Origin of the sequence: Micromonospora sp. NBC_01699 (assembly GCF_036250065.1) — a bacterium.
Taxonomy (GTDB): Bacteria; Actinomycetota; Actinomycetes; order Mycobacteriales; family Micromonosporaceae; genus Micromonospora_G.
This window is the reverse complement of sequence record NZ_CP109199.1, coordinates 3,390,721-3,448,391: the sequence shown is the minus strand read 5'-3', so window position 1 is coordinate 3,448,391 and position 57,671 is coordinate 3,390,721. Positions and strand designations below refer to the sequence as shown.

Genomic DNA, 57,671 nt, shown 5'->3' with positions numbered 1-57,671 from the left:
GGCGCGACCTCGGCCACGACGGCGCCGTCGGAGGTCCGGACCTGCCCCTGCGCCGCCACCAGCGGTGTGTCCAGTGGCGGCGGCATACGCAGCGTGACCTCGTACGGGCCGCCGCCGGCAAAGATCCCGGCGCTGTAGCCGCCGTTCCCCGAGCCGGGTGGCCCGTTGAAGCGTCCAGGGATGATCATCGGTCCACCCTTCCACCTGACGGCCGGCACGCCTCCCGCCTCGCGCCGGCGTGGCCGGTCGGGTCGCCTGCGTCCGCCCGCCGTGGCGACTCGGCCGGTGACGGCACCGGAGCCGGTCGGCCGGTCGGCCTGCCGGTGACGATACCGCCTGCCTCGGCGGCGGCCGTCGACCGGCTTCCGACCACCGCCGGCGGTCGACGCGTCGAGGTCGCGGCTCGGCCTTCCCGGTTGGGTGGGCGGCGATGCGGAGGCGGCCGGTGGACGGGTCGGTGCGGGTGACGCAGGTGCGGCGGTGCCCACCGGGTGAGGTACGACCCCGACCGGTGGGCACCGGTGGTCAGAGTTGCGCGCCGAGGTTGGGGTAGGCGGTCGGTCGGAGGAAGGTGGAACCGCGGATGCCGCCGTCGGGGTCACGTGGTCCGGTGATCACCGCCGGGTCGGTGCTGGCGAGGTCGGCCGCGCTCCAGGTGCTCTTGATGTCCCAGGAGTTGCCGCTGCCGGTCGACGTACCGAGGGAGACACCGGCCCCGTTGGCGACGGCCAGGTTGGCGGTGAGTACGGAGGTCGAGTTGGCGAACTTGAAGCCGCCGTCGCCGTTGCGCCAGGCGGTGTTGCGTTCGACCCGGATGGAACCCGGGTTTCCGTTGTCGATGAAGCCGCCCTGGGCGTTGTCGAAGGCGATGCTGTTGCGGATGGTGTGGTTCGCCGGTGGGTCGGGGTCGCCACCGCCCATCTTGAAGCCGTTGCCGTCACCGGCGAAGTCCGGGAAACCCCACCGGTCGACACCGTTGCCCCAGGCGACGGAATTCTCGATCAGGATCGGCGAGGTGAACAGCCAGGCGTCGAAGCCGTCGTCCACGTTGTTCCACAGTCGGGCGCCACGGACCACGTTGCCGCTGCCACCGCCCTCCTTGATTGCCAGGCCGTCGGCGCTCTCACCGTTCTTGCGCGGGTCGCGGTTGCCGTAGCTGTCCAGGTTGAGCACCTGGTTGTTGCTGGCCGCACCCTGGATCTGTAGACCGGACTCGTAGTTGTCGCGGGTGACGAGCCGCTCGAAGATGTTGTTGTTGCAGTCGCGACAGAAAATGGCGTACGGGCCGTGCACGATCTCCAGGTCCCGGATCCGCCAGTAGTCCGCCTCCATGTGCAGCAGCCCGCGTTCGGCGTTCGGGATGCTGCCGCCCAGTGGTGCCGGGGTGTGCGGCAGGTTCTCGCCGTCGAGAATCACCTTCTCGCCGTTGTGGCTGGTGATCGTGTACGGGTTGGCGGCGGTCCCGTCCTTCATGATCTGCACGTTGGTGCTGAACTGGTAGGTGCCGCCGCGCAGCGCGATGGTGCTGCCCGGCGTGGCGAGGCTGACCGCTGCGCCCAGCGTCGCCAGCGGGGCGGCGAGGGTGCCCGGATTGGCGTCGTTGCCGTTCGGCGCCACGATCAGCGAGTTCGTCGGCGGCTGGCTCGTCGGCGGTGGCGGGGTCGGTGTGCGGGTGGGCGTCGGTGACACGGTGGCACTCGGAGTCGGGCTCGGGTTCGTCGTACCGGAGTCGCTGACCGTCACGTCGTCGAACGACGCCGTGGCGTAGAGGGTTTGCAGGCCGATCCGGCCGGTGGCCGCGACACCGCTGGTCCCCGAGCCGATCACGACGCCGTCGACCGTGCCGGTGACGGTGCTGCCGGACACCGTCACCGAGAGGGTGTACCAGGTTCCGGGCGACACCGTACGCGCGGCTTCGGCGAGGACCGTCACCGAGCCGCCGTTGACCACCTGGAGTTGGACCCGGTTGCCGGGCAGCAACGCCAGCCGGTAGAAGGTGGTGGAGCTCCGGGCGCGGGCGAGCAGCCCGACGAGACCGTCCGGCCCGAACGCGGTGGGCCTGACCCGGGCGGTGACGGTGTACGCCGTCCAACCGGTCGATCCGGCGAACTCGCGGGCGTTGCCGCTGCCGACGTTGCTCTGTTGCAACGCCCTGGACCCGTCGGTCACCACCGCCCAGGTCCCACCGGACTTCGACCATCCGTCGGCGTTGCCGTCCTCGAAGGTGTCACCGAACAGCGTGGCGGCGTACGCCAGCTGACCGGACATCATCGCCGCCACGCTGAAGAGTGCCACCGCGCCGGCGACCCACTGCCAGCGTCGGCGCCCCGATCGCGAGACGTTCTGTCGATCCATTCCAAAACCTCCGAACGGTACGGTCATCGGTCCCCGGTGTGGGGGGCGCTCCCGGGCACGGTGGCGGTGGCCCGTCGCCGGCCGACGGGACGGGCCAGCGCCACCGGCCGGGGATCGGCTAGCGGTAGGTGATGTCGGAGCTGGTGTAGATGCAGTTGACGCCGTCCGCGCCCTCGCCGATCAGGACGGGTTCGTTGCCGCTGGACACGCCGCGGTACTTCTGGCAGACGGTGGCGTCGCCGTAGATGGTGATCCGGGTGAAGCGCGCGGTGTCGCCCCAGTTGGTGTTGATCCCGGCGATGGCGTCGGCGTTGCGTACGGTCACGTTGTCCATCACGACGTGCCGCTCGTACGAGGTGGAGCAGTTGCCGCAGCCGCGGTAGAGCTTGCCGATGTTCTCGGCGTAGAAGCCGGTGATGTGGACGGTGCCGGAACCGTTGTGCTGGAACACCTTGTCCGACGCGGCGCGGGCACCGCCGCCGATGACGTTGTAGGTGCTGCCGCCGCGGAAGGTGGCGGCGTCCTCGCCCACGTCCTCCCACCAGACGTTGCGGATGGTGCAGTTGCCCTCGCAGTGGATGCCGTCACCGGCGGGCGCACCGAGGATGACGTTCTGGATGGTGGCGCCGGCGGCGAGCGTGAAGACGGGATCCTGGCTCTCGCCCTGGCCGCCGTCACCGATGCAGCAGTAGCGGCGCATGCCGCCGTCGAAGGTACCGGTGACCTGGATGGTGCCGTTGTTGACCGGCGCGTTGCCGGTCGGTGTCGGCCAGGTCGTGGTGGGTGGCGGCGCCGTGGTGGTGGGAGTGGGGGTGGGCGGGTTGTTCGGCGTCGTCGTCGGATTCGCCGTCGGCGGGGTGGTGCCCGACGTCGTCACGGACACGTCGTCGAACGCGGCGGTCGCGTACGCCGTCTGGAGGCCGATGCGGCCGCTGCCGGACACCTCGCTGGTTGCCTGCGCGATCTGGGCCCCGTCCACCGTCGCCCGTACGGTCGAGCCGTTGACCTCGATCGCGAGCGCGTACCAGGAGCCGACCGCGACCGTACGGGAGACGCCGCCGAGGACGGTCACGGTGCTGCCCTTGACGGCCTGGAGTTGCACCTGGTTGCCGGGCAGCAGGGCGAGCCGGTAGAACGTGGTGGACCCACTGGCTCGGGCCAGCAGCCCGGCGTGGCCGCCCGAGCCGAGGCTCAGCGGCTTGACCCGGGCCTGCACGGTGTAGGCCGTCCAACTGGTCGTACCGGCGAACAGCCGGGCGTTCTCACTGCCGGCGTTGGTCTGGCGCACCGTCTGGGAACCGTCCGCGACGACCGTCCAGGTGCCGCCCGACTTGGACCAGTCGCTGGTGTTGCCGTCCTCGAAGTCGTCACCGAAGACGGTCGCGGCCTGCGCGGTGTGGCCGAAGCCGATGGTACCGACGACCAACGCCGCGACCGCGCCGGTGACCAGCGACCACCGACCCCATCGTCGGCGGGCCGAGGAACGAGAGAACATGGGAAGCCTCCAAGGTGGGACGGGGGTGGGGTCCACGCACATGCGGCGCACGGCGCTCAGCACCCGAGAGCCTGGTCGCCACTGGGTCGGTGACGTCGGGAGCCGCCATCAGGAAAGCGCGTTCCCGGAACACCTGCAAGATCACGTTTTGAATCTTCGCGCCCTGCGCGCCCGACCCCCGGTTGCTGTTATCCGGCGGCCGGATCAGCCGTCAACGAAGGCAGGCCGCGCCCACGCCGCAGGCATGTGAACATGGCGGTCACAGCACGAACGGAGGTGGTCGACATGAGGACGGCGGTCGATCCCGTCCTCGTCGAGGCGGCCCGCGGTGGTGACGAGGCTGCCATGGCGGCCCTGGTGGCGGAGGCCATGCCGCTGGTGTACAACGTGGTGGGCAAGGCACTCGGCGGCAGTTCCGATGTCGACGACGTGGTCCAGGAGACCATGCTCCGCGTGGTCAGGGGCATTGCCGGGCTCAAGGATCCGGACTGCTTCCGGGCCTGGGTGATCTCGATCGCCTACCGGCAGATGCAGGACCGCGGTCGTTCGATCCGGGTCGCCACCGCGCTCGGGCCGCTCGTCGCCGACGTCTCGCAGTGGCCGGACCCGGCCGGCGACTTCGTCGACTCGACCATGTTCCGGCTCCACCTGTCCGGCGAGCGCCGCGAGACCCACGAGGCCAGCCGCTGGCTGAGCGCCGGGGACCAGCGCGTACTCGGGCTGTGGTGGCAGGAGGCGGCCGGTCTGCTCAGCCGAGCCGAGCTCGCCGGGGCGCTGCGGGTCAGCACCGGCCACGCGGCGGTGCGCGTACAGCGGGTGAAGGCGCAACTCGTGCTCGCCCGGACGCTGCTGCGGGCCTGGCACGCGGTCCCGCGCTGCGCCGAGCTGAGCACGGCGGCACGGAAGCTGGGCGGGCCGTCGGACCGACGCTGGTTGAGGCAGCTCGGCCGGCACGTCCGGCGGTGCGAGGTCTGCCTCGCCCACGAGCGGGAGCTCATCCCGGCCGAACACCTGCTCGCGGGTGGCAGTCTGGCGCCCATACTCGCCGGGCTGGCCGGTACCGCTGTCGGTGCGTCGGGCGGGGCCGCCTGGGGACTCTGGGATCCGGCCCAGCGGGCCGCCCGGTACCTGCTGGCGAAGTTCCTGCCGATCGGGGGAATCGTCGCGGTCGGCACCGCCTCCGTGTTCGCCTACGCGGTGTACTACCCGCCCTACCAGGACGACGGTCCCCGACCAGCGCCGCCGTCGGTGGAGGCGGCGAACCCGCCGGCGCCCGGCGCGGCCACGGCGGATCCGGGCGCCACGATGTCCCCGACCGGGCGACCGGCCGGCGGCTTCGACGGCGTCACCACCGCCTCCTACTACGTCGCACCCGACGGCAGCGACACGAACCCCGGTACGCTCGACCGTCCCTTCGCCACGCTCGACCGAGCGGTGTCGATGGTCCGTCCGGGCCAGACCATCGCGCTACGCGGCGGGGTGTACCGGCCCACCCGACCGGTCGAGATCACCACGAGTGGCACGGCGGCTCAGCGGATAGTGCTGAGCAACTACCGCGACGAGACGCCGGTCATCGACGCCGCGCGGGTCCGGGCCGGCGCGGCCTACGTCACCCAGCGGGCGAGCTACTGGACCGTGCAGGGTCTGCGGGTGCGGGGTGCGTCCGGGCACGCGTACGTCTGCCGGTCCTGCTCGCACAACGTCTTCCGGGCGCTGTCGTTCCATGACAACGGCCAGACCGGACTGATGCTGCGGGACCCGGACACCGTCGACAACCTGGTCGTCGACAGCGACTTCTTCGGCAACCACGACACGGCGACCAACGGGGAGTACGCCGACGGTCTGGGCATCGAGTACGGCTCCGGCACCGGCAACGTCGTACGGGGTTGCCGGCTGTACGGCAACGCCGACGACGGCCTGGGCCTGCACGAGTTCACCAGCCCGGTCACCATCGAACGCACCTGGTCGTTCGGCAACGGCGTGAACCGCTGGGACCTCGCCCCCTTCGACGGCGACGGCTACGGGTTCAAGCTCGGCGGCGGCACCCCTCCTGCCGCCGTCGACCACGTGATCACCGGCAGCGCGGCGTGGGACAACGCCGGGTACGGGTTCACCGAGAGCGGGAACGCCGGTGCCCTGACGGTGCGCGGCAACACGGCGTTCCGCAACGGCAAGACCGGCTTCGCCTTCGAGCGGTCGACGTCGCTGCTGCGGGACAACCTGGCCATCGGCAACGGCCGGGAGTCCACCCTCGGCGACGGTGTGGACGCGGCGGACAATTCCTGGGACCGGGGTGGCTGGAGCGGCGCGGTGCTGCGTACCACCGATCCGGCGTCGACGCTGGCGCCGAGGTCACCGGACGGTGGCCTGCCGCCGACCACCTTCCTGACCAACACGAGGGACCCGCGCGTCGGCGCCCCGATGGGCCCCGGCGGTTAGGCAGCCCGGCGGGTCGCCGGGCTGCCCACTCGTCCGCTCCCCCGGCTGTCCGCGCCGGTCGGCGCTCAGTCGACCGGGTCGGCGGCCGGTGTCGGCGCGTCGGCGATCGACTCCGCCCGCACCCGCACACCGGGATCCGGCCGCAGGGTGATCATCGGGTACGGCGTCACTTCGGTGTCCAGCAGCGTGTACCGCAGCCGCTGGGCGATGGTGGCCGCGACCAGCACGATCTCCATCAGCGCGAAGCCGGTGCCGATGCAGACCCGGGGGCCGCCGCCGAACGGCCAGTAGGCGTACTTCGGCAGCTTGGCGGTGCGCCCGTCGAGCCAGCGGTCCGGGTCGAACTCGGTCGGCTTGTCGAACCAGCGCGGGTCGCGATGGGTCACCCACTGGCTCATCGCGACCATGGTGCCGGCCTTGACCCGGAAGCCGCGGAACTCCACGTCCTCCTCCGGCACCCGGAACACCCGCCAGGCCGGCGGGTACAGCCGCAGCACCTCGTCGACCACCGCGCGCAGCAGTTTGAGCTGGGGCAGCTTCTCCGGGGTCGGGCTCTGGCCGCCGAACACCTCGTCGACCTCGTCGTAGACGCGCCGGGCGAGGTCGGGCCGCCGGCCGAGGAAGTACCAGATCCAGGCCAGGGTGCTGGTGGTGGTCTCCTGCGCGGCGACGTACATGGTGACCAGTTCGTCGCGGAGCTGCTGGTCGGTCATCTGGGTGCCGTCGTCGTCGCGCGCCTCGACCAGCATGGCCAGCAGGTCCGAGTGGGTGCCCTCGGGCGCCGCGCGCCGGTTGCGGACGAACTCCGCCACCACGTCGTCGAAGTCGGCGATGGCCGAGTCGACCCGGCGCCGGTTGGGCGTCCGGACGAAGGCGGGCAGCCGTTCCAGCACCATGCTCGCCAGCTCCGCGTTGAAGCCCAGCATGATCTTGTCGAGGGCCTTGCTCGCCCGCGACGACTCGGCCTCGGTGTCGGTGCCGAAGAACGACATGGCGGCGATGCGCTGGGTCAGCCCGCCCATCAGGATGCGCATGTCGAAGTCCTGGCCGGGTTGCCACTTGTCGATCATCTGTTGGGTGTAGGAGACCATGACGTCGGCGTAGCCGCGGATCCGCCTGCCGTGGAAGGCGGGCTGCGCCAGCCTGCGCTGCGTACGCCAGAAGCTGCCCTCGCTGGTCACCAGGCCGTTGCCGAGCGTGTGCCGGAAGACGTACCCGATCTTCTTGTATTCCTGGTAACCCTTGCGGTATCCCCGGGTGGTCTCCAGGTGCACGCGCTCGATGTCCTCGGGGTGGCTCAGCAGTACCCACCGGTCGCCGGCCATGAAGAACTCGACCACGTCGCCGTGGCTGGCGTGCATGCCGTCGAACAGGGCGAGCGGGTCGCGGATGAAGGCCCGCAGATGACTGACCGCCGGAATCCGCTCGCGCAACCGGGGCGCCGCGGTGCTGATGGTCGTCGGCCTCGGATCGGTGGTGGTCATGGCATCGGATCCCTTTCGTTCGCCTGCCGGGCGTCAGCCGCGACGCCCGGTGTCACGTTGCTGTCGCGCCGAGCCCACACCCTCAGCCGTGGACGCGGGTGGCGAGCACCCGGAGCGTCTCGGTGGCGAGGATGGCGTGCCCGCGCATGGTCGGGTGCTTGAAGTCGGCGCTGTAGACGTCCCGGTCGCCGCACATCGGGTGGACGAAGGCGTCCAGGACCAGCGCGTCGTGCCGCTGCGCCACGGCCCGGATGCGGTCGTTGAGGATCGGCAGCCGCTCCATCGGCCCACCGGCCAGCTGCGGCACCGCCCGTACGATGTCCATCAGCGTCACCAGCACCACCGTGGCGCCGATGCCGGTGAGCCCGGCGACGATCTTGTCCAGCTCGGCCTCGACGGCGTCGGCGTCGAAGACCCGACCGAGCACGTCGTTTCCGCCGGCGACGACGACCGCGAGGTCCGGCGCGAAGGCCAGCCCCACCGGCAGTTGCTCGGACCCGACGGCTGCCGCCCGCAGGTCGCGGCGGGCCAGGTTGAGCAGTTCGAGGTCCGGTTGGGCGACACCGAGCACCCGCCGGACCCGTTCGAACCAGGTCAGGTCGGCGTAGCCGGGCGACGGTTCCCCCATCCCCTCGGCGATGCTGTCACCCAGCACGAGGAACCGTCGCCAGGGCGCGGCCGCGAGCAGCCGGCGGGCCGCGTCGTCGGTGCTGAGGTACGGGTCGTTCCCCTCGTCCATGCCGTGCTCCTCTCCGTCGATCGGGCGCTGGGTACGGGCGCGGCGGGACAGTCGTCAGGCCCGGATCTCGACGCCGTGTTCGCGGTCGTCGGTGAGGATCTCGAACAGCGCCCGGTGGGATGCGCGCAGTGTCTCGACGGTACCGGTGGCGCGATCGGTGACGGTCAGCTCGCAGGCGCCGATCTTGGTGTTGAGGCAGTGTTTGATGCCGCCCGGCGGGTTGTAGTAGTTCAACCCGACGAACGCCTCCCCCGGGGCGGTGATCCTGCCCTCGATCCGTACCTCGTCGTTGCCGGTGGCGAAGTCCCAGTCGAAGTAGCCGAACCGGCCCTTGGCCTTGCGGGCGGTGTTCGGCGAGTTGAGCGCGTACTCGCGGCCTCGGTGCCGCAGCACGAGCAGCGTCATGAACGGGGTCCTGATCGGACCGACCCTGGTCTGCGCGGTGATCACTTCCAGGAAGCTGTCCGGCGCATCGTCGAAGCCCGCGATCTGGCCGAAGGCGTAGTAGTCGGTGTGCTGGCTGCCCCAGTTGTGGTTCTGGCTGCCGATCCAGTCGTCGATGTCGATCTGCGCGCCGTTGACGGTCAGCGTGCCGCTGTAGCTGCTCAGTGGGGCGCCGACCAGGCTCTTGGCCTTGGGGAAGCCGCCGGAGTACATCGACCTGGGCAGCAGGTAGATCGTCTCCTGCCCGTCGGTGTACTTCAGGTCCCAGCCGATGGTGTTGCCGGAACTGCTCGCCTCGCCCCGCAGCCGGCCCGGCGACAGCACCCGGTCGCCGATCCGTACGTTGAACGCGTCCCGGGCCCAGGCGGTGTCGGCGATCGGGTGCTCCTCCTTGGTCGCCACGTGCTCGCCGGTCTCGCCGTCGAAGAAGATCGACCACAGCTCGCCGATGGCCGCCTCGGGCCGACCCTTCGGGCTGAAGATGGTGTACCGGATCCAGAACGCCAGCGGCCGGGTCGGGTGGTTGCCGCGCTGGTAGAAGCTCTCGTAGTGCCCCTCCCGCTGGCCGGGGGTGTACTGGGTGAAGGACAGTCGCTCGTCGGTCATCGTGCTCATTCCTGCCTATCTGGCGACGGTCGTACGCCGGCGGGGGTGCATCGTCATCTCCATGCCGTACCGGGGGCGCAGCGTGATGGTGGCGTGCTGCACCACCCGGTGTGCGGGCAGGTGACGCAACTCGTAGCGGGCGACCAGCGCGGCGAGCAGCAGCTGCGCCTCCATCAGCGCGAAGTGCTTGCCGATGCACAGGTGCGGACCGGCACCGAACGGCAGGTACGCGTACCGGTGCCAGCCCTTGCGCGCCGCCGGCTCGAACCGGTCCGGGTCGAAGCGTTCCGGGTCCGGCCAGTGGTCGGGGTGCCGCTGGATGTTGACCAGGTTGACCAGCACCCGCGCCCCGGCGGGCAGGTGGTGACCGCCGAGGGTGGTGTCGTGGTTGGCCAGTCGCGGCACGATCGGCGCCGACGGGTAGAGCCGCATCGCCTCCTCGAAGACCCGCAGCGTGTACGGCAGCCGGGGCAGGTCCGCCAGGGTCGGGGTACGCCCGGCCAGGACGCCGTCCACCTCCTCCTGCAACCGGCGCAGCACCCGCGGATGCTGGGAGAGCAGGTAGAACGTCCAGGTGAGCGTGATGGCGGTGGTCTCGTGACCGGCGGCGAAGGTAGTGATGATCTCGTCGCGCAGCTCGCGGTCGGTCATCGCCTCGCCGGTGTCGGCGTCGCGGCAGGTCAGCAGCGCGTCCAGCAGGTCGGCGTCGCCGGGACCGGCGGCCCGGCGTTCGGCGATCAGCCGGTACATCAGGTCGTCGATCGACGCCATCACCCGCCGGAAGCGCCGGTTGCCGGGCGTGGGCCAGGACACCGGCGGGCTGAACGGGTTCTGCAACCGCTGAAAGGCGTAGTTGATCGCGATGTCGACCGCGTGCGGACCGATGGTGTCCAGGTCGTCGAGCACGTTGGTGCTGAACATGCACCGGCTGACGATGTCCAGGGTGACCCGCATCAGCTCCTTGTGCAGGTCGAGCTGGTCACCGGGGCGGTACTCGCGGGCCAGGTGGTCCAGCCACCCGTCGGTGCTGGACCGCATCGTGGCGTACATCTCGGCGATCTTGGCTCTGGTGTAGAGCGGTTGCATCATCCGGCGGTTGCGCATCCAGCTGTCGTGGTCGGAGCTGGTCAGCAGGCCGGTGCCGAGCACCAGGCGCAGCGGGTTGTCGGCGCCGAGCTTGCCGAACCGCGCCGCGTCGGTCAGCGCCTCGCCGGCCAGTTCCGGGCTGGACACCCCGTAGACGGTGACCGGGCCGAGCCGGTAGCCGACCAGGTCGCCGTGCGCCTCGAAGCCGGCCCGCATCGCGGCGAGGATGTCGGACCGGAAGTCGTTGACGCTGCCGAGCAGGGGCAGCCCGCGTACCCCGGGCACCGGCAGCCCGCCGGTGCGGTGGACGACGCCGGTGCGCCCCCGGCCGCCGGCCGGTGCCCGCCCCGGTGGGGCCGGCGCTGTCATTTGCGGGCCGTCGCGCAGACCCAGCCCAGTGAGCGGGTGGGTTCGGCGATGAACGCCGCGTCGCGGAAGCCCGCGCGGGTGAGCATCCCGGTCAGGTCCGCGCCGGAGACGATCCGCAGCCCCTCCCGGGCGGACCGTTCGGTGAACCGCCGGCCGAAGTAGCGCTGCACCAGCGACGGGGTGCCGGACGCCTCGCGGCTCATCTCCAGCGTCACCACCATCTGCCCGCCCGGTCGCAGCACCCGGTGGGCCTGGGCCAGCCCGTTCATGGCGTCGGGCCAGAAGTAGAAGGTCTCGATGGCGCTCACGTGGTCGAAGGAGGCGTCGGGGAACGGCAGCGCCATCGCGTCACCCCGCAGGACCCGGACCCGCCCGGCGCGTACGGCCGCCCGGTTGCGCCGGGTCGCCAACGTCACCATCTCGGGCGAGTAGTCCAGGCCGGTCACGGTGCCGCGCCGGGCCCTGGCCGCCATCAGCTCGACCGCCATGCCGCTGCCGCAGCCGACGTCGAGGATCTCGTCGGTGGCACCGATCCCCATCCGCTCGATGGTCCAGTCGGTGAGCGTACGGTGCTGGACGGTCATCAGGTGACCGATCAGCCGGCCGGCGAACCCGGTGGGTTTCTTGAAGTTGTCCTCCACCAGTTCCAACGGTTTGTGGATCATGCCCCTCACAGCCTTCGTCACCCGTGGGTTCCTCCTCTCCCTCTGCTATTACGCGCCCGCGTCGGCGAACCCTCGCGAGTGGTCCCGTCCGTACCGGCGCCGGACCGTGCGGTCGCCCCGGCGCGGGCCGGGCGGACCTCGGCGCGCGCGGCGAGCACCGCCAGGTACGCCCGCAGCAGCGGCCGGGCCGGGCCGCGCAGCGGCAGCCAGGGCGCCCGCGAGCGGTGCCAGGGCAGTCCGGCGGACTCGTCGGACGCACCGCCGAGCCGCTCGGCCAGGTACGCGCCGGTGGCGACGCCCATCGCCAGGCCGTGGCCGCAGCAGCCGCCGGCGAACCAGATCCGGTCGGCGACCCGCCCGACCACCGGCAGTCCGTCGGCGGTCAGCGAGATCCGCCCGGACCAGCGATGCTCGACCGGTGTCTCGCGCAGCCGGGGGTGCAGCGCGCGCAACCAGCCGGTCAGGAACCGCCAGGCTCGTTCCTGCTGACCGGTGTCCACCCCGGCGCCCCTGGTCAGGACCGCCCGCCCGCCGCCGACGACCAGCCGCCGATCCGCCGTCATCCGGAAGTACGGCGCGAGTTCGCCGGCCTCGATCACCGCCCAGTCGTCGAGCACCGGCTCGCTCAGCGGTGCGGTCGCCACCGCGTGCACCTGTAGCGGCAGCAGCGTGCCGGTGTTCACCGCCGCCGGCAGTTCCAGCAGGTCGGCGTAGCCGTTGACGGCCACCAGCACCCGCCCGGCGCGGATCACCGCACCGGGCAGTTCGAGCCGTACGGCGTGCCGGTCCGGCAGCACCCGCAGCACCCGGCTGTCGCCGTGCAGGCGGGCACCGGCCCGCGTCGCGGCGGCGGCCAGGCCCCGGGTGAGCGCCGCCGGGTCCAGGGTGGCCGCCGGCCGGTACGCCAGCCCGGTCCGCCAGCGCAGCGCCGAGCCGTCCGGTCGGGTGCCCGACCCGGCCCGGTAGCCGGGGCGCACGATCTCGTCCAGCCGCTGCGCCGACAGCGCCGGCACGTCGAGACCGAGTTCCAGGTACGACCGGCCACGGCGCACCAGCGCCCGAGCCGTGGCGGGGTCGCGGGCCACCACCGCCTGCGCACCGGTGCGCAGCCCGCACTCGATGTCCAACTCGGAGATCAGATCGAGCGTACGGGTGACGGCTCGGGTGCTGACCTCGTGCATCAGCCGGGCGGTGGGGTCGCCGTACCGGCGGCGGGCCTTGTCGACCGGTGGGCCGACGCGCGGGCCCAGCAGCCCGGTGCCGTGACCGCTGGCACCGGCGGCCGGGTGCGCCGCGTCGACCACCAGCACGTCGCTGCCCGGGGAACGGTCGAGCAGGTGCAGGGCGGTCGACAGGCCGACCAGACCCGCGCCCACGATCACCACGTCCGCGCTGACCTGCCCGGTGAGCCGCTCCGATTCCCGGTCCGCGGGCGCCGCGTGCCATGGCGTCGACGCCGGGCCGGTCACGACGGCCGCCGTACCGGGTGGGGCTGCTCAGTCACGGCTGACCGCGACGAGGGCGCCGGGCTCCCCCGGCCGCGCGGCGGTGGGCACCGCCGCCTGTTCCGGCCCGTCGACCGGGGCGTAGTCGGCCTCGTCCAGCAGGTCGTAGTCGGCGAGCAGCCCGCGCAGGATGACGAGGATGTTGTCCCGCAGCGTGGACGCCGCGACCGGGTCGAGGATCGCCGCGAGGGAGGGCATCCCCAGGTCGAACTCGGCGTCGAAGACGATCCGGGTGCCGTCGGCGCTGCGGGTGACCAGCCACCGCCCACGGAACACCTCGAAGTCGCCGGTCAGCTGGACGAAGTCGATGGTGCGGGCGGCGTCGTCGAAGGTGTCGCGCTCGCTCCAGCAGAGCAGCCCGTTGCGGAAGTGCACCGTCCAGTCCGACACGACGCTGCCGTCGGGCTCCGGTGGGTGGACGACGACCTGACGTACGGTGCTGGTCAGCTGCTCGTACCGGGCGAAGTCGCTGATCCGCTCGTAGGCGAGCTGCGCCGGCAGCCCCGCCGCGAACACCGCGAGGGTGACCTGCCTCATCACGGGCACCTTTCTGTCGTGGGACCTGCCTGCCGATCGGTGTCGTTTCAGGTTCCGTTGGCGACGGCGCGCAGTGCCTCCCCGAACACCTGCGCGAACAGCGCCAGTTCGTCGTCGTGCAGCACCGCGGGCGGGGTCAGCCGCAGCACCCGGGAGGCGTTGAGGGAGTGGTTGACCAGCACCCCGCGTTCGACCAGGGCCAGCACCAGCTCCCCCAGGTGCTCCTGGCCGGCGAGTTCCACGCCGATGAGCAGGCCACGACCGCGTACCTGGGCCACGATGCCGCCGCCGTGGGTCGCGCACAGCTCCCGGACGTCGGACAGGAGACGTTGGCCCAGCCGCGCCGCGCGGGCCGGGATGTCCTCGTCCCGCATCACCCGTACGGTGGCCAGCGCCGCCGCGCTGGCCAGCGGTGAACCACCGAACGTCGAGGAGTGCAGGAACGGGTCCCGGCCGAACGGCGCGTAGGTCCGCTCGCCGGTGAGCAGCGCGGCGACCGGCACCACTCCCCCGCTGAGTCCCTTGCCGACCAGCAGCACGTCGGGTACGACGGCGGCGCCGTCGGGGCCCTGCCCGTCCACTCCCCACCAGGATCCCAGCCGGCCCAGCCCGGTCTGCACCTCGTCCACGATCAGGAACGCGCCGTGTGCGGCGCAGGTACGGGCGAGCGAGTGCAGGTATCCCGGCGGCGGCACGACCACCCCGCCCTCGCCCTGCACCGGTTCGACGATCACACAGGCCCGCTCGCCGCGTTCCGCGACGGCCTGCTCGATGGCGGGCAGGTCGCCGTACGGCACGGCGACGACGTCGGGCAGCAGTGGCCGGAACGGGTCCTGGTACAGCGGGTTGGCGGTGACGCTGAGTGCGCCCAGGGTCTTGCCGTGGAACCCGGACACCGTCGTGACCAGTGCCGTGTGCCCGTGTGCCCGGGCGAGTTTCAGCGCCGCCTCGGTGGCCTCGGTACCGGAGTTGACGAAGTGCACCCGGTCCAGGCCCGGCGGTGCGATCCCGGCCAGCGCCTCGGCGGCCAGCGCGGTGACCGGCTCCAGGAACGTACGGGTCGCCAGCGGGTGGGTCCGGAGCTGGTGACCGACCGCGTCGACGACCACGGGGTGGCAGTGCCCGAGCAGGAACACCCCGTAGCCGCCGAAGTCCAGGTAGCGGCGGCCGTCGACGGCGTACACCCAGCAGCCTTCGGAGCGGACCTCCACCACGGCGCCCATCAACCGGCCCAGCGCGGCGCGGCCGGTGCTCAGGTGTCGACGGGTCCGGCCGATGACGTCGTCGGCGGCCCGCAGCCCGGCCGTCACCGGGCCGCCACCGGTGCCGGCAGGTCACCGTGGACCGCCGGCGCCGGTACGGTCGCCACCGCCCGCTCCAGCAGCCCGCTCTGCCGGGCCCAGTAGGTGATCGACGCCTCGAACGAGTCCAGCAGCGCCTGTTTCTCGACCGACCCGGCCTCGCCGAGCGCGGGCAGGTCGGTCGGCAGCGCGTCCGGCGCCTGGAACAGCAGCATCAGGGTGATCAGGTCCTCGAACCGGCGGCGCATCGCCGGCGGCACCACGTCCGACAGCAGCGGCAGCAGCAGCCGGTCGACGGCTTCGCTGGGGATGAGTCGGGGCGCCGCGTGGCGCAGCCCGCACCGCCGGGCCAGGTCGAGGCAGAGCCGGACCATCTCGGCGACCGTCAGCGCCTGCGCCCCGGCGGTGAGCATGTGCTCGCCACCGGTCTGTCCACGGCGGATCAGCCCACCGACCGCGCGGGCCACCACGTCCTGCGGGATGGCGTCGATCAGCGAGGACGGGTCGGCCGGGATCATCGGCGCGGTTCCGCGTACCACCGCCCGGATCGCCTTGTGGATGCCCTGGAAGGCGGACATCCGCCCGTCCCGCGAGTCGCCGATCACGATCGACGGCCGGACGATGGCCGCCGGGTGCCCGCTCTCCCGGATCAGCCGCTCGGCGGCGATCTTCGACTCGACGTAGACCCTGGGTCCGGCGAACCGGCCGGTGTCGTCGGCCGGCATCGGCCGCTGCACGAAGGCCGTGCTCACGTAGTACAGCGGTGCGTCGGCGCGCCGGGCGAACTCCAGCATCCTGGCGGTGCCACCGACGTTGGTGTCCCGCACCTCCGGGGCCGGCATCGTCCAGCTGGTCGCCGCGGCGGCGTGCAGGATGACGTCCACCCGGTCGGTCAACGCGCCCAGCCGCCGCGCCGACAGGCCGAGCCCGTCGGCGCCGAGGTCGCCGCGTTCGGCGCGTACCCGTGGGTCGTCGACGGAGGCGCGGCGCAGCAGGCACACGATCTCGAAGTCGTCGGCGAGTTCGTCGATGAACGCGCTGCCGAGCACCCCCGCGCCGCCGGTGAGCAGTAACGTCGGCCGGCCATCGGCCATCCTGGTCTCCCCCTTGGGTCGTCGTACGGATCGCGGTCAGGCGATGGTGAGCGTGCCGCCGGACAGTTGGGCCGCCAGCGGACCGGCCATCCGGGCGCGCGACGGCGGGTGCAGGGTGAGCCCGTTGCAGGCGGCCGAGAGGTACGCCACCTCGTCGGAGCCGATGAACTGCATGCCGCCGAGCAGTTCGACCGCGTGCGGCGCCACCCGTGCGATGCAGTCCTGGGCGGCGTACCGGGCGTACAGCGACTCGGCCAGCGTGGTCGAGTCCCGGCAGCCGGCGTCGAGCCGCCCGGCCACCGTCTCCACCGCCGCCATCGCCGCCTCGGTGTCACAGACCAGCCGGATCTTCTCCAGCTCCGGGACGCCGACCTTGTCGACCACTCGTTCGACCAGGGCGCTGACCGCACCGAGGTAGCTCGCGGTCATCAGCAGTTCGAACCACAGGAAACCGGCGATCTGTACGCCGTCGAGTGCCTCGCCGGGCGCGGTGTCGGTGCGTACCAGCAGTTCGTCGGGGACGAAGACGTCGACGAGTTCGACCTGGTCGCTCTCGGCGCCGGCCAGGGCGAAGGTGTTCCAGAACGGGGTGACGGTCAACCCGGGCGAGTCGGCGGGGATCATCGCCACCGCCAACTGCTCGCCGGGGCCGTCGCGGCGGGGTACCAGCACGCTCGCCGTGAGCAGGTCCATCGACCGGGAGAGGCTGCACGGTTTCTTGACCCCGCTGATGTGCACCCCGCCGTCGGCGGCGACCACCGTCATCATCGGTTGCAGGATGCTGCGGCCCGGGTTGCCCTCGGCGAAACCGGAGGCAATCAGCTTCGCCTCGCGGGCGATGCCCTCCATCAGCATCCACTCGAAGCCGTTGCTGATCTCGCTGATCACCACCAGGCTGGCCATCGAGAAGTGGTGCATGGTGGTCGCCACGGCCAGGGACGGCGAGCGGGAGCCGATGGCGCGCTGCACCCGTACGGCCTCGACCGGGGTGGCGCCGACGCCGCCGTACTCGGCCGAGACGAGCAGTCCGGGTCCACCGGCCTGCCGGAAGGCGGACAGCCCCGTGCCGCCGGGCTGTTCCAGCGCCCGCAGTGGTTGGCCGGCGAGGTGTTCGTCGAGGCCGGGCAACAGCTTGCCCAGTACGGTCCGCTCACGTTCCAGGTAACGCATACCGGTTGAACCCTCCACGATCAGATCGAGTTGGTCACGCGCAACAGCCGCCACACCGCGCCCGGCCGGGGCCTGCCCTGGAATGCCACGTATTCCGGCAGGACGGTGGCGATGCCCCATTTCTGCTTGTAGGCCAGCTGGGTCCGGGCCGGGTAGACCGGCTCGCCGTGGGTGGCCAGGAACCGGATGATCCGGTCGACCAGGGGGCTGCCGGAGTCGACGGCGTGCTCGGCGTCCAGGCCGGTGAACGGGGTGAAGCCCAGGTGCAGCCACCGACAGCCCTCGGCGCGGAAGGTCTCGATGGCGGCGGCGTTGACGGCCTCCATCACCCCCGGTGGCGCGTCGGGGCGGCGACGGGTGAGGTCGTGCAGCCAGCCGGGCCGGTTGCCGTAGACGGGCGAGTAGCTGATGTAGCCGATCACCTGTCCGTCGATCCGGCCGACGAACAGCCGCTGGTCGGCCGCGTACGGTCCGAGGCGTTCGCCGATCAGGAAGGTGAGCTCCTTGTGTCGCGTACCCTTCCCGCGCAGCCAGGCCCGGTCGACCTCGGCGAGCGGGTCGCCGTGCTCGGCCGGCCGTTCCTCGGAGATCTCCAGGCCGCACCGCCTGGCTCGGGAGATCTTGTTGCGCAGCTGCATGAACTTGCGGCCGCGCAGGGAGAAGTCGTCCAACGCGATGACGTACGAGGCGCCGACCTGGTTGACGGTGAAGCCGTGCCGGGCGTAGATCTCGGCGTCGGCGCGCTGGAGCTGGATGGCGACGATCCGACGGCGCTGCCGGCCGGCGAAGTCGACGAACCCGCTCAGCAGCCGGTCGTAGTCCGGTGCCGTGGTGAACGCCCCGCCGAACTGGACCAGGTAGCGGCCGGATCGCCGGTAGGCGACGACCCCGCTGGCGCCGTCGGCCCGGTAGTAGTCGTTTCCGCTGTTGAGCGCCAGGAAGCCGCTGGGGTTGTCGCTGTGCGCCTCGATCTCCTCACGCGTTGACGGCACGCGCGGGCCTCTCCGTCGGGGGTGACGCCGGCGTGCTCGCCGCGCCGCCGGTCCCGCTACCGCCGCCGGTCCCGGTCCCGGGCCCGCTACCGGCGAAGCGTTGCTCGAACTCGGCGAAGTGCGGGTCGAGGTGCGGCTCGAACGGGACTCCGAAGGGCTTGAGCGAGTTGCCGAACAACGCCCGGTCGCCCATCAGGTGGATCGGTACGGCGAGCAGCGCCCACTCCGGCCCGACCAGCAGGCACCACGCTCCGACCAGGACCGCGTTGAAGGCCAGGCTGTGCATGGTGTTGTAGGCGACGTAGTAGCCGCGCGGGATGTGGCCGTCGGCGCTGCGGCGGAACGCGATGGCACCGGGGATATAGCCGATGAGGTCGATTATCAAGAAAAACCCGACAAAGACCGCCCATCTGATCTCTCCGATGTGGATGACGGCGAGCACGACCGCGACCACGAGCGCGACCAGCCATTCCAGCCTGGCCAGCTCGAATGTCGCTTTCGTCTCGAACCGATTGCGTGCGTCCACCGGCCCCGCCTCCCACCGCTAGCCATGCGTTCTGCATGGTGTTACGCGGACGGACATTCACCACCCTCAGAAAATATTCGGTCGATTTCACGGGTCCATTCAAAGGGCGAAACAGACATTATTCCTCGAATTTGCGCATAGGCCATTTCCCTGGGCAGCAGCTGAGTGATCTCCAACGGATCCCTTGCCTGCCTTCGTCCACCATGGCATCGTGGGGCCTCAACGGTCGATCGACCGAGATCATTAATTCCGCATTTACGCTGCACAAGGGGTCAAGGGACCTCGATAGCGACACAAACTTGGACCCTCCCCTCCTCAGGAGATGGTTTGCCATGTTGAGCCACGGCAGCGCAACAATCGACCGGAATGAAGATTTCGCCACCAACCACGTGAATGCGGATTTGAATGCCGTTCAGCTGCGGTCTCCCGCTCACGATCAAAAGGAACTCCTGGCCCGGGTTCCCGCCGAACCCGACAGCCGGCGCTGGGCGATCGTCCTGGGCTATCGCGAGCACATCACCCGGTTGGTACGCAGCAGGTTGTGGAATCCGCAGGACGTCGACGACTGCGTACAGGAGGTGATCCTGCGGGCGGTGATGTTCCAGCGCCTCGACGAGGAGCGCGCCGGCGCGTTCCTGACCGCGGCCGCCCTGCGGCTGTGCGTCGACTACTACCGCGACCGCGACCGGCAGCGCCGGCTACGGCTGCGGGTCGCGTACGCCGAGCGCTCCGCCGGCCCGGAGGAGATCATCTGTGAAACCGATCTCGGACACTGGATGCTCGCCCTGGTCCAGCAGCTACAGGGACGAGAACGCCAGGTCATGCTGGCCCGCGCCCAGGGCATGACCAACCGGCAGATCGCCGACCGCTACGGGCTGTCGGCCAAGGCGGTCGAGAGTGCCTTCACCCGTGGCCGGGCCCGCCTGCGCTCGCTGTACGAACGGTCGATGACCGACCCGATCCGTGACCAGCCCGAAAGCTGCGCCTGACTGGAGTGGTTATGTTCGCCGACGACATCCTGGCGGGCCTGTTCTCCGCCGACGGACGCGCCAACCCGTACCCGTACTATCGACGGCTGCACGCCCTCGGTCCGGCGGCGCAGGTCACCCCGGGCCGGGTGGGGCCGTTCGGCGCGGTGGTGCACGGGTACGCGGCGGTGGACCGGGTGCTGCGCGACCACGCGACGTTCCTGGTCTCCGACAGCCACCATCTCGACCGGGGCGGTCAGGGTTGGCGGGAGCACCCGACGCTGACCACCCTGATGACCACGATCATGTTCACCAACGCGCCCGACCACGGCCGGATGCGCAAGCTGTTCCACCAGGTGCTCACGGCGCGGCGGGTCACCCAGTTGGAGCCGTCGATCGCCCGGATCATCGACAACCTGATGGACCGGATGGCGAAGAAGGCCGCCGACGACGTCGAGGTCGACTTCATCGCCGACTTCGCCTACCTGATGCCGACCAGCGTGGTCGGGGCGCTGCTCGGCATCCCCGACAGTGACCTGGACTGGTTCCGGCCCCGGGTGCAGCAGATCGTCGACTACCTGGACCAGACCGCCAAGTCGGCGGAGGTGCTGGCCGCCACCGACGCGGTGACCCGCGAGATCCTGGCCTACTACGAGGAGATGATCGCGTCCCGGCGCGCCCACCCGCGCGACGACCTGGTCAGCACCCTCGTGCAGGTGCTGGACGCCGAGGACCACCGGCTCAGCCTGCCCGAGGTGATCGCCAACCTGGTGCTGATGTTCAACGCGGGTTTCGTGACGACCATCAACATGCTGGGCAACGGGCTGCCGCTGCTGCTGGAACGCCCGACCCTGGCCGAGGGCATCCTGTCCGATCCGGACCTGCTGACCACCTGCGTGGACGAGATCATCCGGTACGACGCGTCGTTGCAGTACATCAGCCGGTGGGTGGCCCGGGACGCCGAGATCGAGGGCGTGCCCGTACCGGCGGGGTCGATGGTGCTGGTGCTGCTGGGGGCGGCCAACCGTGACCCGCTGCGCTATCCCGATCCGGACGCCTTCGACGTGTACCGCCCCGACGTGCAGTCGATCAGTTTCGGCGCCGGGCCGCACTACTGCCTGGGTGCGGCGCTGGCCCGCGCCGAGGGTCGGTTGGCGTTCCCCCGGCTGCTGCGTCGCTTCCCGAAGCTGGCGATCGGTGCCGCCGAGCGCAACGACCAACTGCTGCTGCGCGGCTACCGGGTGCTGCCGGTGACGCTGAGCTGACGCCGCCGACGACGGGCGCGTCGCCGGGTCCGTGCGGCTCACCCGTCGCGCGACGGCGCCGGCATCGGCTGTCCGGCTGGTGAGGGCCGCCGTACGGACGCAGCACAGCGACCGCCTGGCGGCGCGGGTCGGTGCGGGCGCGACCGTAAAGGTTGCGTACCCGCGAGATCCCGTCACCGAGAGGACCGACCACATGCGCCCCATGTCGCATCGTCGACGAACCGTCAGCGTCCTGACCCTGCTGCCACTGCTGGTCGTCGCGCTGTTGACCGGACCGGCTTCGCCCGCGCAGGCCGCGACGACGCACTGCACCCAGCACTCGCTGAACGTGCGTACCAGCGACCCCGGCCCGGTGAACGCCGTCCTGTGGGGTGAACTGTGCTACCGGGGTGTGCGCCAGCCCCGTACGGTGCAGTTGCTGGTGCACGGCGCGGGCTACAACCACAGCTATTTCGACATCGGCCACGGCGGCGGCTTCTACTCGTACGTGAAGGCGGCGAACGCGGTCGGCTACGCCACCTTCAACGTGGACCGGATCGGCGCCGGCAACAGCAGCCACCCGGCGAGCCCGCTGGTCAACATCAACAGTGGCTCGGTCGCGTTGCACGACGCCATCACCGCCCTGCGCTCGGGCGCGGTGTCCGGCACCGGCTTCTCGAAGGTGATCTGGGTCGGGCACTCCTACGGCTCCATCTACGGCTGGTCGGAGATCGCCCGCTACCACGACGTCGACGCGTTCATCAACACCGCCGCGCTGCACCTGTTCAACCAGCCGCACCTGGACACCAACCTCTTCCCGAACTTCTACGCCGCGGCCAGCGACCCGGCCCTGGCCGGGCTCGGCCTGGACCCCGGATACCTGACCTCCCGGCCGAACACCCGTGGGCTGCTGTACTACCACCCGAGCACGGTCACCGCCGGGGCGCTCGCCGCCGACGAGGCGAACAAGGACGCGGTCACCTACACCCAGATGCTGGACCTGGCGGCGATCGTGGCCCTGCCACCGGCGCAGGCCCTCACCCAGCAGATCACGGTGCCGACGCTGATCCTCAACGGACAGCAGGACCCGATGCACTGCGGCCCGGCGGCGATGGACTGCGGCAGCACTTCGGCCGTGCACGCCTTCGAGTCGCAGTACTACTCGCCGCAGGCCCGGATCAAGACGGTCCTCATCCCCGGGACCGGTCACAACACGGTCCTGAGCACCACCGCTCCGCTGTCGGCCGCGATCATGCTCGGCTGGGCCTTCACGGTGGCGGCTCCCTGACCCGGAGGATCTGACCACCTCGACCGAGGGCCGCGAACGGGGAAACCCGTTCGCGGCCCCTCTTCGATCGACGTTCCGGTCCGCCCCGCGGCTACCTGGGGCCGGTGGCCGCGGGTTGGGGCGCGGCCTGCGTCGCGGCGGCGTCCGGTACCGGTGTGGCCGGGGCGTCGGGGTCCTTCGCCGGAGCGGCGATGCCCCGCCAACCCTCCCGGAACAGCAACGGGACCAGACTGATCGCCAGGAAGATCACCGAGCCGGTCAGGATCGCCGGGGTGAGCCCGAGCCAGTCGACCGACCATCCACCGAGCAGCCCGCCCAGCGGGATGCCGATGAACGACAACGCCGCCGCCAGGCCGAACACCCGGGTCTGCAACGCCATCGGGACCCGCTCGTACATCAGCGCGCCGATGATCGGGTTGACCGCCGACATGGACAGGCCGGCGAGGAAGGTCACCACCAGCACCAGGGTCAGGTCGTGGCTCAGGCCCATCACGATGAACCGTGGCGCGCTGCCGATGATCAGCCCGATCACGAAGGTGGCGTAGCGCGGCACCTTCGTGGCCACCAGGACGAAGCCGATGCTGCCCAGCGTCGCGCCGGCCGCGAACGCGCCCGCCACCAGGCCGAGCGCCGCCGGGGACTTCAGCACGTCGTTGACCCACAGCGGGATCCAGACCCCGGCCGCCGCCTGGGTGAACAGGTTCGTGACGGTCGTCATCAGCACCAGCGCGAACAGCAGCCGGTCGGTGACCAGGTGCGCGAACCCACCCCTGAGCGCGACGAAGTACGGCTCCTTGGCCGGCGGGGTCGCCGGTGTGCCGTCCGCGTTCGGCGGCACGGGCTCCGGCGGGGGCGGCTTGACCCAGATGATGATCAGCAGTGCACAGATCCCGAACGTGGCGGCGTCGATCCAGATCGCCCCGGCCGCGCCGAGCCAGTAGATCAGCACACCGCCCAGCGGTGCCCCGACCAGGCCGGCCGCCCGGGTGAACCCCTCGTACAGGGCCGTCATCCGGACGATCGGGATGCCGGCGGCCTTGGCGATCGGCCGGTTGATGGCGTTCTTGGAGCGGTCGCCGATCCCGCGCAGCCCACCGGCGATCGCGACCAGCGCGAGCAGCACCAGGTAGTCCAGTTCGCTCCACGCCGCGATCGCCGCCATCGCCAGCATGCTGCCGACATTGGCGATGATGATGGTGCGGCGCAGCCCGATCCGATCGGCCAGGGGCGCGGCGAACACCCCGGTGACGACGTACGGCAGCATCTCGGCGGCGGCGGCGATGCCCATCTTGGTGGGGCTGCCGGTGGTGACGAAGACCAGCCACGGGATGGCCAGCAGGGAAATCCGGCTACCCAGCGTCGACAGGGTGTCGGCGACCAGCAGCGCGAGGTAGGGGACTTTCGCCCTCATGCGCTGTCCCGGCCCGCCGCCACCGCCACGTGTTCGAGCAGCACGCCCTCGGGCAGATCGTGCGCGGCCAGGTACGCGCCGCGCAGTGCCTTCTTGTCCACCTTGCCCGAGCGGGTGAGCGGCAGCGAGTCCACGAACTCCACGGTCCTGGGTGCGGCCGCCCTGATCAGGCTGTCGGCGACCAGTGCGCTGATCTCCTCGCCGGTGACCTCGCTACGGTCGGCGGCGATGACGTACGCGTGCACCACCTGGCCGAGCATCGGGTCCGGCACGCCGATGACCGCCGCCGAGCGGACCTGCGGGTGGGTGGCAATGACGTCCTCCACCACCCTGGAGTGGATCTTCCGGGCGCCCAGGCCGGTGATGATCACGTCCTGGATCCGGTCGACGAGATAGATGTACCCGTCGGCGTCGGCGTGGCCGAGGTCGCGGGTCCGGATCCAGCCGTCGACCATGGTCTGCGCGGTGAGCTCCGGCTGGCCCCAGTAACCGGCCATGTTGAGGTTGCTGCGGATCCACACCTCGCCGATCTCGCCGACCGGCAGCACGGTTGTCATGTCCTCGGCGCGCACCTCGATCCGTACGTCGCCGTAGGCGGTGCCGACCGAGCCGACGCGCTCCGGGTGCTCGGGGTCGACCCGCAGACCCGGCTGGGTGGTGATCATCGTGGACTCGCTGAGCCCGTAGATGATGCGCAGCACCGGCCCGAACCGCTCGATGCCCTCGCGCAGCCGGGCCGGGCTGGCCCCGGCGCCGCCGATGTTGAACATGAACAGGCTGGACGTGTCGGCGGTGGCCGTCGCCGGGTGGTCGAGCAGCTGGTAGAACATGGCCGGCGAGACGAACGTACCGTTGATCTTCTCCCGCTCGATGGTGTCCAGGAACTCCTCCGGGTCCCAGGTCTCGCCGAGCACCAGCAGCCCGCCGCCGAAGATCACCAGAAACGCGGTCATCTGGCCGCTGACCGCCCAGAACGGGGAGATCGAGTACTGCCGCAGGGACGGCATCCCCGAGTCCCGGTACGCCAGCGCCAGCGCCTGGGCCTGGGCGAAGAAGCTGTTGCGATGGTGTACGAGCTTCGGCGTGCCCGTGGTGCCGCTGGTCTGGAAGACCGACTCCGGCTCGGTGAGCACGTCACCGAGGTCCAGCGGCGCGGCGTCGGACGGCAGCGGCGCGAGCAGGTCCGGCCCGACCCCACCGGCTCCGAAACAGAGCGCCGGGACCAGCGGGTTGATGGCGCTCAGGTCACGACCGTTGTCGGCGTGGCTGCGGTGGTCGTAGATCAGGACGTCCGACTCACCCAGCAGCCGCACGTACTCCTCGAACAGGCGCTCGGGATTGCCCGGCATGATCCAGATGGTGCGGCAACCGAGCAGGTGCAGCGCCAGCTGGGTGATCGGCGCCTCGGGCGGGTTGCCCAGCATCATCAGTACGGCGCTGCCCGGCCGTACCCCGTGGTGGCGCAGCTTGGTGGCGAGCTCCACGACAGCGGCCCCGAGCTCGGCGTAGGTCAGCCTGCGGTCCCCGCCCACCAGCGCCTCGCGGTCGCCGTACCCGGCGAAGAGTTCCAGACCGCGCGCGACGTAGTTTTCCGGGATAGACGAGCCTTTGTCCATATTCACTCCTCGGTCGACCGGAGACAGCCAATAGCGTCCGCAGTGGCCTCGTGCCGTGACGGTCGCAATACCTATACGGTCGACGGCCCCGCCCACCCTCACCACAGTTTTTTCAACTGTCACAAAGCGCATTACCCATGGTCGGCGACCTGATCATGATCGAAAATCATCGCTTCCCAGCGGGCCGAGAAGTGCTTTATATTGCCCACAACGGTTGGAGGTGAATATGTCCAAGATCGTGGTCAGCGACGCGCAGTTCGTAGTCAGCGACGCCCAGTTCGTCGTCGCGGAATAATCGCGACGGTCACCCCCGTTTGACGGGGTGACCACGGCAGCCCGAGACCTCCGGCGGAATGATGCTCCGAACACCATTCCGCCGGAGGCGGTCTGTGCTGCGCCAACCGGCTGTGCGGCGCCACCGGCGCGACGACACCGGCCATCCCGGAAGGCGGCTTTCAGGCTGTCCGAATCGTCCGCCGAGGCCGGGACACCTGCTCGCCGGCACAGTTAGGACAGATCCCCCCGAGCTGCTCACTGCACGCCGGGCAGAAGGTGCACTCATAGCTGCAAATCATCGCCGGCCCGTCGGCCGGCAGCGGTGCGTCGCAGCGTTCGCATACCGTACGCATCTCAAGCGCCATGCAGCGATGCTATCGGCTGATGACGCTCGGCGGCGCGGTCGCGAGGCGGGGCCCAGGGCCCACGACCAGGATCGTCCGTTCCGACCCGACCCCACGCAAGTCGCGCCCGACCCGACCCCACGCCAGTCGCGCCCGCACGCCGACGCGGGGCTCGTCCACGTCGGCGTTGTCGCCGACCGGTTGCGACGTTGGACGGATCATGGCGGCCGAACTTCCGTCAGGTGTCCGGTGCCGCCGATCGAGACCGGCGGATACCGTCGGTCGACCTTGGATCGATGGCGGGGAATCGCGGCGGCGGTCGGGCCATCAGGCGACGGTGCGGTTCCCGGTCGAGTGCCGGACGTCGTGCCGGCACCTGAGAGGTGAGGTGAAGCTTGTGAGACGGTGGAAAGCAACTCTCGCGGTGGTGGGTCTGGCGGCCGGTCTGCTGGTCGCCGGTCCCGCCCCGGCGTCGCTGGCGCAGGAGGCGGCCCCGCTGCCGGAACCGAAGGTCCATCCGATCCAGGTCACCGGCCCGACCACCGAGCGGCTCAACCTGGTCATCATGGGTGACGGCTACCAGGCGGACCAGCAGAGCCTCTTCTTCGCCGACGTCGACCGCAACCTCGCGGTCATGTGGGCCACCGAGCCGTTCCGGACGTACCGCGACTACATCAACGTCTACGCCGTCGAACTCGCCTCGATCGACTACGGCGTCCGCTGCGATCCGGACGGACGGGTCCGCAACCCGGACGGGACGGTCCGGGACACCGGCGAGCGCGAGGGACCGATCGACGCGAAGAACACCGCGCTGCGAATGATCTACCAGGACGGTTGTCGGGACCCGCTGTCGCGGGGCACCGTGTACGGCGGGGCGCCGCTGAACTGCCAGAGCTTCGCCGCCTACTATCCGCCGGGGGTGAACCCCTGCGAGACCGGCAACCAGGCGTACAACCGGATCATGGACACGTACGTGGCTCCGGTGCTCGGCATCCCGCGTACCTCGCAGAACGTGCAGTCGCTGGCCATCTTCAACACGTTCACCTACGGCGGCATCGGCGGCACGAACGCGACCACCTCCGGCGGCTCGCCGCAGGGACCGCTGATCTCGCTGCACGAGCTGGGTCACTCGCTCGGCACGCTGGCCGACGAGTACCCGTACAGCTCCCGTGACGTGGTCCGCAACTGCTACACCGGCAACGAGCCGGGCAGCTTCCACCACACGGTCTACACCGACGAACAGAAGATGACCGCCGACCAGCACAAGTGGTTCCGCTGGCTCGGCGAGGAGAGCCTGTCCGGCGGCACGATCGGGCTGCACGAGGGCGGCGGCTCGTACCCGTGCGGCCAGCGCCGCCCGAGCGAGCACTCGATGATGCGGTGGATCGGGTTCGACCTGGACCAGATCGGCCGGGAGAACATGGTCGCCCGGATCACCGGCATGCGTAACGCCGGGCAGATGAACCTCCGGCAGACGCCGCTCGGCACCGTACCCCGCGACGGGGTGCTGTGGGTCGAGACCGGGCAGCCGCGCTACCACGAACTGCGGGTCACCTGGCGGGTCGGCGGACCGGACGGCACCGTGCTGGACACGGACAACAACCGCAGCCTCGACCTCGGTCCGCTGAACCTGCCCGCCGGCACGGTCGTGCACGTCGAGGTACGCGACCCGGTCGGCCCGGAGGGAACCGACTGGGTACGCAACCCGTCGACCAACAACACCGCCTCGGACTCCGGCTACAACGGACCCCGGTTCGTGCAGACCCGCCAGTGGGTGGTCGGCGACACGACCGCCACCCCGTCGGCACCCGCCGCCGAGATCACCTCGGCGACGATCGCCACCCAGCCGGTCGCCGGTGACGAGGTCGTGTTCGTGGAGACGAACCACCCGACCGACCGGATCCTCGACGTGACCTGGTCGCTCGACGGCACGGCGGTGCCGAACCCGGACAACCGGCGGACCCTCGACCTCGGCGCGCTGAGGCTGACGCCGGGCACCCACCGGCTGGTCGCGACGGTGTCCGACCCGGCCGCGCCGGGTGTCTCCGACCGGGTCGAGTGGACGGTCGACCACGCGCTGCCGACCGCACCGCGTACGTTGTCGGCGCCGCTGACCACGCTGCCCGGCGCGGTGGAACACCCGGTCTACTTCGACGGGTGGGACATGTGGCTGGATCCGCGCGACGACCAGAGCGGATACGACGAGAAGCGGTACGTCGTCGGTCAGCTCCGCCTGGACAACGACGGCTGGTTCAACTACTTCGGGTTCCCCGAGCAGCCGATGCCGGCGTCACCGTTCCAGTTCCGGCACTCCGGTACCAACGTGAAGGCGCTGACGTACGGCAACCTCGGCACCGGCGGGCTGTCCCGGGCCACGTTCGAGCAGACGTTGCCCGACGACCACCCGAGCGGCGGGTTCGTTCCCGGCTTCGGCACCCACCTGGTCGAGCACCGGGCGATCGACCCGGCCGGCAACATCGGCACGGCGGAGAGCTACCGGGCCACCGTGCTGCCGGGATCCTCGCCGACGTGCACGACGACGCTGACCGGACGCCAGTCACGGGTCGTCGTCGAGCAGGGCGTGACCTGCCTGACCAACGCGCAGGTGAACGGGTCGGTGACCGTACGCGCCGGGGCCTCGCTGGTGGTCCGGGACAGCTCGATCAACGGGACCCTGGTGTCCGCCGGGGCGCAGGCGGTACAGATGTTCGGTTCCAGCCTGAACGGCGCGGCCCAGATCACCGGCACCACCCGTGACCTGACCGTCGCCGGGACCACTTTCAACGGGGCGCTCGCGCTCTCCGGCAACACCCAGGTCTCCGCGAACGAACGCTACAGCCGGCTCGCCGGCGCGTACGGTCCGGTGCTGGTCGGCAACCGGTTCAACGGTTCGCTGAGCTGCTCGGGCAACAGCGCGCCGGTGCGGGACTTCGGCGCGCCGAACAGGGTGAACGGTTCGAAGAGCGGCGACTGCGCCCGGCTCTGACCGGCGCCGTCGTGTGCCGGGTGGTGGGTGGTGGGTCGGCTCCCGGGCCGACCCACCACCCGCGCTTTTCGGGATCTCGTGGTCGTCGGGGTCGCCGCCGTAGTAGGTGTGGCCGCGCACGTCGAGTTCCCCGTCGGTGAGCAGGAGCAGCACCCGTGGGCGGCTGTCGTCGACGGTGGACAGGAAGGCGATGCCCTGGTTGATGGCTGCCGGACTCGTCGACCGCGACGGCCACCCGGATCGGTTCGACCGCGTCGGGCGGGACCTCCCGCGCGACCGCTCCCCTTCCACCGGTACAGCGGAACGCGTTTTATTTCGATTGGAACCTGACGGACGAGAAGCATCGCGATTGGTGATCTGCCGTCGGTCGTCGACGTACACCGTCTCGTTCGTGGCGGGGATTCGACCGCTCGTACGAGCGCCCGTCATCCACCCGCGAGGCACAGGCCGTCCGACCGACCATCGCCCGTCATTCGTTCGGTACGCCCACACCGGTGGTGCGCCCATACACGTCATCGATAGCCAACGCAACCTCCCCGAGTCCCTGGCAATCTTTCTACCGGGACCGTTCCGGGGACATCACCTCAGATGATGGAGTCCGTGAAACGATTTCACCCGGATCCACTGTTCGTGATCCGGGTCGGCCGCGGGCCGAACAGGACGCCTCGATTTCCGGCAACCTACCGATTCCGGGCGCCACAACAGGCCGGAATCAAAGCGCGCGCCCGGCCCGACGTGGGCCGGGGATGGGGTCGGTCAGGTTCCCGGAGCGAGCTTGACGAGATCGTCGACGGTACCGGACATGATGACCCGGAGGTGCTCGGTGATGTGCTCGGCCGGCCAGTCCCACCAGGCCACTTCCAGGAGGCGGGCGATGTCGTCGCTGTCGTGGCGGGTCCGGAGAAGTCTGGCCGGGTTGCCGCCGACGATGCCGTAGTCGGGAACGTCGTCGACGACAACGGCACCGGAGGCGACGATCGCGCCGTGCCCGATCCGTACGCCGGGCATCACCATGGAGTCGTAACCGAACCAGACGTCGTTGCCGACAATGGTGTCACCGCGACCGGGTAGGCCGGTGAGCAGGTCGAAGTGCGCGGCCCAGGATCCGCCCATGATGGGGAACGGAAAGGTGGAGGGGCCGTCCATCCGATGGTTGGCGCCGTTCATGACGAACCGCACCCCGGTTCCCAGCGCGCAGAACTTGCCGATGACCAGCCGTTCCGGACCGTAGTGGTACAGCACGTTGCGGGTCTCGAAAGCTGTGGGATCGTCGGGGTCGTCGTAGTAGGTGTAGTCCCCGACATCGATCAGCTCGGAGGTCACCAGCGGCTTCAGCAACACCACCCGCCGCTGGCCGGGAATCGGGTGAAGGACTGTCGGATCGGCGGGGACCTGGTTCACGGAATCGGCTCTCAGCTCGGGAACGGCCGGTAGCCCATCCTATTCCAAGCCGGCGTCGTGAGTGGGTCCCAGTTTAATCAGGTGTGCCATGGGTAAGGCCCGCAGGTGCAGGGACCTCTCGCAAAAAGTTACCCGGGGGCGGTGGCCCTCGTCGTCTGCTCTCTGGTCCCGTTCCTGGTCCTGACGGTGGCGGTGCTCTCGCTCGGAGAGATCATCTCCAGGAGCCTCGACATCTCCCGCACCACGTTGCAGGTGACCGTCAGCCTCTCCGCCGGTGCGTACGCCGTCGGCACACTGCTGGCCGCGCAGTTGGCCATGCATCTCCCGCCGCGACGAATGCTCATCATCTACGAGGTCTGTTTCTTCGTCGCGTCCATCCTCGCCGCCGTGGCCCCGAACGGGACGGTGTTCATCGGTGCGTTCATCGCTCAGGGGCTGCTGACCAGCCTGATGCTGATCGCCGCGTTGCCCCCGCTGGTCACCTCCTGGCCGGCGAGCAAGATGCCGATCAGCGCCGGCATCCTGAACCTGTGCATCTTCGGCGCGGTCGCCGCCGGCCCGACCATCGGCGCGCTTCAGGCCGCAGCGGAGGGCTGGCGACTGCTGTTCTGGTGTGCCGCGGCAGTGGCCGGGCTGGCACTCCTGTTCTCCATCCTGACCTTCCGTGACACCCCACCGCAGGACCCGAGCGCGCCCTGGGACTTCGTCGCCCTCGCCCTGGGTGTCACCGGCTGCGGCGCGGCCTTCTACGGCGCGGGCCAACTCCAGGCCAGCGGGGACGCCGACGTGCAGTCGGTGGTCCCGCTGGTCGCCGGAGTGGCTCTGATCGCGTTCCTGGTCGTCTACGAGTACCGGCTGCCCAACCCACTCGTACCGGTCAAGGCGCTGGCCACCTCGGTCCCCCTGGCCGGGATCCTCGCCGCGCTCACCGCCAGCGCGGCCGCCTTCGGCGCCATGGAACTGCTCCTGGCGGTGCTGCGTACCGACAGCACACCCACCAACACCGCGCTCATCTTCCTGCCCGAGGTCGTCGCCGCCGTCGCCGTCGCGGGACTGTTCGCGGCACTGTTCCGTACCCGGTTCACGCCGCTGTTGACCGCGGGCGGGCTGCTGATGGTGGCGGCATCCGCGGTGCTGCTGGTGGTCGCACTCCCGTCGGTCAGTCCCACCCTCGCGGCGGCCACCGGCCTGATCGGGCTGGGCGTGGCGGCGGCGGTCTCGCCGGCCCTCTTCCTGGCCGGCCTGTCCCTGCGGTCGAGCATGCTGCAACGGGTGTTCGCCCTGATCGAGCTGCTGCGGGCGATGACCGCCTTCCTGACCGCTCCGATCCTGGTCTTCCTCGCCGGAAACCTGGGCAGTGACCGGACAGCCGGCACCCGGGCCGCGCTCTGGATCTGCTTTGCCATCGCCGCCGTCGGGCTCGTCGGCGCAACCGGGCTGTACCTGTCGGGCCGTCCACGCCTGGAAACGCCGGACCTGGAGCGTTTCCAGGGTCGCGGGGAACCCGCGTGGTCGTCCCCGCCGCTGTTCAGCGCCCTGCCGCGCAAGCGGCGGTGAGGCTGGATCCGTGAGCTGGAAGGCAGCCAACCGCCGAGTGGCAGGGAGGGGCGAGGTGTCCACGCGGGGAAGTTCCCCGCCTGTACCTGCTCGACGGTCAGCTCATCCGGAAGGTTGGGCTTCGGGGCCCCGACGAACCAATACCGCTCGGAGTCGCCCGAGCCCTCCTGACGGGGTCGGGTAGTGCCCGTCCGGGTCGACGAAGCCCAGCGGGTTGCCCGAAACCGTAGGTGTAGCGGTTGGCGACAACCGAGTCCCCACCGGAATAGTCGAGGTCGTCCCGCAGGGAGAAGCCGCCGGTGCCGGGGCCGGCGCGCCGCACGCTCGACCCCAGGGGCGAGAACCTCACCTACAGGTAGGAGGTGATCAGCCTGGCCAGGTGCATGCCCGCGACGTCCAGGGGGCGGGCGCTTCTGGACACCTGAGCGGTCAGTTCGGCACCCTCCAGCGTGTTGATCACGGTGCAGGCGAGGTCACGGGCGCTCTCCTCGTCGACGCCGGCACCCCGGAGCTTGTCGGCGACGAGGCTCTGCCAGTGCCCGAATGCCTGGTCGACCGCCTGCTGGAGGTCCGGGTCCCGGCCGACGGTCTCCAGCGCGGTGGCGGTGACCGGACAACCGTCCAACCAGTCGGAGTCGCGCAGCCCCTCGGCCAGGACCCGACAGCAGGCGATGACCGCCTCGGCCGGATCGTCCGCGCTGGCCAGCGCCCGGCGCAGGAGGTCGGCGAACTCCCGGTCGGCGTGGCGAACCGCCTCGGCCGCCAGCTCCCGCTTTCCACCGGGGAAGAAGTGGTAGACCGAGCCGAGGGTGGCCTCCGACGCCTGGGCGATCTGCTTGATGCCGGTCCCCTCGTAACCCTGCCGCTGCATCAGCCGCGAGGTCGCCACGACTATCCGGTCGCGGGTGCCGGGGGTGCCGCCCGTACGCACGGCCCCGTCGCGCTGTGGCTTGGTCCTCATGCACCGAAGGCTACTAGATAGAGCGATCGTTCTAGAGTCCTGCTACGCTCCCCATTGGATAGAGCGTTCGTTCTAGTCGAGGGGTTCGCATGGACAAGCAGGCAGTAACGGTCATCGGTCTCGGTCCGATGGGACAGGCGATGGTGACCGCGTTCCTGGACAACGGCCACCCGGTGACCGTGTGGAACCGGACCGCGAGCAGGGCCGACGCGCTGGTGGCCCGGGGTGCCGGCCGGGCCGCCACGACGACCGAGGCACTGACCGCCAGCCAACTGGTGATCCTGAGCCTGACCGACCACGACGCGATGTACGCGATCCTCGAACCGGCCGCCGCGGCACTGCCGGGCCGGGTCGTCGTGAACCTCAGCTCCGACACCCCGGAGCGAGCGCGTACGGCAGCCGAATGGGTGGAGCAGCGGGGCGCCCGGTACCTCACCGGAGGGGTGCAGACGCCACCGTCGGGCATCGGAAGCCCGGAATTTTCCACCCTCTACAGCGGCCCGCAGGAGGTTTTCGAGGCGCACCGGGACACGCTGCGGGTGCTCACCGGCACCGATTACCGCGGATCCGACCCGGGCCTGGCCGCGTTGTACTACCAGCTTCAGATGGACATGTTCTGGACGACCATGCTCAGCTACCTGCACGCCCTCGCGCTGGCCGACGCGAACGGCATCTCCGCGAAGGAGTTCCTGCCGTACGCCACGTCCACGCTTTCCTCGATCCCGTCCTTCATGGAGTTCTACGCGCCCCGGATCGAGGCCGGTGAGCACCCCGGCGACGTGGACAGACTCGCCATGGGCACGGCGAGCGTCGACCACGTCGTCCACACCACCAGGGACGCGGGCATCGACGCCGCACTGCCCAGCGCGGTACTGGAGATCTTCCGGCGCGGCATGGCCGAAGGCCACGCCACCGACAGCTTCACCAGCCTGGTCGAGGTCTTCAGAAAGGCCGCGGCCTGACCGCCGTACCGGATCGAGGTCTTCGACAGGGTGGCGCACCCCACCGGGTGCGGCGGCGCGGCGCCGTCACCCGACGGCGCGGCGCCGCCGGCTACCGGAGAAGTGGACCGTGATGTCCAGCCCGCCGGTCGGGCGTACGGTGCTGGAGAGTCGCCCGTGGTGGGCGTCGACGACCGCGCGCACGATGGACAGGCCGAGGCCGACCCCGCCGTCGCTTCGCGAATGGTTCGCCGAACCCCGGACGAAGGGTTCGAACATGCCGGACGGCGTTGTCGATGAGGTTGCTGACCATCCGGTCGAGCAGGACGGGATCACCGGTGATCGGGGCGGGTCGCAGTTCGGTCCGCAGCTCGACCGGATGGGTCGCCGCCCGCTCTCGTACGGCGTCGACGATGTCGGCCACCACGTCCGCGAGGTCGACGGCGCGTTGTCGGCCGGGCCCGGTCTGGCCGCGGGCCAGGGTGAGCAGCCCGTCGAGGGTCCGTTGGCTGTGTTCGACTGCGTCGCGGATGTCGCCGGCCATCACGAGCAGCTCGTCGGCGCCGGGTCGACCGTCGAGCGTCACGTCGATGGCGGTATGCACGGTGGTCAGTGGCGTACGGGGTTCGTGGGCGGCGTTGGCGACGAACAGACGTTGGCTGTGCAGGAGCCGGTCCCGATCGGCGATGCCGGACAGGATCGGGCATGCCGTTGACGGTTTCGGCCAGGGTGGCGAGTTCGTCGGCGGGTGTGGTGACCGGGACCCGCTGGGACATGTTCTCCGCCGACAGCAGGGTCGGACCTGCTCGCCTTCGCCCGCGCGCTCACGACGGACAGACTGCTCAGTCCGGCGTTCGCCACGCTCGTCACCGGCGGCAAAATCGCCCTGCCACCGTCACCACCGACCCGGCGGTCCTTCCCCGGCGCGGCTACGACGCGGTCTTCGACACCTTCGGAGCGTTCGTCACCGAGCCGTCGCCGACGGCGGACGGTACGCCTCGATCGCCACCCAGGCCGGGCCGGTCCCGGACCTCTCCGCACGCGGTGTCCGCACCACCATCCACCAGGTGCGCGAGGACGGCCCGGCCCTGGCGGCACTGGCCGAACTGGTCGAACTGGTCGACCGGGGCCTGCTCACGCCCCGCGTCGACGCCATCTTCGGTCTGCCGGCGATCCACGCCGCGCACACCCGGTTCCAGCGGGGCGGGCTGGCGGGCAAGGTTGCGGTCGTGTTCTGACCGGGGTACGGGCCCACGATGGCCGAGAATCGGACTTGAGTCTCCAGCGGCTGGAGGGTTGAGGCTGAATCCCGTGAACGACCACAGCACCCTGTTCACCATCGGACAGCTCGCGGCGCGTACCGGTCTGTCGGTACGCACCATCCGGTTCTGGTCCGACAGTGGGCTCGTCCCGCCGGCCGGGCGCTCGGCCGGCGGGTACCGCCTCTACGACACGGCGGCGGTGGCCCGCCTGGACCTGGTACGGACCCTGCGCGAGCTGGGTCTGGACCTCGACACCGTACGGCGGATCCTGGACCGGCAGAGCACGGTGGGCGACGTCGCCCGGGCACACGTACGGGCCATGGACGCTCGGATCGGTGCGCTTGCGCTCCAGCGGGCGGTACTGCGGTCGGTCGCGCAACGGGACAGCACAATCGAGGAGTTGAGACTCATGCATGATCTGGCCCGCCTCTCCGCCCAGGAGCGGCAGCGGATGATCGACGATTTCGTGGACCGCGTGTTCGAGGGGATCGACCCGCAGGCACCCGGCGCCGGTATCGGGCAGGCGATGCGGCAACTGCCGGCCGATCCGACGCCGGAGCAGGTGGACGCGTGGCTGGAGCTGGCCGAGCTCGTCGGCGACGCGAGCTTCGCCGATCGGGTACGGCAGATGGCGCTGGCCGGCGCCGCCGCACCCCGGAACCCGGGCCCGCAGGGGTACGAGCCGTCGGGCGTACTCGAACACGCCGGGGCGGCGGTGGCCGCCGGGGTCGACCCGCGCTCGGCCGAGGGGCGGGCGGTGCTGGACCGGATCGTGGACCCGGGCCTGCCCGCCGCCGAGCGCGCTAGGTTGGCCGACCAACTGGAGACGTTCACCGACCGGCGGGTCGAGCGTTACTGGCAGCTCGTCGGGGTGCTGAACGGCCGCCCGCCGTTCCCGCCCGGCGTTCCCGCCTTCGAGTGGTTCGGCGCCGCGTTGCGCGCCCACTCGTAACCCACGCACACCCGGCCGATCACGCCCCGGCGCCCGGCGCCGGGGCGTGACGATCGTGGTCGTCCACTCAGGCGTGGTACCGCCGAACGAGCCGGACAGCGACCGTTCGCCGAATGTTCACCGCCCGTGCCCCGTGCTGGAAGCGATCGGCCCCCACCATCGGCCGGTGAGGCGCCCCTGGATCCTGGTGATCGCGATCGTCATCCTCGCCGTTCTCGGCGCGGGGATCGGCTACTACCTTGCCGTACCCGAGCGTCTGGAACCGGTTCGTGGTGTGGTCGGGTCGGAGAAGGCAACCTTCTTCGCCGATCCACGCGTACGCGATGCCCTCGCCGACCATGGCCTCCGGGTGGAGGTCGACGCGCGCGGCTCGGGTGAGATGTCGACGACCGTTCCACTGGGACGGTACGACTTCGCCTTCCCCGGCAGCGAGCAGGCGGCCGAGCGGGTACGCCAGGTCCGTCCGGCCGTCGGCTCGTACGCGCCGTTCGAATCGCCGCTGGTGGTCGCGACCTTCACCCCCATCGTCGACCTGCTCGCCGGGCAGGGCGCGGCACACCGGGCGCCCGAGGGCCACTGGGTGCTCGACCTGGACAGGTTCCTCGACCTCGCGCACCGCGACGTGCGCTGGGACCAGATCGCGGGCAACGTCGCCTACCCGGCCCGGCGGGACATCCTGCTCACCACCACGCATCCGAGCGACTCCGGTTCGGCCGCGGCCTACGCCTGGCTGGCGGCCCGGCAACTCGGTGACGACAGCCCCGCCGTCGACCAGGTGGTCCGGCTCTTCGCCGACCAGGGCGGCCTGGAACGGTCGACCGACGACCCGTTCCAGAAGTATCTGACCCAGGCCCTGAACTTCGCGCCGCTGGTGCTCGCCTACGAGGCCCAGTACGTCGAGGCGGCCCGTTCCGAAACCCTGCCGAGCAACGCCACCCTGCTGTATCTCTCGCCGACCGTGAGCGGCGTACACACGCTGGTCGCGTTCGACGGCCCGGGAGACCGGGTCGGCCGGCTCCTGGACACCGATCCCGAACTCCTCCGGCTCGCCGCCGAGCACGGCTTCCGTACCGCTGACGAGTCGATCTCCGCGGCCGTGCTGGCCGGGCTGTCCGCCGGCGGCGCGGCGCTGCCCGCCCGGATCGGCGACCTGGTGCAACCACCCGCCCCGGCCGCCGTCGAAGCACTGCTCACCACTCTCGATGTACGCCTACGACCGTGACGACAAGGAGACCACGAGTGCGCCGTACCGCGTGTTTGTCCCTGGTGGTGGTGCTGCTCACCGCCGTGGCCGGGTGCACCGGCCAGACCCGACCCGAACCGTCGGAGGGTTCGGAGGCCCCGTACAAGCGCGGCTCGGGCGTGCTGCGGGTGCTGGCCGGCTCCGAGCTGGCCGACCTGGATCCGGTCCTGGCCGACGCGGAGACGGCCACCGGCGTACGCGTGCAACTCACCCAGATCGGGACGCTCGACGGAATCGAGCGCGTGGTCTCCGGTGCCGCCGCGGCCGACCAGGACGCGATCTGGTTCTCCAGCAATCGTTACCTGGAGCTGCACCCGGACGCGGCCGGGAAGATCGACGTGACTACCAAGGTGGCCAACTCCCCGGTGGTGCTCGGTCTGCGGGCGTCGGTGGCGCAGCGGTTGGGCTGGGACAGGACCCGCCCGACCTGGAGCGAGATTGCGGAAGCCGCCGGAGCGGGCCGGTTCACCTACGGCATGACGAATCCGGCCGCATCGAACTCCGGTTACTCGGCGCTGGTGAGCGTCGCCGCCGCCCTCGCCGGCACCGGTCGGGCGCTGACCACGGCCGAGATCAACGCGCTCACGCCCCGGCTCCGGCCCTTCTTCGCCGGGCAGTCGCTCACCGCCGGGTCGTCCGGGTGGCTGGCCGACGCGTACGTCAAACGGCAGACCGGCGACGCCCCGGTCGACGGGCTGATCAACTACGAGTCCGTGCTCGTGTCGCTGAACCACGGTGGGCAACTGTCCGAACCGCTGGTGATCGTCCACCCGGCGGACGGCGTGGTGACCGCCGACTATCCGCTCACGCTGCTCGCCGGCGCGTCCGAACAGGCACGCACCAACTACGCGGCGATCGCCGACTACCTGCGTCGACCGAGCACCCAACGCCGCATCATGGACACCACCTTCCGCCGCCCGGCCGTGCCCGGCGTCGAACCGGCGGACGTGCTCGGCCCGGTCGACGGTGGTCTGGTCGAGCTGCCGTTCCCGTCCCGTTACGACGCCGCGACCGCACTGGTGACCGGCTTCGGCGACGCGCTACGCCGGCCGGCCCGGACGATCTACCTGCTCGACACCTCCGGCTCGATGCGTGGCGCACGGCTGGACGGGCTCAAGACCGCGCTGCTCGGGCTCTCCGGCGCGGACACCTCGCTGTCCGGAGCGCTGACCCGGTTCAACGGTAGGGAACAGGTGATCCTGCTCCCGTTCAGCACGAGGCCGGCGGCGTCCCGCCGGTTCGACGTACCGGAGACCAACCGGGAGCCGGCGCTCAACCAGATCCGCGACCAGGTCCGGCGGTTCGCCGCCGTTGGCGACACCGCCGTCTACGACGCGCTCGTCGCCGGTCTCGACCTGGCCCGCCAACTCGACGCGGCGGAACCCGGCCGGATCACCTCGGTGGTGCTGCTGACCGACGGGGAACGGACGGTCGGGAAGAGTTTCGCCGACTTCCGCGCGTACCACGCCAAACTGCCGGCTCCGACGAAGGCCGTACCGGTCTTCACGTTGCTCTTCGGCGAGGGCAACGTGGGTGAGATGACCGAAATCTCGGCACTGACCGGCGGCCGGACGTTCGACGCGCGGACCGGCCCGTTGGCCGCCGTGTTCAAGGAGATCCGCGGCTACCAGTAGTCGTCGTCCCGGCCCCTGCCGCTGTCCGGCTCACGAGTTCCGGCGGCAGGGGCCGGACCGGCGCGGCCACGCCCGCAGCCGGCGAATCAGAACGCGAATCCGCCCGCCTGCGGAGTTCGGCACCGGTCGGCGGTCGGCCGAACCCGGAAGCGGTTGATCGCGTCCAGATGTCTCTCGCGCATGGCGAAGTCGCGGACTCCCAGTCCCTCCCGGGGTGCCAGCGCCAACACCCCGACCTTGCCGAGGTGCCGGTTGCGGTAGACGTCGTACACCGCCTGGGCCGTGTCCTCCAAGGCGTACGTCTCGGACAGCGTGGGGTGGATCTTTCCCTTGACGATCAACCGGTTCGCCTCCCATGCCTCCCGGTAGTTGGCGAAGTGGGATCCGACGATCCGTTTGAGTGACATCCACAGGTAACGGTTGTCGTACTCGTGGCGGAAGCCGGAGGTGGACGCGCAGGTCACGATCGTGCCGCCCTTGCGGGCGACGTACACCGAGGCGCCGAAGGTGTCCCGGCCGGGATGCTCGAAGACGATGTCGACGTCCTCCCCGCCGGTGAGGTCACGAATCCGGCGGCCGAACCGCTTCCACTCCGCGGGATTCTGGGTGTGCTCGTCCTTCCAGAACTCGAATCCCTCCGCGGCCCGGTCGATGACCGCCTCGGCGCCCATCGCCCGGCAGATCGCCGCCTTCGTCGGGCTGGACACCACACAGACCGGGTTGGCCCCGCCCGCCAGCGCGAACTGCGTCGCGAACGCGCCCACGCCACCGGAGGCACCCCAGATCAGCACGTTGTCGCCCTGCTTCATCGCGGCGCCGTTCCTGGAAACGAGTTGCCGGTACGCCGTCGACGCGACCAGCCCCGGCGTGCCGGCCTCCTCCCAGGTCAGGTGCGCGGGTTTGGGCATCAGCTGGTTCGCCTTGACCAGGGCCAGTTCGGCCAGGCCGCCATAGTTGGTCTCGTATCCCCAGATGCGCTGGTCCGGGTCGAGCATTGTGTCGCCGTGCCCGTCGGGCGACTCCAACTCCACCGAGAGGCAGTGCGCCACGACCTCGTCGCCGGGCCGCCAAGCGAAGACGCCCGGCCCGGTACGCAGTACGACGCCCGCGAGATCCGAGCCGATCACGTGGTAGGGCTGGTCATGACGGCGGCCGAGCGGTGACAGCTTGCCGTACCGGGCCAGGAACCGGAAGCTCGGCATCGGCTCGAAGAGCGACGACCACACGGTGTTGTAGTTCACCGAGCTGGCCATCACCGCCACCAGCGCTTCGCCGGGCCCCACCTCCGGGACGGCGACGTCGTCGAGGTGCACCGACTTACGCGGGTCCCGGTCCTGGACCGGGACCCCGGAGAAGAGTTCCACTTCGTCCGCGTGCAGCGTGATCGCACGATAGCTTTCCGGGATCGGCAGCGCCGCGAAGTCGTCCGACGTCAGGTTCTGACTGAGGATGGCGCTGGTAATGCCTTTCATCCGAGCTCCTCCGTGAACGCAACTGATGAAAGATGCACGAACGGCGAGCCGACCGAATCGCGCTACCCGGTTGCCGGCGGCGGGGCGGCCGGCACCGGAATCACCCGCGCACCCGGCGCGGATCGTGTCGAGGCCGCGGTCACGCCAGCCGGACGGGCAGACGGGAGACGGCCCGGAGGAACCTCGGACCCACCTCCTCCGGATCGGCGACGAGCCGCACGCCGGGGAACCGGGCGAACAACTTGTTCAGCGCGATCTCCGTCTCCGCCGTCGCGAGGGCCGCTCCCGGGCAGTAGTGGTCCCCGGCCGCGAAGCTGAGCTGGGGATTGTCGGACCGGGTGACGTCCAGGGTCCGTGGGTCCGCGAACCGCTCCGGATCGTTGTTGGCGGCACCCACCACGAGCTGGATCTGGCCGTCCTTCGGGATCGTGACCCCGTCGACCTCTATCGGTTCCGCCGCGAAGCGCGGCAGCGCCATCTTGATCGGGCCGGCGTAGCGCATCAGCTCCCGCACCGCCCGGACGGTGTGCTCGGGTTGTGTCCTGACCAACTCCAGCTGGTCGGGGTGGGTCAGCAGGTTGTAGAAGCTGAGGGAGATGGAGTGCCGGACCGTGTCGAGGCCGGCCTGCACGAGGACGAGCACGAGGGCGACCAACTCGACCTCGTCGAGCTTCCCGGTCTCGTCGCTGATCCGGGCCAGGTCGGAGATCAGGTCGTCACCGGGCTCGACACGACGCGCGCGGATCAGCTTCACGACCGTGTCGACCATGCCGCGCAGCGCGGGCGGCAGCAGTACGGGGTCCGGACGGACGAAGGTCGTGAACGCCTCCGTCCACTTCAGCCACCGGTCCCGGTGCTCGTCATCAACGCCGAGCAGCTCGCAGATCACGGTGGTGGAGATCGGATGGGCGTAGTCGGCGACCAGATCGGCCTCCCCCGCCGGGTCCATCCGATCGAGGAGATCGTCGGCCAGGCTCTCGATCCGGGGGCGGAGCGTACGGACCCGGCGCACGGAGAACGCCCTGTCGATCAGGGAACGCACCCGGCGATGGTCCTCCGGCACCATGGTCATGATCGTGGAGTCGAAGTACTTGAGCAGTTCCTCGGGCACACCGCGCTTGCGCATGCTGTCGAGGTGTACCCCCTCCGGCGGGTGGTTGCTGACCCGCGAGTCCGCGAACAGGCTGCGGACCGCCTCGTACCGCGTGACGACGTACACGTCGTTGCCGTCGGAGAACCGGCCCGGGCACACCGGGCGAGGGGCGCCGAGCCAGCGCTCCCCGGCCTCCCGGTCGGTCACGAAGTTCACGTCGGACAGATCGAACTCGACATCCGTCCAGTCGAACGCTCTGGTCACCATCATCCCCATTCGATCGCTCATGACGTCTGGCCTTCGTGCCGCACTGTCGTGCTTCGGGCATTCTGGCCACTTCAAGGCAGGTTTGCCGGTATCCAGATACGATCCTGTATCAGGATACGGTACTGTATCCGAGTCTCACGGAGGAGGTCGATCACCATCAATAAACGGCTGACCCGGCAGGAGAGCCGTGAGATCACCCGAAGGGAACTGCTGCACGCGGCCGCCGAACTGTTCGCCGAGTGCGGCGTCAACGGCACCTCGGTCGAGCAGATCGTCGAACGCGCCGGCTACACCCGAGGCGCGTTCTACGGCAACTTCGACGGCAAGCACGAGATGGTCCTGGCCCTGCTGGAACAACGGACCGAGCACGAGTTGGAGGAGGTCCAGGCGCTCAGTCAGCGGGCAGGCTCGTTCGAGGAGACGATCGAGCACCTGCGCAGCTGGCACCGCGAACGGGACAGGAACTTCGCGAGCTGGCTGGCCCTGCGTACCGAACTCTGGCTCTACGGACTGCGGGACCCGGAGATGCTGCCGCTGCTGGCCGATCGCGAGCGGCGTTCCCGTGCGGCGATGGCCCAGGCGCTCGGGCAGGGCTTCGCCGCCCGCTCGGTCCCACCGCCCGCGCCGGTGGAACTGCTGGCGCTGATCGTGCACGCCCTGGACGACGGACTGTCCATCCAACGCGCGCTCTCCCCCGCCGACAGCATCGCCGGGAGCGTGATGGACGTGGTCGACCTCCTCATGAGGTCGTGGACCGCGCTGGCCCGTACCGGTGCGACCGAGCCCACCGACCCGCCCGACCCCGAAGACGGCACCCCTCGCGCATGAGCCCGGGGACGGCCGCTCCGGCCGACCCCGACCCACGGAAGAACTGGAGTGCAACCAATGAGCGAGGAAGTGCAGACGGCACGGCCGGCCCCGGCCGTCGATCCGCCTGTCGTCGACACCCCCGAGCTGGACCCGAAACGCTGGCTGGCGCTGATGGTCCTGCTCGTCGCGACCTTCATGGACCTGCTCGACGTCAACATCGTCACCGTGGCGATTCCGAGCATTCAGGAGGATCTCGGCGCTTCGTCGGCCGCCATCCAGGCGGTGACCGTCGGCTACACGCTGTGCTTCGCGGTCATCCTGATCACCGGCGGGCGACTCGGCGACATCTTCGGTCGTAAGAAGATGTTCCTGACCGGGGTCGCCGGCTTCGTGCTGACCTCCGCCCTGTGTGCCTTCGCCCCGAGCGCGGAGATGCTGGTGGTCTCCCGGATGTTGCAGGGCGTCGCCGCCGCGATCATGGTGCCGCAGGTCTTGGCGATCATCCACGTCACATTCCCGCCGCAGGAGATCGGCCGGGTCGTCAGCCTGTACGCCAGCATGATCGGCCTGGCCATCGTCGCCGGACCGCTCGCCGGCGGGGTGCTGATCCACTGGAACCCGTTCGGCCTGGGCTGGCGGACCATCTTCGCGGTCAACCTGCCGATCGGCATAGCGGCACTGGTCGCCGCCGGCCTGTGGATGCGTGAGTCGAGGTCGCCGCGCGCCACCCGGCTGGACATCGTCGGCATGGTCCTGGCGATCGTCGGACTGCTGCTGTTGCTGCTGCCGCTGCTCCAGGGCCGAGAACTCGGCTGGCCCGGGTGGAGCATCATCGCGCTCGTCGCCTCCGTACCCGTTCTCGTGCTGTTCGTGTTCTACGAGCACTACAAGACCCGCAAGGACGGGTCGCCGCTGGTGGTGCTGTCGCTGTTCCGGATCCGGACGTTCGGCGCCGGCGTCGGCACCCAACTGCTCTTCAGCTGCATTCCGGCGGGCTTCTTCCTCAGCTGGACGCTCTACCTCCAGGGTGGACTCGGCTGGTCGGCCCTGCACACCGGACTGACCGCCATCCCGTTCTCGGTGGGTGTCCCGATCGCCGGCAACCTCGCCGTACGCAAGCTGTTCCCCCGGTACGGACGCAACTGCCTGTTCGCGGGCTCGCTGATGATGCTGGCCGGCCTCCTGCTCTACGCCTGGACCGCCCAACAGGTCGGCTCCGCGATCACCTCGTGGCACGCCGTGGCGCCGATGCTGCTCCTCGGCTCGGGCATGGGCATGCTGCTCGCGCCGCTGACCGGCATGACCCTCACCGAGGTCCAGCCCCGGGAGGCGGGTGCCGCGTCCGGCCTGATCAACGCGGCCGGGCAGCTGGGCGCCGCCCTGGGTGTGGCGATCATCGGCGGCATCTTCTTCTCCGCCCTCGCCAGCAACGCCGGGCCGCAGGCGGACCGGGTCGTGTCGGCCGTCCAGGCAGCGGCACCGCAGTCGGCGGCGATCAGGACCTGCGCCACCGACTCGCTCGGTCAGGCGGACCTCACGGCCGTACCGGACAGCTGTCGTACCCTCGCCGCGGACGGCGCCCCCGACCAGCGGGCCACGATCGAAGCGACCCTCACCGACATCCACAAGCGGACGTTCATCGCCACCTTCAGCGAGGCGATGTACTGGGCGGCCGGTGGGCTGGCGGCGGTGATCTGCCTCCTGTTCTTCCTGCCGCGCCAACCGCCGCGACCGACGATGTCCTGACACCCACCCCGATTCCGGAGGTCCCCCGCAATGTCCAGTAAGACCTACCAGGTCATCGTGCGCGGCAAGTTCGCGCCGCTCGACGACGGCCAGCGGGCCAGGCTGCTCGCCGAGGCCGAGGAGCACAACCTGTTCCAGGCCAGGTTCACCCTCGACGGCACCGTCACCTACGAGCGGGCCCTGCTCATGTTCACCTTCCGGTGCCTCGTCCCGGCCACCGAGGAGGAAAAGGAGGCGGTGGTGATCGGCAGGGCGGAAGCACTCGCCGCGGCCGCCATCCGGGCGCTCGGTGCCGATTTCCAGGACCTTGAGTCCGTCGCGACCGACCTCGACAGCATCAAGATCCGGCGGCGGGGACGATGACGCCAGAAGCACTCGCGATCCTCCTTTCCGACCCCACCCACCGTCGCGTGTTCTCGGCCGTGTCCCTGGGCGCGTCGAAGCCCTCGGAGATCCTCGACGCGTCCGGCCTCGCCGCTCCACAGGCCGCCGAGGCCATCGGGCAGCTCTTCGAGGCGGGCCTGCTCGTTGCCGAGGGCCCCGGACGGCTGGCCGTCGACGAGGAGGTTCTCGCCGAGGCGGCAGACCTGGCCCGGCGTCGCGAGGAGGAAGAGGAAGCCGCCGCACAGCCGGACCCCCGGCTGCGCGGCTACATCCGCGGCGGTCTGTTGGTCCAGTTGCCCGAGCAGGACGACGAAAGCCGCCGGGCCGTGCTCCGCCACGTGGCGGACACGACCTTCGGTCCCGGTGACGAGTACGACGAGCGCACCGTGACCGACAGGCTCCGGCCGTGGTGTGAGGGCAGCCCGGTGGACGTGGTATCCCTGCGGCGGTCCCTCGTCGACGCCGGGTCCCTGGACCGGAAGTCGGGCCGGTACCGGCTCGTCCCACAGGTCGGTCCGGCGCCCTCATCCTGAACCCACCGCCACCACGGCCGACCGTCGGGACCGTACGGCGTCCAGGACAGCGGCCTGGTACGGGGTGAGGGCAGGAACGGGACCCGGTGGGGCGAGCGCCGGCCAGTGCGGGTCGCGACCGCACGCGTACAGCGTGCCGAGTGACGACAGCATTGCCCGGCGCTCGTCCCGCCGGCGGCCGGAGGACACCAGCTGCCCCGGACGTCCGGCGCTCGCCAGCGTCTGCCGCACACTGCTGAGCAGCACCGGGTGGGTACTGATCTCGACGAAGACCTCGTGACCGTCCTCGGCGAGACGCCGCACCGTGGCGGCGAGCCGGACGGGTTCGCGCAGGTTTCTCATCCAGTACCCGGATCCGAGTGACGTGCCGGGCACCCGTTCCGTCGTCACCGTCGAGTACATCGGCAACCGCGTCGGCGTCGGGGCCAACGAGCGGAGGGCGTCGTCGAGGTCGTCCCGCAACTCGTCGACGTAGTGGCTGTGCGAGGCGACCGTACCGCGGACTATCCGGCAGTAGACATCACGCTGGTTGAGATCGTCGACCAGCGCGGCGAGCGACTCGGTGTCGCCCGCCAGCACCGTCGACCGGGGACTGTTCTCCCCCGCGACGCTGATCCTCCCCGCGCTCGCCGCAGCCAGCGCATGCGCCTGCGCCGGTGACAGCTCCGTGGTGGCCAGCGCGCCCTTGCCGGTGATCCGGCGCAGCAGGGCACTGCGCCGGCACGCGATCAGCATGGCATCGGGCAGGGTCAGCGCCCCCGCGGCGTACGCGGCGGGGATCTCCCCCATGCTGTGGCCGACCACGGCGTCGGGCGTCACTCCCCAGTCGCGCCACAGCGCCACCAAGGCGATCTGCACCGACACCATCGTCGGTTGCAGCACGTCTATCTCGTGCAGCCGGGACGCCGCCGGGTCGAGCCCCAACTGTTCGGTCACGGAGAAGCCGGCGAACTGCCGGACCTGCTCGTCGCAGCGACGCAGCGCGGCCCGGAACACCGGCTCGGTGGCCAGCAACTCCAGTCCCATCCCGGGCCACTGGGCGCCCTGCCCGGCGAAGACGAACACCAGGCCGGGGCGACGCGCCCCGAACTCCGCCGGGACGCGGTCGACCTCCCCCGCGAGTACCTCGGTCAGCCGCGTCGCCAGGTCGTCGTACGAGTCGACGGCGAAGCCCACCCGGTGCGGTCGACCGGCGGTGCGGACCCCGGCATCCTGGCAGTACCGGGCCAGTGGGGGCAGGTCCCGGCCCGCCCTGATCCGATCCGCGTGCCAACGCAGCGCCGCGAGCAGGCCGTCGTCGGTGTCGGCGGCGACGGCGAAGAGCCGTGCGACCACGTGCCCTCCCTTCGTACGCGTGGTGGACGGGGTCAGGTGCGGACGGCGACCTGGTGCCGGTAGCTCTCCATCGGCAGCCCGCTCATCCACGGCACGATGCCCAGCTTGCTCAGGACCCTGATGGAGGTGGGCGGTTGGTAGCCCGCGAACATGCCGCCGAACATGAGGATCTGGCTGTGCGCGGCGATCCGTCGCACCAACGGGTTCATCCGCTGCCTGTCCAGCACGCGCCGGAAGTGGCTGTCCGGGGCCATCCGCCGACGCACCGCCGCGCGGACCTCGGCGGAGATGTCGTGGTCGGCGATCCACTTCAGCCCGTGGATCTCCTCGGTGATCCGCCGCATCGTCCGGAAGCGCTGCCGCGTGAACACGTCGATGTGCGTGAGTATCCCGCCGGGCCGCAGCACGCGCTCGGCCTCGCGGAGAAAGCGCTCCAGATCGGGGTACGTGTGCGAGCTCTCGATGTTGACCAGGATGTCCACCGAACCGTCCTCGATGGGCAGTTCTTCTGCGTCGCCCCGCACGAAGCGCAGGTCCTCACCCCGGGATAGCGTCGCCGTGGCCCTGGCGACCGCCCTGGGCGACAGGTCAAGCCCGGTCATCCGGGCGCCGTGGGCGATCCGGGACAGGAAGTTCAGCCCCTCCCCCATTCCGCAGCCGACCTCCAGGACCACCCGACCGGCGTAGTCGTCGAGGCCGATCGGAAGGTCCCGCAGGGCGAGGTAGTACAACTGCTCGCTGAAGCCGTCCGTGCCGAACTCGGTGAATCCGGGGAGCAGGGCCTGGATCTCCGCGACGAGCGTAGGGTCGTCCATGCCCCAGTTCCACAGGTCGCCCCTGCCGGACAGGGTGGCGGCCATGTCGTAGATGGAAGCGCTGGCCGACTTCATCCCGGCCGCCCGCGCGCCCGTACGCGGGGTGCTGGACTCGTCCAGATTGATGTCCGCGAGGCCGCTGGTGAAGGCGGTCATGACGTCAGGGTCGCTCATTGCGGTCTCCGAGTTCGCCGGATGAAGATCGGTCATGCGCTGACGGTGTCGCCGCGCATCAGCTCGACGCCGTCGGGCACCTCGGCCGGGTCGGAGCCGATCCGTACCGGACGGTTGTCGGCGTCGACAAAGACGACGCTGGGTCGGTAGGAACGGGCCTGCTCCTCGGCCATCGCGGCGTACGAGATGATGATGATCAGATCGCCCGGGCTGATCAACCGGGCCGCGGCGCCGTTGATGCCGATGATGCCGCTGTCGGCCGGACCCCCGATGACGTACGTGCTGAGGCGGGCACCGTTGTCGATGTCGACGACGTCAACCTTCTCGCCGGGCAGCAGATCCGCGGCGGCCATCAGCGTGGAGTCGATGGTGATCGACCCGACGTAGTGCAGGTCGGCCTGCTTCACCGTCGCGCGATGGATCTTCGACTTGAGCATTTCGCGGTACAACACGTTTCCTCCGTTCACCACGTCACCAGGAGCTTGCGTACGCCGTAAATGATCATTTCGGGGGTGGTCGGGACCTGCTCGGCGGGCACCGCCAGGCGCAGCCCCGGTAGCCGGCGGGCCAGCATCTCGAACACGAGCCGCAGTTCCAACCGCGCCAGCGGCTGACCCACGCACTGGTGGATGCCGTGGCCGAAAGCCAGGTGGGGCAGCGGCTCGCGGGTGATGTCGAGACGGTCGGGTTCATCGCAGAGCGCCGGGTCCCGGTTGGCCGCCGCGAGCGAGAGCGACACGGCGTCCCCGGCGGCGAACCGGTGCCCCTCGAACTCCATGTCCGCACCGACCGCGCGGATCGAGCCCGCGTGCACGATCGTCAGGTAACGCAGCAGTTCCTCGACCGCCTTCTCCCCCAGCGCCGGGTCGGCGACGAGCGCGGCGTACTGCTCGGGATGTTCCAGCAGGGCGAACGTGCCCAATGCGACCATGTTCTTGCTGGTGTCGTAGCCGGCGACGAGCAGCACGCTGCCGATGGTGGCAAGCTCCTGGTCGCTGAGGCTGTCGTCGGCGGCCAGGGTACCGAGCAGGTCGTCGGTGGGTTCGGCTCGTTTCGCATGGATCAGGCCCATCAGCAGGCCACCGATGTTCTGCCAGCCGGCGATGGCCTCCTCGGCGCTGGAGTGCACGGTGAACAGCGCGCTGATCGACCTGCTGAACACCTCGCGCTGGGCGGCCGGGACGCCCAGCAGTTCACAGATCGCCAGCGCGGCGACCGGCTCCGCGAAGGCCGTGACGAGGTCGACCGGACCACCCGACGCGATCATCGCGTTCAGGTGCCGCTCCACGCTGGCGGCCAGCAGCGGTTCCAGCGAGCGGGTCCGCCGGGCCGAGAACCACGCGGTCAGTTGGCGCCGGTACCGGGTGTGGTCCGGTGGGTCCATCGCCGTGAACATCCCCGGCGCCACCTCGGTCCGGTCCCCGGCCATGGGCAACGGGATGGGCGTACGCAGCAGGTCACCGCGCGAGCTCATCCCACGGTCGGCCAGCAGCCGGCGCACCTCGCCGTAGCCGGTCACCAGCCAACCGACGTGGCCGTCCGGGAACACCATCCGGGCGACGGGATGGTCCCGGCGCAGTTCGGCGAGTTGGGGCGCCGGGTCGAACGGGCAACCACCACGGATCATGGGCAGACCGTCGACGACAGGAACGGTTTCTGACACAGCTTCTCCTCCTTGCTGACCGATGGCCGGACGGGTGTTGGGTGCTACGTGCCAGAGATCCCGACGATCGCGGCGGCGTCGGTCATCAGCCGGTCGGCCAGGTCGTCGGCGTGCCGATCGCGCCACGCCCGCGACGGGGTGTCGCGCAACCACTGGTTGCACGCGCCCAGCGCGGGCCCGCAGGCCACCTGGTAGTCGGCGACGCGTCCCGGGGTGCCCTCGATCGCCCACCGAAGTGCCTGGGCGCAGTACCAACGGAAGACCAGGGCCATCCGGCGCTTGGGGTCCGGCGCGGACCCCCCTTGGGGTACGACACGGGCGGCGACCTCCTCGAACGTCGCGCCGAAGTAGTCCCGCTCCACCTTGGCCCGTACCGCCGTGGGCACCGCGTCCCACGAGTCGTAGGTGCGCCACAGGTCGTAGAGCTTGCCGGCACGCACGTGGAACAGCACGCCCTTCTTCAGTACCCGCGCGCGACCGCCGAGTTCGAACAGCGCGCCGTACGGTGCGTAGGCCGTGTCGTGCACGTCGACGCCCGGCAGCAGGTCCTTGGCGGCGGCGCTCAGCCCGCTCTCGGCCGTGCACAGGTTGATGGAACCGGTGAGGATGAAGTCCGCGCCGAGTACGAACGCCGCCGCCGCCGACTCCGGAGAACCGATGCCTCCCCCTCCCCCGATGCGTACCGCGTCGGCGACACCGCCCAACTCCGCACGCAGCCGGCGTACCGAGGGCAGCAGGGCCGACAGCGCGCCCTGGTCGGAGTAGTCGGCCGCGTCACCGACCGCGCAGACGTCGTCGGCCAGGGCGATCCGCTCGCCGGCCGCCGCCTCCTGCGGGGTGAGTAGACCTTCGTCGACCAGCCGTTGCACGAGGGCGCGGGGTGGGGGCGCGAGGAAGAGGCGGGCGGCGTCGAGGCGGGTGACCTTGGCCAGAAGCTTGCGGGGGGCGTGCACCGTACCGTCCGGCAGCAGGCGCGCCCCGGTCAGCCGATGCCGTACCAGCGGGGCGGTCACCTCGACGTAGGTGGCTGCCTCGACGAACCGGACGTCCTCCCGCACCAGCACGTCGACCAGGTCCGCCTCCGCGCGCGGATCGAACGGATCATGGGTGACATTCACGCCGAAGGGTGCGCCGGTCGGGACGGCGTCACGGATCCGGCCGACCGCCGCGGCGACGTCCGCCACGGTGAGCCCGGCGGCGCCGAAATACCCCAGCAGGCGGGCCCGCGCCAGCCTGGAGACCAGCTCCACGGAACTGACGCCGTGGTGCATTCCGCCTGCGGCGTACGCGTGGCGGACCCCGTAGTCGCGTCGGAACGCCGCCGAACCCAGCGCATCGGGCGTCGTCCGCCGCTGGACCGGCACCGCGCGTGATGGCTCCTGCCGCGTCGGCGTGGCTTCCTCACGGATCCTGGCGACGAGTTTGGTCAGGACCTGTCCCGGCCCGAGTTCGCGTACCCGGAACTCGCCCAGTCCCATGAGCAGCCGCACACTGTCCGTCCAGCGGACCGGCGACACGATCTGGCGGCGCATCGTGTCGGCGACCCCGTCCGCCCGGTAGGGCCGGGCATCGACGTTGCTGATCACCGGAATCTTGGGGGCCGAGAATGTGGTGACGTCGAGCAGCCGCCCGAACTCCGCCGCCGCCGTTGCCATGTAGCGGCTGTGGAACGGGGCGCTGACGTTCAGCGGCGCGCAGCGTGCCCCCTCAGCCTTGAACAGGGCCAGCGCCCGGTTGATGGCCTCGGCCGGGCCCGCGATGACCGTCTGGGTCGGCGCGTTGTAGTTGGCGATGTCGACTTCGGACAGGTCGGCGTCGTCGAGCACCCGCTGGACGAGGTCGGCGTCGATCGCCGAGACGGCGGCCATCATGCCGCCGGAGACCCGGCCCATGAGCCGGCCACGCTCGGCGACCAACCGCAGTCCGGTGTCGAAGTCGTACACGCCCGAGGCGAACAGGGCCGCGAACTCGCCGAGGCTGTGCCCCAGCAGGTAGTCGGGCAGACGCCCGCCTTCCTGTAGGGTCGCCAGCCAGGTCAGGGCGTTGACGACGTACAGCGCCGGCTGGGTGTACTCGGTGTTGCGCAGGTTCCGATCCGGGTCGTCGAGACAGAGTTCCCGCAGCGAGTACCCGAGAATGGCGTCGGCGCGGGCGACGAGTTCCGGGAACCGGTCGAAAAGCTCGCGTCCCATGCCCTTGGCCTGCGCCCCCTGCCCGGGGAAGACGTAGACATCCAGACCTTCGCCGTCGGCGATGGTACGGCTGCCCGCTGCCGTCGGAGCACTCACAGCCTTCACCTCGGTTCGTCGTGCCGGTGTGACGATGGTGGGACGCAGGTCGAGAACGGCCTGGAACAACACCTCGTCACGTGCGTAGGGCGACAGCAACGGCAGCACCCGGGACCTGCTGCCCTCGGGCAACCTCGTCCGCACCAGGTTGGCCATCGACCCGGAGGGGCCCAGGTCCAGGAAGCAGAGATCGTCCCGCGTCAGCAGTGGGTCGAGCGCCCTGGACAGGTCGAACGGCTCCCGCAGGACCCGCCAGAGATGCTCCGGACCGGGCAGGTGCACCTCGGTACCGGTGGTGGCCGAGATCAGCGGAATGGTGGCGGGCCGCAGGGCCAGGTCGCTCACCAGCTTCGTGAACGCTCCCTCCACCGGGTCGATCAGGGGCGAATGGAACGGGAACAGCACCGGAAGCGCCTGGCAGAGCACGCGCGAGGCGGTGAGATGGCGCTCGATACGGTCCAGCTCCGCCGCGGTTCCGGCCAGCACGAAGTTGTCCGGCGAGTTGATCGCGGCCAGGTGCGCCCCGGCCAGGGCGGGATCCCGCCGGGCGAGTTCGACGTCGGCGAGGACCGCCAGCATGCCGCCACGGGGACACTCCGCCTCGAACAGCTCCACCTGATCCAGCAGCGACCGCAGGCAGTCCTCCGGGTCGAACACTCCCGCGACCGCGGCCGCGGCCACCTCGCCCAGGCTCGCACCGAGCACCGCGGCTGGCTCGATCCCGCGCGCCCGCAGCATCCGGGCCAGGGCGTACTCGACCATGAAGATGGCCGGCTGGGTGAGCGCGAAGCGCGTCATGGGCCGCTCCGGGCCATGCCCACTGCCGTGGATGGCGAGGACGACGGAATCGCCTCGGACGTCGCGGACGACGGCGTCCAGGGAGTCGAGTGCGCTCCGGAACACGGGGTCGGCTCCGTAGAGCCACTTGCCCATGCCGTGGTACTGGGAGCCCTGTCCCGCGAAGAGGAAGACCGGGGTAAGCATGATCAGGCGGGACGCAGGGACGATTCGAGGACCTTGTGGCCGGTGGGCAGGGGGGTGACGGACTCGACGGTCAGGCCCGCCTCGGCCAGCGCCCGCCGCATGCCCGGTTCGTCCAGGCCGAGGGTGCCCTCGTCGCACGCCACCGCCTGGAACATCGCCCGCCAGCCGTCGATGTCGTTTTCCACCAGCGGTTCCACCACCAGCAGCCGGGCACCGGCCGGTCCGTCCGCCATCGCGGTGGCGACAGTCCGGAGGATCCGGACGCAGTTGTCGTAGGTCCAGTCGTGCAGCACGTTCTTCAGCACGTACCGGTCGGCGGCGGCGGGCACCTCGACGAAGAAGTCACTCGGCGTGAACGAGATCCGGTCGATGACCGCCCGGTCGGCAACCCGGGCCAGGGCCGCAGGGCCCCGAGCGCAGACGCTCGCCCGGTCGGCGACGATGCCACGCAGGTCGGGGTTGGCGGTCAGCAGGCCGGTCAGCAGGCCACCACTGCCGCCACCCACGTCGACGACCGTGGCGACACCGGTGAAGTCGTGCTGGGCGACGAGGCACGCCCCGACCGGCCCGGCCAGGTCGACCATGCCCTTGTCGAACAGGTCGGCGGCTTCGGGATGCGTCTCCAGGTACTCGTAGAGAGACTCCCCGAAGACCTCCTTGAACCCGGACCGACCGGTCTTCACGGTGTGCATCAGGCCCGCGAACGCGTCGTCGTACAACTCGGCGGCCACGATGGCGAAATGGCGCTGGGTGAAGGGGTGGTCCGCCCGCAACGGCGCGTACGCGTCGGACAGCCGGAACTCGTCCCCGACCCGCTCGACCACGCCCGGCACGGTGAGCATCTGTAGCAGGCGGTAGAGCACCTGCGGGTCGGTCTCGGTCCGCTTGGCGATTTCGGCGGCGGTCATCGAGCCGCCGTCCAGGATGTCCGCGATCTCCAGGCGGGCGGCCACGGCCAGCGCGCGGGCGAACCAGCCGCTGATCGCCAGTTGCAAGATCTCCATCGGGGTCCTCTTCCGTGTCGGTCAGGCGAGCCGGCGCAGCCTGGCGGCCAGCGCGGCGGGGGTCGGGTTCTCGAACACGTCGGTCAGTGCGAGCCGGACGCCGGTGCTGTCCCTTATCCGCTGGGCGAGCGTGGCGGCGAGCAGCGAATGCCCGCCGTTGGCGAAGAAGTGGCCGCCGGCGTCCAGATCGGGCCGGTCGAGCAGTTCGGCGAACAACGCGATCAGACTCGCGGTCAGATCGTCGCCGTCGTCGTCGCCCGCGCCGTCGTCGCCGACGACCGAGCCGTGGTGCCGCGGCACGAGTTCGGCCAGGGCGAGATAGTCGACCTTGTCGCTGCCGGTGCGCGGGAACGCCTCCACCACGATGAACCGGTGCGGAACCACCGACCGTGGCAGTTGCCGGTGTGCGTGCTCCCACAGCTCGTCCGCGGCCACCCGACGGTTGGGCACCCGGACGAAGGCGGCGAGGCTGCCGTCCGTACCGGGATCGCCGACGACGACCACGGCCGCCGCCTCGACGTCGGGATGGCTCAGCAGGACCGCCTCGATCTCGGACAGCTCGATCCGGTTACCGCGCAGCTTGACCTGCCGGTCCATCCGGCCGTGCAGGTCGATCCGACCGTCGGGCCGCCAGCGCGCCACGTCCCCCGAACGGTAGAAGCGGCCGTACCGGGCGTTCTCGCCGAATCGATCGGCGGTGAGGTCGGGACGTCCGTGGTAGCCGGGGGCGACGCCGACCCCCGCGACACAGAGCTCCCCGCGCAGACCGATCGGCAGCGCCTCCCCGTGCGGATCCGCGATGAAGATCTGGGTGTTGGCGATGGGAGCGCCGACATCCACCCGGCCGCCGGGGTCCAACCTCACCCGCCCCGCCGTCGCCCAGATCGTGCTCTCCGTCGGCCCGTAGACGTTCCACAGCTCGGCACCCGCCGCGAGCAGGGTCGCCGCCAGTTCGGCGGCCAGTGGCTCACCGCCGCTGAGCAGGGTGCGACCACCGATCAGCCCGGCGACCTCCCCGGCGACGAGCCGCCAGGTGGTCGGCGTCGCCTGGAGGAAACCGACGTCGAACGTACCGACGGCCGCGGCCAGTAGGTTGCCGTCGGTCCGGGCCTCGTCGGGCAGCACCACGGCATGGCCACCGTGCAGCAGCGGCATCATCAGTTCGAGAGATGACGTGTCGAAGCTGTACGTGCTGAGCCAGCCGGTGGGCCGGGCCGATCCGGCGACCCCGAACCGGTCGGCGTAGTCGACGATGTGGTTGACGAGGCTGCGGTGCCGGATCGGGATGCCCTTGGGCTTACCGGTGGAGCCGGAGGTGTAGATCACGTACGCCAGGGCGTCGGGGCGGGCCACGGCGGCTGCGGCGACGTCGACGCCCACCGGGGACACGGTGTCGTAGTCCGGGGCGGAGATCGTCCGCTGCGGACCGGGCGCGGTGAGGCCGTCGCCGAGGATCACTATCCGCGCGCCCGCGTCGTCGAGCTGGTAGGCGATCCGCTCCGCGGGATGGTGCGGGTCCAGCGGGAGGTACGCCGCGCCGGCGAGCCACGTACCGAAGATCGCGGCGGCCAGCGCGGCGCCACGGGGCACGAGCAGGGCGACGACGTCACCCTGCCGGACGCCGGCCGCGGACAACCGGTCGGCGGTCCCCACCGCGGCCGACCACAGCTCGCCGTAGCTGATCACGCGATCGGCAGCACGGACCGCCGGGGCGTCGGGACGGGCCGCGGCGCGCCGGGCGAACCCGGCGAGCACCGACGGCAGCTCGACGGGACGAGTGGTCGCGTTGGCGGCACCGATGACCGCGCGGTCCTCCTCCGACCAGATCGACAGCGACGCGACCGGCGTGTCGAGGTCGGCACCGGCGGCGGTGAGAAGGGCGTCGTAGCGGCGAACCATCAGTTCGACGTCCGAACGCTCCAGTACCCCGGTGTAGAAGGCCGCCCGGACCGTCGCGGTGTCTCGGTCGGACGTCACGAAGAACTCCAGGTCGAACTGGCTGAAGCCGTTCTCGACCACGACGAGTTCCGCCGGGGCGCCCGCGACGGTGAACGTCCGTTGCCCCTCGGAAAAGGGGACGTAGTTGAACACGTGGCGGAAGAGCACGTTGCGCCAGCCGGAGCCGTCCCGGTGGACCACGTCGAGCAGGTCGTCGGCCGGCATGTCCAGGTGGGCCATCGCCTCCAGGAAGACCCGCCGGGTGAGGCCGGCGAGCTCGCGGAAGCTGGCCGACCGCTCGGCCAGCAGGCGCAGCGTGACGAGGTTGCTGTGGTAGCCGACCGCGCCCATCGCATCCCGGCTACGCGAACTCACCGGCGAGCCGATGGTCAGGTCGGGGCCGGCACCGTGCCCGGCGAGCAGCACGGCGTACGCGGTCAGCAGGATGACCGACTCCGGTGCCCGCAGCTCACGTTGCAGCCGTCGGAGCACCGCGTGCGCCTCGGCCGACAGCACGTGGGTGACCTCGTCGCCGGCGAGCGTCGTGACCGCCGGTGCCGCCCGCTCGCACCACAGCTCCAGATCGGACGAGCGGAAGCCGGCCAGGGTCTCGCGCCAGTACCGCTCGCTCTTCTCCGACGGCGCCGGCTCGTGCCACGCGGGCACCTCGGCGGGATCCGGATCCTCGCCGGCCAGCACCGCCTCGTAGAAGGCGACGAACTCGGCGCGCAGAATCGCCGTGGACTGCACGTCCGCGACGGCGTGGTGCAGCGCGAGGCACAGAACATCGCTGTCGGGGCCGTGCAGGAGCAGCCCTCGCATGAGCGGGCCACCGTCCGCCCGGAACGGACGGGCGACGAAGGCGGTCAGCGTGGCCCGCTCGTCACCGTGCAGGTCGGCCTGCTCTAGGTCGACATCGAGGGCCGGGAGAACGGTCTTGGTCAGGGCGTCGTCGGCTCGGCGGAACACCGTGCGCAGCACCTCGTACCGACGCGGCAGGAGGCGGATCGCCGACGCGGTGGCCGCCGGGTCGAGCCGGCCGGGCACCCGGAAGGCCAGCGAGAGGTTGTTCGCGCCACTGTTCGGCACGAGGTCGTCGAGCAGCCAGAGTGCCGTCTCCTTGCGGGAGCTGCGGACATGGGTGCCCGGGGATTCGACACTCACCGGTGCGCCCCCGACCGGTCGGCCAGCAGACCGGCCACGGTCTCGGCAACCTCGGGGGTACGCAGCAGGTCGCGGTGCTCGACCTCGAACCGCCGCTCGTCGGCGACCCCGATCGGCGGCACACCGGGGGTGACCCGCATCCGGTTGAGGCCGCTCGACGGGCTGGCCGACGTGATGACCGTGGCGCGTGCCCAGCTCGCACGGGGATCGAGGCCGGCGGCGACGCCGAGATAGGTCATGAACGAGCCCACCAGCGCGACCAGTTCCCCGGCGTAGTCCTCGTCGAGGCCGGCCCGCCGAAGTGCGGCGGTGCCCACCGGCTCGAACGCCGTGTAGATCTCGGCCGCGAACCCCGCGGGCTCGATCCCGGGTCGTGCGGCGAGCCGTTCCGCCGTCCCGGCCAGCTCGGCGATCTCGCCGTCCGTGAGGACGGTGGTCATGTTGCCGATCACCCGGCCGAACTGGAGGTGGACGGTCGGCACGTCGACCAGTTCGGGATCGAAGACGACCACGCGGGGGGCGGACGACTGTGTCGCGGCGATCCGCTCCGCCAGCGCACCGGCGAAGACCGAGCCGGCGCAGTAACCGAGCACCGCCCGGACGGTGCGTCCGCTCGCGGCGACCTCCGTCAGCCAGGGCGCCAGGTACTCGTCCTCGGAGACCCCGCCACCGGGTACTCGGACCGGGGCGACGGTCTGCCACAGTGCGCAGTCCAGGCCCAGGCCCGGCGTCAGGTCGACGAATCCACCCTCGTTGCGGCCCGTCACCGGAAAGTCGGTGGCGAGTACGACGTCGGTGCCCGAGGCTGCGTCGAGCACCACATTCCACACGGCAGGGCTTGGCATCTCGCAATTCTCCTGATTGTCGAAGATAGATGTCCGAGCGATTCTCTCCGCTTTATCGAAGGCCATCAGTTGGCGATACTATTTCACGTCAACAACCTTGTCCACCTCGGATTACCGCCAATTTGTGTGGCATCTCAGAGGCAGTTTCGGGCACGATTCTTAAGGTGACGCCCTCTCGGGCGGCACCATTAGTGACCATTGCTGATCCCATTCATCCGGGCAGAGGAACCCCTTCCAGCAGCGGCCGCCCACCTTCACCAATCAG

Annotated in this window: 47 protein-coding genes and 1 pseudogene (2 of these 48 only partly in view); 15 read left to right on the top strand and 33 right to left on the bottom strand. The window is 70.5% G+C overall.

Annotated features, from left to right (window positions below; translation table 11 throughout):
- The 3 genes from OG792_RS15100 to OG792_RS15090 form a co-directional block, all read right to left on the bottom strand.
- Positions 1 to 188, bottom strand: partial view of a hypothetical protein gene (locus OG792_RS15100; RefSeq protein WP_329110238.1) — the 5' end (the start) only. 454 nt of this gene lie to the left of the window's left edge; the window shows 188 of its 642 coding nt (coding positions 1-188); the start codon lies at positions 186 to 188; the stop codon falls past the left edge of the window.
- 337 nt (positions 189 to 525) lie between these two features.
- Complete coding sequence (locus tag OG792_RS15095) at positions 526 to 2,355, bottom strand: right-handed parallel beta-helix repeat-containing protein (RefSeq protein ID WP_329110237.1); 1,830 nt, start codon at positions 2,353 to 2,355, stop codon at positions 526 to 528.
- 118 nt (positions 2,356 to 2,473) lie between these two features.
- A complete protein-coding gene (locus OG792_RS15090; RefSeq protein ID WP_329110236.1) occupies positions 2,474 to 3,850 on the bottom strand; it encodes a pectate lyase in 1,377 nt (458 codons plus the stop codon).
- A gap of 285 nt (positions 3,851 to 4,135) precedes the next feature.
- Here OG792_RS15090 and OG792_RS15085 point away from each other — a divergent pair, with 285 nt between their 5' ends.
- Positions 4,136 to 6,289 carry a sigma-70 family RNA polymerase sigma factor gene (locus tag OG792_RS15085; RefSeq protein WP_329110235.1) on the top strand — a complete coding sequence of 718 codons (2,154 nt, stop codon included), beginning with the start codon at positions 4,136 to 4,138 and terminating at the stop codon, positions 6,287 to 6,289.
- 65 nt (positions 6,290 to 6,354) lie between these two features.
- Here OG792_RS15085 and OG792_RS15080 read toward each other — a convergent pair whose 3' ends face one another.
- The 12 genes from OG792_RS15080 to OG792_RS15025 all read right to left on the bottom strand — a co-directional run bounded on the left by OG792_RS15080 (position 6,355) and on the right by OG792_RS15025 (position 18,807).
- Positions 6,355 to 7,773, bottom strand: coding sequence for a cytochrome P450 (locus tag OG792_RS15080; protein ID WP_329110234.1), 1,419 nt, complete (start codon positions 7,771 to 7,773; stop codon positions 6,355 to 6,357).
- Between the two features lie 82 nt (positions 7,774 to 7,855).
- A complete protein-coding gene (locus tag OG792_RS15075; RefSeq protein ID WP_329110233.1) occupies positions 7,856 to 8,512 on the bottom strand; it encodes an SGNH/GDSL hydrolase family protein in 657 nt (218 codons plus the stop codon).
- A 54-nt stretch (positions 8,513 to 8,566) separates the two neighbouring features.
- A complete protein-coding gene (locus tag OG792_RS15070) occupies positions 8,567 to 9,562 on the bottom strand; it encodes a hypothetical protein (RefSeq protein WP_329110232.1) in 996 nt (331 codons plus the stop codon).
- A 15-nt stretch (positions 9,563 to 9,577) separates the two neighbouring features.
- Positions 9,578 to 11,017 carry a cytochrome P450 gene (locus tag OG792_RS15065; protein ID WP_329110230.1) on the bottom strand — a complete coding sequence of 480 codons (1,440 nt, stop codon included), beginning with the start codon at positions 11,015 to 11,017 and terminating at the stop codon, positions 9,578 to 9,580.
- On the bottom strand, positions 11,014 to 11,703 hold the full coding sequence (locus tag OG792_RS15060; protein WP_329110228.1) for a class I SAM-dependent methyltransferase: 690 nt from the start codon (positions 11,701 to 11,703) through the stop codon (positions 11,014 to 11,016). The genes OG792_RS15065 and OG792_RS15060 overlap by 4 nt, the downstream gene beginning before the upstream one ends.
- Positions 11,700 to 13,151, bottom strand: coding sequence for an NAD(P)/FAD-dependent oxidoreductase (locus tag OG792_RS15055; RefSeq protein ID WP_329110227.1), 1,452 nt, complete (start codon positions 13,149 to 13,151; stop codon positions 11,700 to 11,702). Before OG792_RS15055 ends, OG792_RS15060 begins: the two co-directional genes overlap by 4 nt.
- Positions 13,152 to 13,178: 27 nt before the next feature.
- Complete coding sequence (locus tag OG792_RS15050; protein WP_329110226.1) at positions 13,179 to 13,724, bottom strand: SRPBCC family protein; 546 nt, start codon at positions 13,722 to 13,724, stop codon at positions 13,179 to 13,181.
- Between the two features lie 47 nt (positions 13,725 to 13,771).
- Complete coding sequence (locus OG792_RS15045; RefSeq protein ID WP_329110224.1) at positions 13,772 to 15,034, bottom strand: aspartate aminotransferase family protein; 1,263 nt, start codon at positions 15,032 to 15,034, stop codon at positions 13,772 to 13,774.
- On the bottom strand, positions 15,031 to 16,119 hold the full coding sequence (locus OG792_RS15040; protein ID WP_329110223.1) for an SDR family oxidoreductase: 1,089 nt from the start codon (positions 16,117 to 16,119) through the stop codon (positions 15,031 to 15,033). The genes OG792_RS15045 and OG792_RS15040 overlap by 4 nt, the downstream gene beginning before the upstream one ends.
- A 36-nt stretch (positions 16,120 to 16,155) precedes the next feature.
- A complete protein-coding gene (locus tag OG792_RS15035) occupies positions 16,156 to 17,289 on the bottom strand; it encodes an acyl-CoA dehydrogenase family protein (protein WP_329110222.1) in 1,134 nt (377 codons plus the stop codon).
- A gap of 20 nt (positions 17,290 to 17,309) precedes the next feature.
- Positions 17,310 to 18,281: a bifunctional lysylphosphatidylglycerol flippase/synthetase MprF gene (locus OG792_RS15030; RefSeq protein WP_329110221.1), complete on the bottom strand. Its 972-nt coding sequence runs from the start codon at positions 18,279 to 18,281 to the stop codon at positions 17,310 to 17,312.
- Complete coding sequence (locus tag OG792_RS15025) at positions 18,265 to 18,807, bottom strand: hypothetical protein (RefSeq protein WP_329110219.1); 543 nt, start codon at positions 18,805 to 18,807, stop codon at positions 18,265 to 18,267. Before OG792_RS15025 ends, OG792_RS15030 begins: the two co-directional genes overlap by 17 nt.
- A 401-nt stretch (positions 18,808 to 19,208) precedes the next feature.
- On the opposite strand from OG792_RS15025, the gene OG792_RS15020 reads away from it, so the two are divergent.
- From OG792_RS15020 to OG792_RS15010, 3 genes are all read left to right on the top strand, one after another.
- A complete protein-coding gene (locus tag OG792_RS15020; protein WP_329110217.1) occupies positions 19,209 to 19,796 on the top strand; it encodes an RNA polymerase sigma factor in 588 nt (195 codons plus the stop codon).
- 11 nt (positions 19,797 to 19,807) lie between these two features.
- On the top strand, positions 19,808 to 21,040 hold the full coding sequence (locus OG792_RS15015; RefSeq protein ID WP_329110215.1) for a cytochrome P450: 1,233 nt from the start codon (positions 19,808 to 19,810) through the stop codon (positions 21,038 to 21,040).
- Between the two features lie 193 nt (positions 21,041 to 21,233).
- On the top strand, positions 21,234 to 22,307 hold the full coding sequence (locus tag OG792_RS15010) for an alpha/beta hydrolase (RefSeq protein WP_329110213.1): 1,074 nt from the start codon (positions 21,234 to 21,236) through the stop codon (positions 22,305 to 22,307).
- Positions 22,308 to 22,398: 91 nt separating this feature from the next.
- Here OG792_RS15010 and OG792_RS15005 read toward each other — a convergent pair whose 3' ends face one another.
- The 3 genes from OG792_RS15005 to OG792_RS34700 form a co-directional block, all read right to left on the bottom strand.
- Positions 22,399 to 23,718, bottom strand: coding sequence for an MFS transporter (locus tag OG792_RS15005; RefSeq protein ID WP_329110211.1), 1,320 nt, complete (start codon positions 23,716 to 23,718; stop codon positions 22,399 to 22,401).
- Positions 23,715 to 25,334: a class I adenylate-forming enzyme family protein gene (locus tag OG792_RS15000; protein WP_329110210.1), complete on the bottom strand. Its 1,620-nt coding sequence runs from the start codon at positions 25,332 to 25,334 to the stop codon at positions 23,715 to 23,717. The genes OG792_RS15005 and OG792_RS15000 overlap by 4 nt, the downstream gene beginning before the upstream one ends.
- Before the next feature lie 455 nt (positions 25,335 to 25,789).
- Positions 25,790 to 25,963 (bottom strand): DUF1272 domain-containing protein, encoded by a 174-nt coding sequence (locus tag OG792_RS34700; RefSeq protein WP_442932473.1) that lies wholly within the window; start codon positions 25,961 to 25,963, stop codon positions 25,790 to 25,792.
- 388 nt (positions 25,964 to 26,351) lie between these two features.
- On the opposite strand from OG792_RS34700, the gene OG792_RS14995 reads away from it, so the two are divergent.
- Positions 26,352 to 28,940: a M64 family metallopeptidase gene (locus OG792_RS14995; RefSeq protein WP_329110209.1), complete on the top strand. Its 2,589-nt coding sequence runs from the start codon at positions 26,352 to 26,354 to the stop codon at positions 28,938 to 28,940.
- A gap of 756 nt (positions 28,941 to 29,696) precedes the next feature.
- Here OG792_RS14995 and OG792_RS14990 read toward each other — a convergent pair.
- Entirely contained in the window at positions 29,697 to 30,341 is a 645-nt protein-coding gene (locus tag OG792_RS14990; RefSeq protein ID WP_329110208.1) for a CatB-related O-acetyltransferase, read from the bottom strand.
- A gap of 141 nt (positions 30,342 to 30,482) precedes the next feature.
- On the opposite strand from OG792_RS14990, the gene OG792_RS14985 reads away from it, so the two are divergent.
- Positions 30,483 to 31,898: an MFS transporter gene (locus OG792_RS14985; RefSeq protein ID WP_329110207.1), complete on the top strand. Its 1,416-nt coding sequence runs from the start codon at positions 30,483 to 30,485 to the stop codon at positions 31,896 to 31,898.
- A gap of 349 nt (positions 31,899 to 32,247) precedes the next feature.
- Here OG792_RS14985 and OG792_RS14980 read toward each other — a convergent pair whose 3' ends face one another.
- The gene (locus tag OG792_RS14980; RefSeq protein ID WP_329110206.1) at positions 32,248 to 32,859 is read right to left on the bottom strand and encodes a TetR/AcrR family transcriptional regulator; all 612 of its coding nucleotides are present in this window, start codon (positions 32,857 to 32,859) and stop codon (positions 32,248 to 32,250) included.
- 89 nt (positions 32,860 to 32,948) lie between these two features.
- Between OG792_RS14980 and OG792_RS14975 the strand changes: the two genes are divergently transcribed.
- Positions 32,949 to 33,821 (top strand): NAD(P)-dependent oxidoreductase, encoded by an 873-nt coding sequence (locus OG792_RS14975; RefSeq protein WP_329110204.1) that lies wholly within the window; start codon positions 32,949 to 32,951, stop codon positions 33,819 to 33,821.
- Between the two features lie 66 nt (positions 33,822 to 33,887).
- Here OG792_RS14975 and OG792_RS14970 read toward each other — a convergent pair whose 3' ends face one another.
- Positions 33,888 to 34,079, bottom strand: a complete 192-nt coding sequence (locus OG792_RS14970; RefSeq protein ID WP_329110203.1) for an ATP-binding protein — start codon at positions 34,077 to 34,079, stop codon at positions 33,888 to 33,890.
- A 241-nt stretch (positions 34,080 to 34,320) separates the two neighbouring features.
- Positions 34,321 to 34,404: pseudogene (locus tag OG792_RS34695) on the bottom strand (hypothetical protein); the annotation flags it as partial.
- Between OG792_RS34695 and OG792_RS14960 the strand changes: the two are divergent.
- From OG792_RS14960 to OG792_RS14945, 4 genes are all read left to right on the top strand, one after another.
- Positions 34,391 to 35,038, top strand: a complete 648-nt coding sequence (locus OG792_RS14960) for a zinc-binding dehydrogenase (protein WP_442932418.1) — start codon at positions 34,391 to 34,393, stop codon at positions 35,036 to 35,038. The pseudogene OG792_RS34695 and the gene OG792_RS14960 overlap by 14 nt on opposite strands.
- A 73-nt stretch (positions 35,039 to 35,111) precedes the next feature.
- Positions 35,112 to 36,014 carry a helix-turn-helix domain-containing protein gene (locus OG792_RS14955; protein WP_329110197.1) on the top strand — a complete coding sequence of 301 codons (903 nt, stop codon included), beginning with the start codon at positions 35,112 to 35,114 and terminating at the stop codon, positions 36,012 to 36,014.
- Positions 36,015 to 36,180: 166 nt separating this feature from the next.
- A complete protein-coding gene (locus OG792_RS14950) occupies positions 36,181 to 37,236 on the top strand; it encodes a hypothetical protein (protein ID WP_329110196.1) in 1,056 nt (351 codons plus the stop codon).
- A gap of 17 nt (positions 37,237 to 37,253) precedes the next feature.
- Entirely contained in the window at positions 37,254 to 38,891 is a 1,638-nt protein-coding gene (locus OG792_RS14945) for a vWA domain-containing protein (RefSeq protein WP_329110195.1), read from the top strand.
- Positions 38,892 to 38,977: 86 nt separating this feature from the next.
- Here the strand turns inward: OG792_RS14945 and ccrA are convergent, their stop codons facing one another.
- Both ccrA and OG792_RS14935 read right to left on the bottom strand, forming a co-directional pair.
- Entirely contained in the window at positions 38,978 to 40,363 is a 1,386-nt protein-coding gene (gene ccrA / locus OG792_RS14940; RefSeq protein ID WP_329110194.1) for a crotonyl-CoA carboxylase/reductase, read from the bottom strand.
- A 139-nt stretch (positions 40,364 to 40,502) separates the two neighbouring features.
- Positions 40,503 to 41,744 (bottom strand): cytochrome P450 family protein, encoded by a 1,242-nt coding sequence (locus tag OG792_RS14935; protein WP_329110192.1) that lies wholly within the window; start codon positions 41,742 to 41,744, stop codon positions 40,503 to 40,505.
- Positions 41,745 to 41,771: 27 nt separating this feature from the next.
- Between OG792_RS14935 and OG792_RS14930 the strand changes: the two genes are divergently transcribed.
- The 4 genes from OG792_RS14930 to OG792_RS14915 are packed head-to-tail and all read left to right on the top strand — an operon-like array spanning position 41,772 to position 45,196.
- Positions 41,772 to 42,551: a TetR/AcrR family transcriptional regulator gene (locus OG792_RS14930; RefSeq protein WP_329110191.1), complete on the top strand. Its 780-nt coding sequence runs from the start codon at positions 41,772 to 41,774 to the stop codon at positions 42,549 to 42,551.
- 57 nt (positions 42,552 to 42,608) lie between these two features.
- Positions 42,609 to 44,279: an MFS transporter gene (locus tag OG792_RS14925; protein WP_329110190.1), complete on the top strand. Its 1,671-nt coding sequence runs from the start codon at positions 42,609 to 42,611 to the stop codon at positions 44,277 to 44,279.
- A gap of 30 nt (positions 44,280 to 44,309) precedes the next feature.
- Positions 44,310 to 44,642, top strand: a complete 333-nt coding sequence (locus tag OG792_RS14920; RefSeq protein ID WP_329110189.1) for a DUF6204 family protein — start codon at positions 44,310 to 44,312, stop codon at positions 44,640 to 44,642.
- Positions 44,639 to 45,196 (top strand): DUF2087 domain-containing protein, encoded by a 558-nt coding sequence (locus OG792_RS14915; RefSeq protein ID WP_329110188.1) that lies wholly within the window; start codon positions 44,639 to 44,641, stop codon positions 45,194 to 45,196. Before OG792_RS14920 ends, OG792_RS14915 begins: the two co-directional genes overlap by 4 nt.
- On the opposite strand, the gene OG792_RS14910 is transcribed toward OG792_RS14915, so the two are convergent.
- From OG792_RS14910 to OG792_RS14870, 9 genes are all read right to left on the bottom strand, one after another.
- The gene (locus tag OG792_RS14910; RefSeq protein WP_329110187.1) at positions 45,188 to 46,531 is read right to left on the bottom strand and encodes an acyltransferase domain-containing protein; all 1,344 of its coding nucleotides are present in this window, start codon (positions 46,529 to 46,531) and stop codon (positions 45,188 to 45,190) included. The two genes, OG792_RS14915 and OG792_RS14910, sit on opposite strands and share 9 nt — an antisense overlap.
- Positions 46,532 to 46,563: 32 nt before the next feature.
- A complete protein-coding gene (locus OG792_RS14905; RefSeq protein ID WP_329110186.1) occupies positions 46,564 to 47,520 on the bottom strand; it encodes a class I SAM-dependent methyltransferase in 957 nt (318 codons plus the stop codon).
- A gap of 32 nt (positions 47,521 to 47,552) precedes the next feature.
- Entirely contained in the window at positions 47,553 to 47,969 is a 417-nt protein-coding gene (panD, locus tag OG792_RS14900; protein ID WP_329111270.1) for an aspartate 1-decarboxylase, read from the bottom strand.
- Between the two features lie 14 nt (positions 47,970 to 47,983).
- Entirely contained in the window at positions 47,984 to 49,183 is a 1,200-nt protein-coding gene (locus tag OG792_RS14895; protein WP_329110185.1) for a cytochrome P450, read from the bottom strand.
- Positions 49,184 to 49,227: 44 nt separating this feature from the next.
- Positions 49,228 to 52,455 carry an ACP S-malonyltransferase gene (fabD, locus tag OG792_RS14890; protein WP_329110184.1) on the bottom strand — a complete coding sequence of 1,076 codons (3,228 nt, stop codon included), beginning with the start codon at positions 52,453 to 52,455 and terminating at the stop codon, positions 49,228 to 49,230.
- A 2-nt stretch (positions 52,456 to 52,457) separates the two neighbouring features.
- On the bottom strand, positions 52,458 to 53,459 hold the full coding sequence (locus tag OG792_RS14885) for a methyltransferase (protein ID WP_329110183.1): 1,002 nt from the start codon (positions 53,457 to 53,459) through the stop codon (positions 52,458 to 52,460).
- A 21-nt stretch (positions 53,460 to 53,480) separates the two neighbouring features.
- On the bottom strand, positions 53,481 to 56,561 hold the full coding sequence (locus OG792_RS14880) for a non-ribosomal peptide synthetase (RefSeq protein ID WP_329110182.1): 3,081 nt from the start codon (positions 56,559 to 56,561) through the stop codon (positions 53,481 to 53,483).
- Complete coding sequence (locus OG792_RS14875; RefSeq protein ID WP_329110180.1) at positions 56,558 to 57,406, bottom strand: hypothetical protein; 849 nt, start codon at positions 57,404 to 57,406, stop codon at positions 56,558 to 56,560. The genes OG792_RS14880 and OG792_RS14875 overlap by 4 nt, the downstream gene beginning before the upstream one ends.
- Before the next feature lie 261 nt (positions 57,407 to 57,667).
- Positions 57,668 to 57,671, bottom strand: the 3' portion of a protein-coding gene (locus OG792_RS14870; RefSeq protein ID WP_329110179.1) for an SDR family NAD(P)-dependent oxidoreductase. It continues 9,098 nt past the right edge of the window; only the last 4 of its 9,102 coding nucleotides appear in the window; its start codon lies off the right edge, out of view; its stop codon occupies positions 57,668 to 57,670.

What these genes read in the sequence shown, in the direction of transcription:
- OG792_RS15015 (WP_329110215.1), top strand. Translation starts at nt 19,808, where the DNA reads ATGTTCGCCGACGACATCCTGGCGGGCCTGTTCTCCGCCGACGGACGC.
- OG792_RS14920 (WP_329110189.1), top strand. Translation starts at nt 44,310, where the DNA reads ATGTCCAGTAAGACCTACCAGGTCATCGTGCGCGGCAAGTTCGCGCCG.
- OG792_RS15085 (WP_329110235.1), top strand. Translation starts at nt 4,136, where the DNA reads ATGAGGACGGCGGTCGATCCCGTCCTCGTCGAGGCGGCCCGCGGTGGT.
- OG792_RS14885 (WP_329110183.1), bottom strand. Translation starts at nt 53,459, where the DNA reads ATGGAGATCTTGCAACTGGCGATCAGCGGCTGGTTCGCCCGCGCGCTG.
- OG792_RS14980 (WP_329110206.1), bottom strand. Translation starts at nt 32,859, where the DNA reads ATGAGGACCAAGCCACAGCGCGACGGGGCCGTGCGTACGGGCGGCACC.
- OG792_RS34700 (WP_442932473.1), bottom strand. Translation starts at nt 25,963, where the DNA reads ATGCGTACGGTATGCGAACGCTGCGACGCACCGCTGCCGGCCGACGGG.
- OG792_RS15040 (WP_329110223.1), bottom strand. Translation starts at nt 16,119, where the DNA reads ATGGCCGATGGCCGGCCGACGTTACTGCTCACCGGCGGCGCGGGGGTG.
- OG792_RS15070 (WP_329110232.1), bottom strand. Translation starts at nt 9,562, where the DNA reads ATGACCGACGAGCGACTGTCCTTCACCCAGTACACCCCCGGCCAGCGG.
- OG792_RS14960 (WP_442932418.1), top strand. Translation starts at nt 34,391, where the DNA reads ATGGCGGTATGCACGGTGGTCAGTGGCGTACGGGGTTCGTGGGCGGCG.
- fabD (WP_329110184.1), bottom strand. Translation starts at nt 52,455, where the DNA reads ATGCTTACCCCGGTCTTCCTCTTCGCGGGACAGGGCTCCCAGTACCAC.
- OG792_RS15095 (WP_329110237.1), bottom strand. Translation starts at nt 2,355, where the DNA reads ATGGATCGACAGAACGTCTCGCGATCGGGGCGCCGACGCTGGCAGTGG.
- ccrA (WP_329110194.1), bottom strand. Translation starts at nt 40,363, where the DNA reads ATGAAAGGCATTACCAGCGCCATCCTCAGTCAGAACCTGACGTCGGAC.
- OG792_RS15075 (WP_329110233.1), bottom strand. Translation starts at nt 8,512, where the DNA reads ATGGACGAGGGGAACGACCCGTACCTCAGCACCGACGACGCGGCCCGC.
- OG792_RS15050 (WP_329110226.1), bottom strand. Translation starts at nt 13,724, where the DNA reads ATGAGGCAGGTCACCCTCGCGGTGTTCGCGGCGGGGCTGCCGGCGCAG.
- OG792_RS14975 (WP_329110204.1), top strand. Translation starts at nt 32,949, where the DNA reads ATGGACAAGCAGGCAGTAACGGTCATCGGTCTCGGTCCGATGGGACAG.
- OG792_RS14925 (WP_329110190.1), top strand. Translation starts at nt 42,609, where the DNA reads ATGAGCGAGGAAGTGCAGACGGCACGGCCGGCCCCGGCCGTCGATCCG.
- OG792_RS14915 (WP_329110188.1), top strand. Translation starts at nt 44,639, where the DNA reads ATGACGCCAGAAGCACTCGCGATCCTCCTTTCCGACCCCACCCACCGT.
- OG792_RS15080 (WP_329110234.1), bottom strand. Translation starts at nt 7,773, where the DNA reads ATGACCACCACCGATCCGAGGCCGACGACCATCAGCACCGCGGCGCCC.
- OG792_RS15065 (WP_329110230.1), bottom strand. Translation starts at nt 11,017, where the DNA reads ATGACAGCGCCGGCCCCACCGGGGCGGGCACCGGCCGGCGGCCGGGGG.
- OG792_RS15090 (WP_329110236.1), bottom strand. Translation starts at nt 3,850, where the DNA reads ATGTTCTCTCGTTCCTCGGCCCGCCGACGATGGGGTCGGTGGTCGCTG.
- OG792_RS14875 (WP_329110180.1), bottom strand. Translation starts at nt 57,406, where the DNA reads ATGCCAAGCCCTGCCGTGTGGAATGTGGTGCTCGACGCAGCCTCGGGC.
- OG792_RS14970 (WP_329110203.1), bottom strand. Translation starts at nt 34,079, where the DNA reads ATGTTCGAACCCTTCGTCCGGGGTTCGGCGAACCATTCGCGAAGCGAC.
- OG792_RS15005 (WP_329110211.1), bottom strand. Translation starts at nt 23,718, where the DNA reads ATGAGGGCGAAAGTCCCCTACCTCGCGCTGCTGGTCGCCGACACCCTG.
- OG792_RS15010 (WP_329110213.1), top strand. Translation starts at nt 21,234, where the DNA reads ATGCGCCCCATGTCGCATCGTCGACGAACCGTCAGCGTCCTGACCCTG.
- OG792_RS14905 (WP_329110186.1), bottom strand. Translation starts at nt 47,520, where the DNA reads ATGAGCGACCCTGACGTCATGACCGCCTTCACCAGCGGCCTCGCGGAC.
- OG792_RS15035 (WP_329110222.1), bottom strand. Translation starts at nt 17,289, where the DNA reads ATGCGTTACCTGGAACGTGAGCGGACCGTACTGGGCAAGCTGTTGCCC.
- OG792_RS14935 (WP_329110192.1), bottom strand. Translation starts at nt 41,744, where the DNA reads ATGAGCGATCGAATGGGGATGATGGTGACCAGAGCGTTCGACTGGACG.
- OG792_RS15000 (WP_329110210.1), bottom strand. Translation starts at nt 25,334, where the DNA reads ATGGACAAAGGCTCGTCTATCCCGGAAAACTACGTCGCGCGCGGTCTG.